Annotated in this window: 59 protein-coding genes (1 of these 59 cut by a window edge); 32 read left to right on the top strand and 27 right to left on the bottom strand. The window is 56.0% G+C overall.

Translation table 11 applies throughout. The annotated features are described in order from the left end of the window. Both AC222A_RS08515 and AC222A_RS08510 read right to left on the bottom strand, forming a co-directional pair. On the bottom strand, positions 1–1186 hold the 5' portion of the coding sequence (locus tag AC222A_RS08515; protein ID WP_372749908.1) for a YncE family protein. Its footprint begins 92 nt before the window's first position; only the first 1186 of its 1278 coding nucleotides appear in the window; it begins with the start codon at positions 1184–1186; its stop codon lies beyond the left edge, outside the window. 154 nt (positions 1187–1340) lie between these two features. Then, positions 1341–2636: a GDSL-type esterase/lipase family protein gene (locus tag AC222A_RS08510; protein WP_372749909.1), complete on the bottom strand. Its 1296-nt coding sequence runs from the start codon at positions 2634–2636 to the stop codon at positions 1341–1343. A 239-nt stretch (positions 2637–2875) separates the two neighbouring features. Between AC222A_RS08510 and AC222A_RS08505 the strand changes: the two genes are divergently transcribed. Continuing rightward, positions 2876–3382: a porin family protein gene (locus tag AC222A_RS08505; RefSeq protein ID WP_372758849.1), complete on the top strand. Its 507-nt coding sequence runs from the start codon at positions 2876–2878 to the stop codon at positions 3380–3382. 108 nt (positions 3383–3490) lie between these two features. Here the strand turns inward: AC222A_RS08505 and AC222A_RS08500 are convergent, their stop codons facing one another. Beyond that, entirely contained in the window at positions 3491–4153 is a 663-nt protein-coding gene (locus AC222A_RS08500) for an alpha/beta hydrolase (protein WP_372758850.1), read from the bottom strand. 230 nt (positions 4154–4383) lie between these two features. Between AC222A_RS08500 and AC222A_RS08495 the strand changes: the two genes are divergently transcribed. Together AC222A_RS08495 and AC222A_RS08490 are read left to right on the top strand one after the other, a co-directional pair. Then, the gene (locus AC222A_RS08495) at positions 4384–5238 is read left to right on the top strand and encodes an SDR family NAD(P)-dependent oxidoreductase (protein ID WP_486774851.1); all 855 of its coding nucleotides are present in this window, start codon (positions 4384–4386) and stop codon (positions 5236–5238) included. Positions 5239–5247: 9 nt separating this feature from the next. After that, complete coding sequence (locus AC222A_RS08490; RefSeq protein ID WP_372783729.1) at positions 5248–5763, top strand: DedA family protein; 516 nt, start codon at positions 5248–5250, stop codon at positions 5761–5763. A gap of 77 nt (positions 5764–5840) precedes the next feature. Here AC222A_RS08490 and AC222A_RS08485 read toward each other — a convergent pair whose 3' ends face one another. Further along, a complete protein-coding gene (locus tag AC222A_RS08485; protein ID WP_486774852.1) occupies positions 5841–6014 on the bottom strand; it encodes a GNAT family N-acetyltransferase in 174 nt (57 codons plus the stop codon). Positions 6015–6380: 366 nt separating this feature from the next. Here AC222A_RS08485 and AC222A_RS08480 point away from each other — a divergent pair, with 366 nt between their 5' ends. The 3 genes from AC222A_RS08480 to AC222A_RS08470 are packed head-to-tail and all read left to right on the top strand — an operon-like array spanning position 6381 to position 8078. Then, positions 6381–6905, top strand: a complete 525-nt coding sequence (locus tag AC222A_RS08480) for a nuclear transport factor 2 family protein (protein WP_372748475.1) — start codon at positions 6381–6383, stop codon at positions 6903–6905. 2 nt (positions 6906–6907) lie between these two features. Then, positions 6908–7339: a DUF2721 domain-containing protein gene (locus AC222A_RS08475; RefSeq protein WP_372748476.1), complete on the top strand. Its 432-nt coding sequence runs from the start codon at positions 6908–6910 to the stop codon at positions 7337–7339. Then, entirely contained in the window at positions 7329–8078 is a 750-nt protein-coding gene (locus tag AC222A_RS08470; protein WP_372748477.1) for a TlyA family RNA methyltransferase, read from the top strand. Before AC222A_RS08475 ends, AC222A_RS08470 begins: the two co-directional genes overlap by 11 nt. Positions 8079–8172: 94 nt before the next feature. On the opposite strand, the gene AC222A_RS08465 is transcribed toward AC222A_RS08470, so the two are convergent. The 4 genes from AC222A_RS08465 to AC222A_RS08450 all read right to left on the bottom strand — a co-directional run bounded on the left by AC222A_RS08465 (position 8173) and on the right by AC222A_RS08450 (position 11792). Then, positions 8173–9261: a succinylglutamate desuccinylase/aspartoacylase family protein gene (locus AC222A_RS08465; protein ID WP_372758394.1), complete on the bottom strand. Its 1089-nt coding sequence runs from the start codon at positions 9259–9261 to the stop codon at positions 8173–8175. Further along, positions 9221–10126 (bottom strand): 30S ribosomal protein S6--L-glutamate ligase, encoded by a 906-nt coding sequence (rimK, locus tag AC222A_RS08460; protein ID WP_372748479.1) that lies wholly within the window; start codon positions 10124–10126, stop codon positions 9221–9223. Before rimK ends, AC222A_RS08465 begins: the two co-directional genes overlap by 41 nt. Next, on the bottom strand, positions 10123–10611 hold the full coding sequence (locus AC222A_RS08455; protein WP_372748480.1) for an ATP-dependent zinc protease family protein: 489 nt from the start codon (positions 10609–10611) through the stop codon (positions 10123–10125). Before AC222A_RS08455 ends, rimK begins: the two co-directional genes overlap by 4 nt. Positions 10612–11003: 392 nt before the next feature. After that, the gene (locus AC222A_RS08450) at positions 11004–11792 is read right to left on the bottom strand and encodes a DUF2889 domain-containing protein (RefSeq protein ID WP_372748481.1); all 789 of its coding nucleotides are present in this window, start codon (positions 11790–11792) and stop codon (positions 11004–11006) included. Positions 11793–11936: 144 nt separating this feature from the next. On the opposite strand from AC222A_RS08450, the gene AC222A_RS08445 reads away from it, so the two are divergent. Together AC222A_RS08445 and AC222A_RS08440 are read left to right on the top strand one after the other, a co-directional pair. Beyond that, complete coding sequence (locus tag AC222A_RS08445) at positions 11937–12320, top strand: DUF4345 family protein (RefSeq protein ID WP_372748482.1); 384 nt, start codon at positions 11937–11939, stop codon at positions 12318–12320. A 44-nt stretch (positions 12321–12364) separates the two neighbouring features. Next, positions 12365–13123: a DUF4126 family protein gene (locus AC222A_RS08440; RefSeq protein WP_372748483.1), complete on the top strand. Its 759-nt coding sequence runs from the start codon at positions 12365–12367 to the stop codon at positions 13121–13123. Between the two features lie 21 nt (positions 13124–13144). Here the strand turns inward: AC222A_RS08440 and AC222A_RS08435 are convergent, their stop codons facing one another. The 3 genes from AC222A_RS08435 to AC222A_RS08425 form a co-directional block, all read right to left on the bottom strand. Continuing rightward, positions 13145–13669 carry a hypothetical protein gene (locus AC222A_RS08435; protein WP_486774850.1) on the bottom strand — a complete coding sequence of 175 codons (525 nt, stop codon included), beginning with the start codon at positions 13667–13669 and terminating at the stop codon, positions 13145–13147. Between the two features lie 64 nt (positions 13670–13733). Next, a complete protein-coding gene (locus AC222A_RS08430; RefSeq protein WP_372748485.1) occupies positions 13734–14117 on the bottom strand; it encodes an MAPEG family protein in 384 nt (127 codons plus the stop codon). Positions 14118–14166: 49 nt separating this feature from the next. Beyond that, positions 14167–15042 (bottom strand): LysR family transcriptional regulator, encoded by an 876-nt coding sequence (locus tag AC222A_RS08425; RefSeq protein ID WP_372748486.1) that lies wholly within the window; start codon positions 15040–15042, stop codon positions 14167–14169. 102 nt (positions 15043–15144) lie between these two features. On the opposite strand from AC222A_RS08425, the gene AC222A_RS08420 reads away from it, so the two are divergent. The 6 genes from AC222A_RS08420 (at position 15145) to AC222A_RS08395 (ending at position 21796) form a co-directional block, all read left to right on the top strand. After that, positions 15145–15918 carry a ferredoxin--NADP reductase gene (locus AC222A_RS08420; protein WP_372781028.1) on the top strand — a complete coding sequence of 258 codons (774 nt, stop codon included), beginning with the start codon at positions 15145–15147 and terminating at the stop codon, positions 15916–15918. A 337-nt stretch (positions 15919–16255) separates the two neighbouring features. Beyond that, positions 16256–17410, top strand: a complete 1155-nt coding sequence (locus tag AC222A_RS08415; protein WP_372750576.1) for an alpha/beta hydrolase family protein — start codon at positions 16256–16258, stop codon at positions 17408–17410. 57 nt (positions 17411–17467) lie between these two features. Next, entirely contained in the window at positions 17468–17854 is a 387-nt protein-coding gene (locus tag AC222A_RS08410; protein ID WP_372750577.1) for an MAPEG family protein, read from the top strand. Positions 17855–17896: 42 nt separating this feature from the next. Beyond that, positions 17897–20545 (top strand): CehA/McbA family metallohydrolase, encoded by a 2649-nt coding sequence (locus AC222A_RS08405; RefSeq protein ID WP_372799293.1) that lies wholly within the window; start codon positions 17897–17899, stop codon positions 20543–20545. Positions 20546–20641: 96 nt separating this feature from the next. Then, positions 20642–21304, top strand: a complete 663-nt coding sequence (locus tag AC222A_RS08400) for a YiaD family glycine zipper/OmpA-like lipoprotein (RefSeq protein ID WP_372747724.1) — start codon at positions 20642–20644, stop codon at positions 21302–21304. A 3-nt stretch (positions 21305–21307) separates the two neighbouring features. After that, the gene (locus AC222A_RS08395; RefSeq protein ID WP_372747723.1) at positions 21308–21796 is read left to right on the top strand and encodes an LEA/WHy family protein; all 489 of its coding nucleotides are present in this window, start codon (positions 21308–21310) and stop codon (positions 21794–21796) included. A gap of 82 nt (positions 21797–21878) precedes the next feature. Here AC222A_RS08395 and AC222A_RS08390 read toward each other — a convergent pair whose 3' ends face one another. Together AC222A_RS08390 and AC222A_RS08385 are read right to left on the bottom strand one after the other, a co-directional pair. Then, positions 21879–22679 (bottom strand): ParA family protein, encoded by an 801-nt coding sequence (locus AC222A_RS08390; RefSeq protein ID WP_372747722.1) that lies wholly within the window; start codon positions 22677–22679, stop codon positions 21879–21881. An 81-nt stretch (positions 22680–22760) separates the two neighbouring features. After that, complete coding sequence (locus AC222A_RS08385; RefSeq protein WP_372747721.1) at positions 22761–23021, bottom strand: DUF1145 domain-containing protein; 261 nt, start codon at positions 23019–23021, stop codon at positions 22761–22763. Between the two features lie 91 nt (positions 23022–23112). Here AC222A_RS08385 and AC222A_RS08380 point away from each other — a divergent pair, with 91 nt between their 5' ends. Beyond that, positions 23113–23760, top strand: coding sequence for a lysoplasmalogenase (locus AC222A_RS08380; protein WP_372747720.1), 648 nt, complete (start codon positions 23113–23115; stop codon positions 23758–23760). 8 nt (positions 23761–23768) lie between these two features. Further along, a complete protein-coding gene (locus AC222A_RS08375; RefSeq protein WP_372747719.1) occupies positions 23769–24383 on the top strand; it encodes a riboflavin synthase subunit alpha in 615 nt (204 codons plus the stop codon). A 58-nt stretch (positions 24384–24441) separates the two neighbouring features. Here the strand turns inward: AC222A_RS08375 and AC222A_RS08370 are convergent, their stop codons facing one another. Continuing rightward, complete coding sequence (locus AC222A_RS08370) at positions 24442–24771, bottom strand: Mpo1-like protein (RefSeq protein WP_372747718.1); 330 nt, start codon at positions 24769–24771, stop codon at positions 24442–24444. Between the two features lie 30 nt (positions 24772–24801). Continuing rightward, a complete protein-coding gene (locus AC222A_RS08365) occupies positions 24802–25578 on the bottom strand; it encodes a class II aldolase/adducin family protein (protein WP_372747717.1) in 777 nt (258 codons plus the stop codon). A 93-nt stretch (positions 25579–25671) separates the two neighbouring features. On the opposite strand from AC222A_RS08365, the gene AC222A_RS08360 reads away from it, so the two are divergent. Together AC222A_RS08360 and cspE are read left to right on the top strand one after the other, a co-directional pair. Next, positions 25672–26379 (top strand): Crp/Fnr family transcriptional regulator, encoded by a 708-nt coding sequence (locus AC222A_RS08360; protein WP_372747716.1) that lies wholly within the window; start codon positions 25672–25674, stop codon positions 26377–26379. A 263-nt stretch (positions 26380–26642) separates the two neighbouring features. After that, positions 26643–26849, top strand: coding sequence for a transcription antiterminator/RNA stability regulator CspE (cspE, locus tag AC222A_RS08355; RefSeq protein ID WP_372747715.1), 207 nt, complete (start codon positions 26643–26645; stop codon positions 26847–26849). Between the two features lie 84 nt (positions 26850–26933). Here cspE and AC222A_RS08350 read toward each other — a convergent pair whose 3' ends face one another. Continuing rightward, entirely contained in the window at positions 26934–28130 is a 1197-nt protein-coding gene (locus tag AC222A_RS08350) for an amidohydrolase family protein (protein ID WP_372747714.1), read from the bottom strand. A gap of 200 nt (positions 28131–28330) precedes the next feature. On the opposite strand from AC222A_RS08350, the gene AC222A_RS08345 reads away from it, so the two are divergent. The 3 genes from AC222A_RS08345 (at position 28331) to AC222A_RS08335 (ending at position 32029) form a co-directional block, all read left to right on the top strand. Further along, the gene (locus tag AC222A_RS08345; RefSeq protein ID WP_372747713.1) at positions 28331–29503 is read left to right on the top strand and encodes a 1-acyl-sn-glycerol-3-phosphate acyltransferase; all 1173 of its coding nucleotides are present in this window, start codon (positions 28331–28333) and stop codon (positions 29501–29503) included. A 3-nt stretch (positions 29504–29506) separates the two neighbouring features. Further along, the gene (dinG, locus tag AC222A_RS08340) at positions 29507–31627 is read left to right on the top strand and encodes an ATP-dependent DNA helicase DinG (protein WP_372747712.1); all 2121 of its coding nucleotides are present in this window, start codon (positions 29507–29509) and stop codon (positions 31625–31627) included. Between the two features lie 84 nt (positions 31628–31711). Further along, positions 31712–32029, top strand: coding sequence for a YqcC family protein (locus tag AC222A_RS08335; protein WP_372810036.1), 318 nt, complete (start codon positions 31712–31714; stop codon positions 32027–32029). Between the two features lie 62 nt (positions 32030–32091). On the opposite strand, the gene AC222A_RS08330 is transcribed toward AC222A_RS08335, so the two are convergent. Next, entirely contained in the window at positions 32092–32709 is a 618-nt protein-coding gene (locus tag AC222A_RS08330) for a response regulator transcription factor (RefSeq protein WP_372747710.1), read from the bottom strand. Between the two features lie 158 nt (positions 32710–32867). Between AC222A_RS08330 and AC222A_RS08325 the strand changes: the two genes are divergently transcribed. Continuing rightward, the gene (locus AC222A_RS08325; RefSeq protein ID WP_372810035.1) at positions 32868–35942 is read left to right on the top strand and encodes a cache domain-containing protein; all 3075 of its coding nucleotides are present in this window, start codon (positions 32868–32870) and stop codon (positions 35940–35942) included. Beyond that, complete coding sequence (locus AC222A_RS08320; protein WP_372748371.1) at positions 35942–37447, top strand: ATP-binding response regulator; 1506 nt, start codon at positions 35942–35944, stop codon at positions 37445–37447. Before AC222A_RS08325 ends, AC222A_RS08320 begins: the two co-directional genes overlap by 1 nt. Before the next feature lie 8 nt (positions 37448–37455). Here AC222A_RS08320 and AC222A_RS08315 read toward each other — a convergent pair whose 3' ends face one another. The 3 genes from AC222A_RS08315 to AC222A_RS08305 form a co-directional block, all read right to left on the bottom strand. After that, positions 37456–38364: a GIDE domain-containing protein gene (locus AC222A_RS08315; protein ID WP_486774849.1), complete on the bottom strand. Its 909-nt coding sequence runs from the start codon at positions 38362–38364 to the stop codon at positions 37456–37458. Between the two features lie 19 nt (positions 38365–38383). Then, positions 38384–38956 carry a LemA family protein gene (locus AC222A_RS08310; RefSeq protein ID WP_372763800.1) on the bottom strand — a complete coding sequence of 191 codons (573 nt, stop codon included), beginning with the start codon at positions 38954–38956 and terminating at the stop codon, positions 38384–38386. Between the two features lie 180 nt (positions 38957–39136). Further along, positions 39137–40156 (bottom strand): cysteine synthase A, encoded by a 1020-nt coding sequence (locus AC222A_RS08305; RefSeq protein WP_372748374.1) that lies wholly within the window; start codon positions 40154–40156, stop codon positions 39137–39139. Between the two features lie 158 nt (positions 40157–40314). Between AC222A_RS08305 and AC222A_RS08300 the strand changes: the two genes are divergently transcribed. Then, positions 40315–40887 (top strand): sigma-70 family RNA polymerase sigma factor, encoded by a 573-nt coding sequence (locus tag AC222A_RS08300; RefSeq protein ID WP_372748375.1) that lies wholly within the window; start codon positions 40315–40317, stop codon positions 40885–40887. After that, a complete protein-coding gene (locus tag AC222A_RS08295) occupies positions 40884–41552 on the top strand; it encodes a ChrR family anti-sigma-E factor (protein ID WP_372748376.1) in 669 nt (222 codons plus the stop codon). Before AC222A_RS08300 ends, AC222A_RS08295 begins: the two co-directional genes overlap by 4 nt. A gap of 13 nt (positions 41553–41565) precedes the next feature. On the opposite strand, the gene AC222A_RS08290 is transcribed toward AC222A_RS08295, so the two are convergent. The 3 genes from AC222A_RS08290 to AC222A_RS08280 all read right to left on the bottom strand — a co-directional run bounded on the left by AC222A_RS08290 (position 41566) and on the right by AC222A_RS08280 (position 44385). Beyond that, the gene (locus AC222A_RS08290) at positions 41566–42306 is read right to left on the bottom strand and encodes an alpha/beta fold hydrolase (RefSeq protein WP_372748377.1); all 741 of its coding nucleotides are present in this window, start codon (positions 42304–42306) and stop codon (positions 41566–41568) included. Positions 42307–42395: 89 nt separating this feature from the next. Continuing rightward, positions 42396–43868, bottom strand: coding sequence for an AAA family ATPase (locus tag AC222A_RS08285; RefSeq protein WP_372748378.1), 1473 nt, complete (start codon positions 43866–43868; stop codon positions 42396–42398). Positions 43869–43950: 82 nt separating this feature from the next. Then, entirely contained in the window at positions 43951–44385 is a 435-nt protein-coding gene (locus AC222A_RS08280; RefSeq protein ID WP_486774848.1) for a DoxX family protein, read from the bottom strand. A 185-nt stretch (positions 44386–44570) separates the two neighbouring features. Here AC222A_RS08280 and AC222A_RS08275 point away from each other — a divergent pair, with 185 nt between their 5' ends. Then, entirely contained in the window at positions 44571–45551 is a 981-nt protein-coding gene (locus AC222A_RS08275) for a glutathione S-transferase family protein (RefSeq protein ID WP_372796961.1), read from the top strand. Further along, a complete protein-coding gene (locus tag AC222A_RS08270; RefSeq protein ID WP_372749698.1) occupies positions 45548–46420 on the top strand; it encodes a LysR family transcriptional regulator in 873 nt (290 codons plus the stop codon). The genes AC222A_RS08275 and AC222A_RS08270 overlap by 4 nt, the downstream gene beginning before the upstream one ends. A gap of 211 nt (positions 46421–46631) precedes the next feature. Here AC222A_RS08270 and AC222A_RS08265 read toward each other — a convergent pair whose 3' ends face one another. The 4 genes from AC222A_RS08265 to AC222A_RS08250 are packed head-to-tail and all read right to left on the bottom strand — an operon-like array spanning position 46632 to position 49987. Next, positions 46632–47237 carry a hypothetical protein gene (locus AC222A_RS08265; RefSeq protein ID WP_372749697.1) on the bottom strand — a complete coding sequence of 202 codons (606 nt, stop codon included), beginning with the start codon at positions 47235–47237 and terminating at the stop codon, positions 46632–46634. Further along, complete coding sequence (locus tag AC222A_RS08260; RefSeq protein WP_372749696.1) at positions 47234–48271, bottom strand: tetratricopeptide repeat protein; 1038 nt, start codon at positions 48269–48271, stop codon at positions 47234–47236. The genes AC222A_RS08265 and AC222A_RS08260 overlap by 4 nt, the downstream gene beginning before the upstream one ends. After that, a complete protein-coding gene (locus tag AC222A_RS08255) occupies positions 48268–48510 on the bottom strand; it encodes a hypothetical protein (RefSeq protein ID WP_372749695.1) in 243 nt (80 codons plus the stop codon). The genes AC222A_RS08260 and AC222A_RS08255 overlap by 4 nt, the downstream gene beginning before the upstream one ends. A 13-nt stretch (positions 48511–48523) precedes the next feature. Continuing rightward, the gene (locus AC222A_RS08250; RefSeq protein ID WP_372758485.1) at positions 48524–49987 is read right to left on the bottom strand and encodes a DUF4331 domain-containing protein; all 1464 of its coding nucleotides are present in this window, start codon (positions 49985–49987) and stop codon (positions 48524–48526) included. Positions 49988–50192: 205 nt separating this feature from the next. On the opposite strand from AC222A_RS08250, the gene AC222A_RS08245 reads away from it, so the two are divergent. The 5 genes from AC222A_RS08245 to AC222A_RS08225 all read left to right on the top strand — a co-directional run. Continuing rightward, the gene (locus AC222A_RS08245) at positions 50193–50912 is read left to right on the top strand and encodes a TetR/AcrR family transcriptional regulator (RefSeq protein ID WP_372749046.1); all 720 of its coding nucleotides are present in this window, start codon (positions 50193–50195) and stop codon (positions 50910–50912) included. 34 nt (positions 50913–50946) lie between these two features. Then, positions 50947–52038: an efflux RND transporter periplasmic adaptor subunit gene (locus AC222A_RS08240; protein WP_372749045.1), complete on the top strand. Its 1092-nt coding sequence runs from the start codon at positions 50947–50949 to the stop codon at positions 52036–52038. Beyond that, the gene (locus AC222A_RS08235) at positions 52035–55112 is read left to right on the top strand and encodes an efflux RND transporter permease subunit (protein ID WP_486774847.1); all 3078 of its coding nucleotides are present in this window, start codon (positions 52035–52037) and stop codon (positions 55110–55112) included. The genes AC222A_RS08240 and AC222A_RS08235 overlap by 4 nt, the downstream gene beginning before the upstream one ends. A gap of 51 nt (positions 55113–55163) precedes the next feature. Then, on the top strand, positions 55164–55385 hold the full coding sequence (locus tag AC222A_RS08230) for a DUF2798 domain-containing protein (protein WP_486774846.1): 222 nt from the start codon (positions 55164–55166) through the stop codon (positions 55383–55385). 182 nt (positions 55386–55567) lie between these two features. Next, positions 55568–56077 (top strand): PAS domain-containing protein (locus AC222A_RS08225; protein WP_486774845.1); only part of this gene is annotated, 510 nt, incomplete at its 3' end.

Below are 56077 nucleotides of genomic sequence, written 5' to 3'. Positions count from 1 at the left end.
TAACGACGACGCGATCCTGCTCGCTGCTCGATACATAGCAATGCTTGCCGTCCTCACTTTCGGTGGACCAGTAAGGCTTGGAACCCAGCGGCTCTTCAGACAGGGTGACAATGGTGTAATCGAAACTTTCGCGGTCAACAATAGCCGCATAGCCTGACATGGTTGCTGCTACACAGAGCTTGGTGCCAGCATGGTTCAGCGCCAGCCCGTGGTGTGCGGAATTGAGCTGATACTTACGCAGTGGCAGCGCCGCAATCTGCGGAGGCACCGGCAGATCGACATGGCGGGTAATGCGGTGTTCCTTCAGGTTATATTCAAAGAAACCGTGGAAAAACGAAATCTGCAGATAAGCGTAGCTTTCGTCCGGCATCACCGCCATCGGGCGCACCGCTGAATCCACCCAGTCCATACCGTACTCTTCAAGCTTTGTGCGCATATCCACGGTCTTGAGTACTTCGTAGGTGTTGGCGTCGGCAATCACAAAGCGGCGCTCGCCTTTCAGCCAGTCCAGCCAATCGGATGTGGTGGGTACAAACACGCGGCCTATAGACGCGTGGTAGATGCGTTGGCCATCTTTGGAGTAGTTGCTTTCGTGGGGCTGATCGCCCGGATAAAAGTTGTCTACGATCTTGCCGGTGGCGGTATCAATCGCGTGTACCACGCCGCCCGTAGAGGCAGAGATCAGAAAGATTTTGCCGTCTGGCGATAGCGCGGCGTGGTCTGAGCGAACGCCTTTTACCTTGGTGCGCCAGGCGATTTTGCCGGTTAGAACATCCAGGGCGATAGCATCGGCAAAGCTGGGGCGAGACACATACAGATAGCGACCGTCTTTAGAGGGGAAGAGATCGTCAACCAGCTGGTCATGGCCCTCGCCAATCACGGTGCGGATAAAACGCGCCGCAATACGGCGATAAAGGCTGTCGTTGATTTCCGCAAAGCGCTCGTCAATATCCGGCACTAAGTTGTACCGCGCTAATACCTCAAACGTTTTTGGATCAAACACTTCCGCGGTGCCATCCCAATTGCTGCCTACCACAACCGCACTGCGCAGGTTGGTCGCTGCGGCGTTCACCGGTGTATTGGCTGCCAGCTCAGGGCCAACGGGTTCCAAGGGCCGGGAGGCTAGAAACAGGACGATGGCAATGGCCGCCAGAAGTGACAGCAGCAGAATCTTGATCAGTCGCATAGTGAAATCTCTTGGTTGTCGCAAAAGGCGCTGCGAGAGCACCTGAATGTTGTCAATGATAACAAGATGTGCGGCAAGGGATTGTAAAGTTGGCGACACTTCCTCCAATGCGCTCTCTGGAAGGGCGCTCGCGCAGCTGACGCCATTGCAAACATTAGTTGGCGCTGGTTGGCGCCGGGAGGGCTATCCAGTCGGCAAGCGGGGTGATATCTGACCAGAGTTGATGCCCTGCATCGTTGCTGTGAATGCTGTCGCCGCTATTGTATTGCGGTAGAAAGGTGAGGCCGCCGGGCGCCTCCACTGCAGCGTTGTAGTCCACCACGCCGTCGCATTCGCCACTGTTAAGTATCCACTCATTGAGTTCGGCCCGTTCTCCGTTCAGGTTGGCCGGGCTGGATTGGGCCCCTGGAATCCAGGTGGGACAGAACACGTTGATACCGCGGCTATGGGCCTCGCTGATCACGGAGCGGTAGTTTTCGATAATCTCCTGTGCCGAGCGCGATGACAAATCATTGGTCACCCAAACCACGACCGAGCTAACGCCAGTAGTGCTCCAGATGTCGGTCGCCATCCGGTCCCGACTGGCGGCTTCCAGCGTATCGCCACCGACCGCACGGGTGACAATGGTGTGCCGTTGCCCGTGAGGAACTTCATTGAGCATGCGTACCGAGAGTAGGTCACTGACCCGGCGGTACGCATTCTGTGAAGTGTTGTAGCCGTGAAAGCTGGAGCTGCCCAGAAATGTCATAACGCCAACGGCCTCGTCGGTTAACACATCGACGCCATGTAGTGCATAGGGTCGGCAGCCGTTGCAGATCAGGGGCGTGCCGGGTGGTACCTGGCCGGGCCGGTCATCGATAAGGATGAAATCGGCCCCACTTTCATCGGCCACATCGTTGCCGCTGTTGTCGGCAAGTTTGTAGGACTCATTCCAGGCGGTACTGAACTCTGGCGGATTGTTGTCGCCCTCGATATACAGGCTGATGGCGAGGTCATCCTGATTGTTGACCGTTAGCGCTATGGGGTCGCTTTCGAGTGCTACGGTGTTCGGAGGTATGACCACCGTCGGCTTCCCGCAATTAAAGGTAACCGGCACCGCGCTATTGGTCTTGAGCATCGCGCCACTGGTGCCTTCGCGAATACCAATACTGGCAGCACCGATAATAATTGGCCGGGTTTCGTCCTCATTGAAAAATCGAAGTCGAACATGGGTGCCGCTGGTGGTGACCCTTACGACATTGCGAATGGTTGTGTCGACTGGCGCAGGCCCAGTGCCTTGCTGAACATCCGTTTCGCGGGTACCGCCCCACGCGGCAAGCCACTGGCGGCCGGCTTCGTTGACAGTAGTGCAGGAACTGGTTGCCGTCCCAGCGCCTGATGAGCTAGACGAACTGCTGTTGCAGGATGCCAGGAAGACAAGACTGGCAATCAGGGTTAAGTGCTTAATCATTATTATGGCTCGAGAAACGGTTTTACGCAGTGTAGATAAAATGATCGCAGTGATCATCACCTTGTTGGATGTCATGGGAGACATGCATTTGTGGTTCTGCAAAATTGCACCTGCCGGCAGATTTTTTGCGATGCAAAATACATCAGTAGCTCAGTGCAAGCCGTAGGGCATTTTTTCATACTGTGGCATGATATTTTCGCTCGCGCTGTTGAGCGAGAATAGCCAACTCAGGAGTGATTATGAAAAAGACAATCGCCGCTGCGGGTCTAAGCCTGTTTCTGACGCAGGTCGCCACGGCCGAGACATACGGAAGCGTATCGTACGCACTGTTCGAAACTGAAATCATAGGTATTGATTTTGACACCCCAACGTTGCAGTTTGCGCTTGGCAATCAGTTTGATGACAACTGGGGAGTAGAGCTGCGATTTGGTGTGGGTACCGACGAAGACCGTGCGTTTGGTCTGGATATGGAAATCAGTCAGTACTATGCGCTATACCTTAAACCCACCCTGCCGCTCGCAAACAATGTGTCGCTCTATGCCCTTTTGGGTGTTGCAAACACTGAGGTTGATACCAGTGTCGGTGAAGACGACGACAGCGATATAAGCTACGGTTTCGGCATTGCTGCCGAGGTCAACCCGGGTGTCGATCTGTTTGGCGAGTATATTAGTTTGTACGATGATACTGACGACGGTATCAGTGTTGAAATTAAAGGCTTTAATATTGGCGTAGGCTTAACTTTCTAATCTGTCTTCTGATTTTTCAGAGGTAAAACGGGAGGCAAAAGCCTCCTGTTTTTTGTCGGCGAAAAACCTTCTTCTGCATTGCTCCTGGTTCAGGAAGCACGCATAAAATTACGGCTTGAGAATTCTGCTCAGGCTGGCCGCAATATCATTGATCTCTGCCAGACAAACTTCGTGCTGCATGGGATAGGTTTTGTAGGAAGGGGCGTAGCCGAGGGCTTCCAGCGCAGCCACCGTTTGACGGCCCAGGGTTTCCGGTGCCATAGCGTCGTGCGTGCCGTGGAAAACGTCAATGGGAATGTCGCGGTTTGCCGGGTGTGGCTTGGTCGCATTCGGTACAGCAAAAAAGCTGGACAGTACCAATAAGCCGGCGAGCTTGTCTGAATGGCTCAATGCCGTATGCAGCACCACAGCGCCACCTTGGGAAAAACCGGCCAGTACAATACGCTCGGTTGGAATGCCGCGCTCAACTTCGCGCTCAATCAAGGCGCGTGTTGCCGCTACGGATTCGAGCAGTTGCGTCTCATCAACGGCGGTATCCAGATCCATGCCGCGAATATCAAACCAGGCGGGCATGCGCATGCCACCGTTGATCGTTATCGGGATGGATGGTGCGTGTGGGAACACAAAGCGCACGGCGAGTTCTTTTGGTAGACGCAACTGAGGAACAATCGGCTCAAAATCGTGGCCATCGGCGCCAAGACCGTGCAACCAGATCACCGACGCGGTGGCGGGTGTATCCGGTTCTATTTCCACACAGGGCAGGTAGTGCATTGCTTGTATCTCACCATTGAAATTCGAATGTCGCAGCGTACCGAATATGGCTGCTTATATGCAATTCTTCCACAGAGCCGCCAGTACCAAGATGTCATGTCCGGACCGGACCAGAAAATGGGTCGGCTGAATAGTTGTACGCTGTTTACTTATTTTCTGTCGCTGCGTCGCAGTCAGCACCAATTGCGTACACTGGGTGCACGTTGATTAGACTGAGAGCCGAAGAAGCTATGACTACTATCGCACCCTTGGACTTTGCTGAGCGCTATGGACCTTGGGCATTGGTATTGGGTGCCTCAGAAGGTGTTGGTTCAGCCTTTGTGGAGGCGCTGGCGGCCCAAGGGCTAAATGTGGTGCTGGTATCACGTCGGCAGGAGGCACTCGATCAAGTTGCCGAAAAAGTTCGCGCAGACTATGGCGTTGAAACGCGAGTCATTGCCTTGGATCTATCGCTCGCCAACGCGATGCAATGCCTGTGTGCGGCGCTGGGAAATTTAGAGGTGGGCTTCGTCGTAAACTGCGCGGGCGGTGATACCGGAAACGATCACTTTCTTGATCGGGATCTCGATGCTGATGAGGCTATGCTATTTCGAAATTGCACCTTGCTAATGCGTGTTTGCCATCATTTTGGCGCGCAAATGGCCGCTCGCGGTCGCGGTGGTATTGTCAACATGAGTTCTGGCGCAGCGGTGGCGGGCACTCCTGGCCTGGCGACCTACGCGGGTACAAAGGCCTTTGATCTTCTCTTTACCGAAGCGTTGTGGGGTGAATTAAAGCCAAAGGGGGTAGATGTAATCTGTCTGATGCTTGCCGATACCGATACGCCTACCTTGCGCCGTCAGATGCTGCTGCGCGGAAAACTCACTTCGCTTGAGCAGGCTCCCAAAGGTGCCACGCCGGCCCATGTTGCCGCTGAAGAAGCGCTTCGTTATCTCGGCAAAGGCCCCACCCGTGTTGTATCCCGTAAGTTGCGAATAGGTAGTCGGGTTATGGGCTTTCTGGGGCGTAATAGGGCCGTGGCGTTGATGACGGTTGCGGCGAACAAGATTATGGGAGATAACAGACAAATAGTGGGCAGCGATTAAAGGCTTTTCGTGATTGGTGATATCTTTCTTGAGTGGGCTGATCGCTATGGCGATTATGTATTGCTATTGGTGCCTGCCATCGCCTTTTTGGAGGCAAGTGTTGGTATAGGGTTATTTGTGTCCGGCGCCATATTGCTCAGCGTCTGTACCATGCTTTACACACAGGGTATTGCCACTCTCTATCAAATGCTGCCGTTGGCCTTTCTGGGCGCCACGAGTGCAGATCATATCGGCTACTTTCTGGGGCGCCGCGCAGGGCCCGCATTTCATCACACCCGGTTCGCGCAGCGCTATGCCAGTCGGCTAGACAAGACTGAACAGCTACTGACAAAGCACGGTGAGCTATCCATTATTCTCGGTCGCCTGATACCCGCAGTACGAAGCGTTGTGCCGCTGCTTACCGGCATCAGTGGATTGCCGGCGGCTCGGTACACGCGCTATGACCTGATAGCCTGCTCTGTATGGGCGGGCGGGCTTGGTCTATTGGTGGTCAGTATAGGCGGCTTGATTAACCAGGCCGAATAAGCAGCAAGCCCGGCCGGCTAAAGTGGCAGATTTTGCTACCTATTACTGTGAGAACCATTGCCGCGTTAACGATTGCCTTACTCATCCGGCAATACCAAACCATCTACCGGTCTGAAGCCAATGCGGTGGTAATAGCCGGGGTCGCCCAACCATACACAACCATTAGCCTTCAGGCTTTTGAACTCCGCTAAGGCGCGCTTCATTAACCTAGCGCCAATTCCCTGGCTCTGTTTGCTAGGCTCAACCGATATTGGCCCCAGCCCAAACTAACCCGTCGAGTGATCCGTCACCGGCGACAGTGCCACATGCGCAACAATTTCACCGGATTCTTCTGCAACTAACGAAACTTTCAATGCCTCGGAATCTCGCAGCGCTTTAGCAATCAATTGTTTGGTGTGGTCAGGGTGAGTTGCATTCAGAAAGGCGGCAATAGTCAGGGTGTGTATGCCATCTATGCTAGGGCATCTCGTTGTCTCCTATGGACTGGTTTATCTTATAGTCGAATGGCAATGTCTGAATTCGACAGGCCGCGACATTTTTTTTCATGTTTTTGCAGGAGGGGCAGAGGCCCGGCGCAGTGGTACCATGCGCACTTGTGATTACTTTAGGGTGGGAATATGACACTGGAGACTCTGCTCGCCAAAGAGGCCATTCGCGATCTGGTACTGCGCTATTGCCGGGCGATTGATCGACGAGATTACGCGGCGTTAGCGGCGCTTTACCACGATGATGCTACCGACGATCATTCTCCGATGTACTGCGGGAGTGCCGCGGGCTATCTGGAGTGGTTGCCGTCGATGCTGGAGACGATGACAGTGACCTCTCATATGGTGCAGAACCATCTGATAGCAGTGGAAGGCGATCGTGCGGAGGGTGAGGTGACGATGGTGTCGTACCATCTGACGAAAGACGAGCAAGGCAATGATGTGGAAATCATTATCGGCGGGCGTTATCTCGACAAGTACGAGCAGCGCGCTGGTCAGTGGCGATTCAGCCACCGCAAGATTGTGATGGACTGGAATCAGATTCAGCCGTCCACGTGTCAGTGGGATTCACCGCTGGTGGCCGGCACGCCGGTGGGAGCTCGCTGTGACAGTGATCCGGCGAAAGCGTTTTTCAATCTGCTGACGTTTGCGAGCTGATCATGGCTGCCGAATTGAATGTGATAACGCATGCCATACAGCAAGCGGTGGCGCCGGTTTTCCTGCTGGCGGGGATTGGCGGCATTCTCAATGTGTTGACTGGCCGACTGGCGCGGATTATTGACCGCAGCCGTGCCCTGCATCAGCGTCTAGAGCACGCTACGGATGAGCGCGCGCTGGCGATTACTCAGGAACTGAAAACGCTGACCAAGCGGGGTCGGGTAGTGCATCGGGCCATTGGCTTCAGTACCGGCAGTGCCTTGTTGGTGTGCGTGGTGATAGCGAGCCTGTTTATCAATGCGGTGATGGGTTGGCACAGCGGCACGGTTGTGGCGGCGCTGTTTATACTGGCGATGGGCTTTCTGATTGCATCGTTGACCGGATTCTTGCGGGAAATCCAGCTGGCTACACGGGTAATGCTCAATGGGCCTTAAGCGGGCAGATGTGTTACTGGTGGAGCAGGGTGTGGCGGAATCGCGCGCGCAGGCCCAGCGCTGGATAAGCGAAGGCAAGGTGTCGGCGGCTGCGGTGGTGGTAACGAAAGCCAGCCAGAAGTTTGAGGCGGATACGGCATTTTCCGTGCAGCGCGATGCGCTGGACCGGTTTGTGTCGCGCGGCGGCTTAAAACTCGCGGCGGTTCTGGAAAAGGCATTTTTCCCGGTGCGCGGTGTGGCGCTGGATGTTGGTGCCTCTACCGGCGGCTTTACTGATTGTCTGTTGCAGGCCGGTATCGATCAGGTAGTGTGCGTCGATGTTGGGCACGACCAGCTGGCCGAAAAAATTCGCAGCGATGCACGCGTGGTTAATTACGAAGGTATCAATGCGCGCGATCTGCCGCAGTCGTTGTTGCAGCATGCGCCAGATGGTTTTGATCTGGCGGTGATGGATGTGTCTTTTATTTCCCAGACCAAAATTTTGCCGGGCCTGCCTGCCTTGATGAAGCCTGATGGGTGGCTGGTGTCGCTGGTGAAGCCCCAGTTTGAGGTTGGGCGCGAATACATAGGCAAAGGTGGGCTGGTTCGTGACACGTCTCGCTACGCGGTGGTGAAGCAGGAAGTTTGTGACTGTGCGCGGGCGGCGGGGCTAGAGATTATCGATTACTTAGATAGCCCGATTGAGGGTGGCGACGGTAATCGCGAGTTTCTGTTGGTGGCGCGGAAAAAGCGTTCGTAAGCCGAGGACTGCTGCGAAACGAACCTGCCGGTGAGGCGGGCTTTTACCTGATTATGGATGAGCCTGCGGTCACCGGCGAAAACACATGCAATACCTAATAGATTGGCGGCTCATCCACTTCACTGGGCGGATACTTTTCGGTATCCGGTTCGTGGAGTTCATGAAAGGCCTCTACCCGCGATAAAACCCGATCGATCTCAGTGCTGTATTTGGCAATATGAAACAGGGCTTCGCCTTCATGCACCAGCGGCAAGTAGGTGCGGCCGATAATAATGCCGTCGCTGGGTGCAGTGATTTCCTGACTTTTACTGCCAAAAGGGTCGGAGACCATCGCGACAATATCGCCCTTGGAGACTCTGGCGCCGTTGGGCACTAGCGCGCGCAAGATGCCGCTTTCGGATGCCCGCACCCAGTAGGATTCTTCGGAAATGATCGGCGTTGGCTTGCTGCGTTTGCTACGTGACGGTGGCAGCATATTGATGTGACGCATCACATTAATCACGCCCTTTACGCCAGCGCGAATAGCTACTTCATCAAAGCGCAGTGCTTCGCCTGCTTCGTAAGTGATTACCGGGATGTTGATATCCGCCGCCACTTCTCGTAGTGAGCCGTCGCGCACCCGAGAGTGCAAAACAGCCGGCACGCCAAAGACTTTCGCCATGTCAGCGGTAGCGGGGTTGTTCATATCGGCGCGAATCTGCGGCAGGTTGCCGCGGTGTCGGGCGCCAGTATGCAGATCAATGCCGTGAGTGCAGTGGGCCACAATGTCGTTCATAAACGTGTGGGCAACCCGGCCCGCCAGTGAGCCTTTTGCGGAACCGGGAAAGGAGCGATTCAGGTCGCGACCGTCAGGCAGGTAGCGGGAGTTGTTGAGAAAGCCGTGTACGTTGACGATGGGGATCGCCAACAGCGTGCCGCGCAGGTTTTTCATGGCTGGGTGTTGCAGCAGGCGGCGAACAATTTCCACCCCATTGATCTCGTCGCCGTGAATAGCGGCACTGACAAAGAGTGTGGGCCCGTTGCGCTTGCCGCGTACAGCCTGTACTTCAATGGAGAGATCGTTGTGGGTGTAAAGGCGAGCGACCGGCAGCCGAATAACTTCTCCGCTGCCGGGGGCTATATCAAATTTATCTGCGACCACGTTAGCCTTGTCCGCGAGTGCGTGTTTTAGACGGCTCGGCATTGTTTTCGATAAATTCGATGATGGCGCCGGCCACATCTTTGTTGGTGGCGTTTTCAATGCCTTCCAGACCGGGTGAAGAGTTTACTTCCATCACCAGTGGCCCGCGCGCGGAACGCAGCAAGTCTACGCCTGCGACATTCAACCCCATGATTTTTGCTGCTTTGACGGCAGTTGCACGCTCGGAGGGCGTCAGTTTGGTGAGCTGTGCGACACCGCCACGGTGCAGGTTGGAACGAAATTCCCCGTCTTGCGCGGTACGTTGCATGGCCGCCACAACCTTGTTGCCGATAACCAGACAGCGCACGTCAGAACCACCGGCTTCCTTGATAAATTCCTGCACCAGGAAATCCGCTTTGAGCTCACGGAAGGCATCAATAACCGATTCGGCAGCCTTGATGGTTTCCGCCAACACCACCCCTTTACCTTGGGTGCCAGACAATAGTTTCACCACCAGCGGTGCACCATTGACCAGTTTCATAAGCTCTTTGGTGTTGTGCACCTCATGGGCAAAGCTCGTGCGCGGCATGCCCACTTTTTTGCGTGACAGCAGCTGCAGCGAGCGCAGTTTGTCGCGCGAGCGCACCAGAGCCACCGATTCGACCAGGCTGTATACACCGGTCATTTCAAACTGACGAATAACCGCCTGCCCGTACTGGGTGATGGAAGCGCCGATACGGGGGATAACCGCGTCGTAGCCTTCAAGCTTGGTGCCTTTGTACCAGATGGAGGGTTGGTCTGAACTCAGCTCCATGTAGCACTTCAAGGTGTCGAGCACGTGTACTTCGTGCCCGCGCTGTTTGGCGGCTTCCACCAGTCGCGCGGTGGAATACAATCTGCGGTTGCGCGACAGAATACCGATTTTCATTTGTTGGACTCCTTGGTCCCGTGTGGAACATCCTGTGTAGGTGCTGTGCTGAGACAGTAGGATCGTGCAGGGTCTACCAGATACCGCCCTTTCAGAGCGGTACGGCCAACCAGCATGCGAAACAGCATATTGGACCGATTAAACAGTGACAGTTCGGCCAGGAACGTGTCGTTGCCGATTTTGAATGGCGTCTCAATAATATAGCGCATGGTTTTGTGGCCGCCAGAATCGGTGATGCTGCGATAATCTTTTATCGGCGCCTCACACTGAACTACCTCGTCATCGCTATGCTGCTGGGGGTGTATGGCAAATCGAACCCACTGTTCGCCATCCTTCTCAAAAGGTTCAATGTCAAATGCGTGAATGGAGGAGCTGCGGGCCCCGGTATCGATTTTTGCCTTGATTTTGCCCAAGTGAAGATCGGGCAGTTCCACCCATTCTCGCCAGCCGATAGCCTGTTTTTCCACGCCAGCCTCTGTGCTCATTATGTTCGCTGAGCATAACGATAAACGGTTGTCGTTAATAGGGTTTTCCGCACAAGTACCACCGTGTTCAGGCAAAAAAAATGCTTCTTCACAAATTCAGTTGGATAGGCTTTAGTTTAGATGCTTAAAACGCCTCCTACACCGTCTCCCAGAGGAGCAGGGGGCGTTTGCTAGCGAACGAAGAGAGCACCATATGGCGATTGTTGAAGCACGTGCATTTACGACAGGCAAAAAAAAGCACCCAAGTGGGTGCTGAAGAGGGGGTTCGTTGTGCTAAGACCGTGGATGAGCACTGAATTAAAGGTTACGCAAAATCCGCGGGCGTATTAATCCGTAGATTTACCTATATCGTTAGAGTCTTATACTGCCGGGGAATGCGGTGTCAGGGCACGTTATTTGAACTTGAGCAGCTGCTCCGGGGTATCGGTGAAATCCCGGCGTGAATTGGGCAGTCTTACCGCCTGCTGCACGCGACCCTCGGTATAGGTATGGCAGGCCCCCGGTATATAAGGTGTGTCGTCACCGCGCATGCCTTCCATCGCTTTGGCATCGTGGCGGCGCGCAGAGGATACGAAGTAGCCTTTTTGAAGTACAAAAGCCGCTTCGCGCAGGTCACCGGAGAAATACTCGCTGGCCCAAGCGGCAAAGCCCTTGAACAACGGTTTGTCGCTTAACTCGCGGGGCGCGATTATCTGCCATTGGAAGGTTTTCAAATGCAGCATTTCTTCGCCGTTTAGCCATACTCTGGCATCGGCAGGTTGGCCGTCTTTTTCGTCGGTAACCTCAACGGCGTACAAGCGTTCAGGCTCACTTCTGACGGCGTGCGCAATGGCCAGCACGGTTAGATCAAACAGGTGAGTGCAATTGCTAAACGGGTTTACCTGGGCAATGACGGTTTTGGGCTCGCTGCCCAGCGTGACGCCGACCATTGCTTGCAGAGGCTCTGTTGCGCTGGCGCAGGTGTTATAGGGGATGCGCAGGGTTTCAGCAGTGATTGCGGTAACCTGACGGCCATCGTGTTGCAGATGCACGCGAAAGCCATGGCAGTCGTCTTCCAATTCCGCCAGCACGGCCCCTGCTTGCTGGCTGAGCCGAATATGGCGTCGGTAGCTGCCCGAGCCGTAGTATGGGTTTTCGGGGAATTGTGCCTGGAAATTGCGGTCTGATGCTGTAGTCGACATAAGAAACGGTAAACAGTTTACTTCGGCTGCACAGTGTACCATCGCATGGCGATGGCGCCTGTAGTCTGAATGGGGTCAAATCGAGATCAATGACAAGCGGCAGATTATGGAAACTGCCGTAAAACTCAACCGGAGAAAGTGAGTATGTGGGTTCGTATCCTATTGTTTTTCTTGGCTATTGCCTGGACGCCTTACGGCATGTATTGCCTGTTCTTCCCAGAGTTTCTGGGCCCGGTGGCGGGGCTGGAGGCGGTTAGGCCCGAAGGTGTAACAGAGCTGCGCGCCATGTATGGCGGGGTTCAAATTGCGGTGGGCCTGTCTGCGCTGCTGGGATTTTTCCGCGTGGTTTACTTGGATAAAGTATTGTTTGTACAGCTCATGGTCTTGGGTGGCCTTGGCTCAACTAGGCTGTTAAGCGCTGTATTCAGCAGTGACTGGAGTGTGTATACCATTGGGGCGCTGGTTTTTGAGTGGGTCTCTTTTGCCCTGTGTGTGGCGGCTTCGCGTGCGCAACCGGCTCATCTATAAAGCCTGAATGACTAACCAGCTAAGGCGCTGAAGGGAGTATCACTGTGAATGAATATGAACAGATCATTAGCCTGATTTCCCTCAGTATGGGGGTGGCCTGGGCTTCAGGCCTGAACCTGTATGCGGCGATCTTGGTGCTGGGCTTCGCTGGCAGTACCGGTAATTTGGATTTGCCGCCAGCGCTTGAAGTGTTGCAGGACCCTATGGTGATCATGGCAGCTGGCTTGATGTATGGCGTTGAGTTTTTTGCAGACAAAACCCCAGGTGTCGATACCGCCTGGGATTCGCTGCATACCTTTGTGCGGATACCGGCAGGTGCTATGTTGGCGGCGGGCAGTGTGGGCGATGTAACACCGGCGCTGCAGGTGGCTGCCGGTATTCTCGGCGGTTCTCTCACGTCGGTTACTCATGCAGCGAAAGCCAGCTCCCGGGTGCTGATCAACACGTCGCCGGAACCTTTCACAAACTGGGGGGCGTCGGTTACTGAAGACGTGGCCGTGTTTGCTGGCTTGTGGACGGCGCTGAATCACCCGGTGCTGTTTCTGATTCTGCTGGTGCTGTTTGTGCTGTTGTTAATCTGGATGCTGCCCAAATTGTGGCGTGGCGCGATGCTGGTTTTGCGCAAGGTGGGCGAGTGGTTGGGGCTGGTGGATAAGAATGCGCCGGCTGACCCGTTATTGCCGGGCCTTGACGACACCGTAGAGAAGCTTCAGCGATTGCAGGAATTGCGAGAAAGTGGCGCGTTGACGGACGAAGAATTTGAGCTTGCCAAGGCTAAAGTGCTGGGAGTGATGTCCGAATAGGTCGGCGTAAGTGCGTGGGCTTCAGATCGGGAAGAACCAGGGCCAGACCAGCGCATCTAATACGGCGGTCTGAAAGCAGAAGAATACATACCCGCAAAGGGCAAGTGTCAGAAAGGTGCCGCGTTCAGGGGCGTGTCGATAGAGCTCGTAACCCACCAGTAATGCGCTGAAACCGGTACCAAACAGGACGGCGCGAATGCTCCACCACAGATCTGCGTTTGGCGCGTCCAGCAGGGCGAAGCTCAGCGGCATCCACAGTGCGGAGCAGAACAGAATAAGGAAATACAGTGCATTCAGGCGCTCAAACAACAGGCCGCCACTGGAGGTGCGCGTGTTCGCGGGCACTTTCAGCAGCGCGTAGGCAAAAACCAGAAGGTAGCCGGCGGCCGCCAGCACCATATTGATAGTATACAGACCGAGGAGGTGCTGCGGCACCTCGCCCCACAACGCTTCCACCGACTCCGGGTAAGCGCTAAAACCGTAGCCGTAGCTGCCTAAAACGGCGATGCCTCCAAGTATGTTGATGATCACGAATAGCACTTTCATGGGGGCTTCCACCAGAGTTTGGCCCTTGTACGCTGCGCGTGCGCGGGCCGATCATGGATAACGGTTACTGCGGCAGTGAATCCATCAGCAGTACCGAGCTGGCGATGGCCAGGGTCAGCCAGGACCCCAGCGTACCAAGAAAGCGGGCGGTGCTGACCCCGGACGTGCTGCTCAGCCCGGCGGCATGCAATACGCGCGAAACTACCAGCGTGATACCCAAGCTATGCACCAGTGCCGCACTGTTGCCATTCATTTCGGTCAACAGAATCAGCAGCAGGGTCAGTGGTACGTATTCGGTGAAGTTGGCCTGAACGCGAATGGTGCGTTGCAGTTCGGCGTTGCCGCCGTCTCCAAAGCCTACTTTGTGGGTCCGTCGGGCGTTGACCACGCGCGAAGACAGCGCCAGTAGGAGAATGCCACAGAGGCCTGCGTAGAGGGGGGTGATCATAATGCGTCCTTATTGGGTTGGTTGAATTTTCGGTAGCTTACCTGTCGCGTTAGCCACGGCAAAGATCGAGCCAGCGTTGAATGCCGGCACTGCGATATTTCTGCTTGTGAAGCACGAAATAGAAGTGGCGGCCAAAATCTTTGGCGGTGGTGCGCACGGGCTTGAGGCGCCCGCTGCGAAAGGCATCTTCCAGCGTGATCGCAGAGAGGCAGCCCAGACCTAGATTGGCCTCCACGGCGCGCTTAATTGCCTCGGTGTGTTGGAGTTCAAGGGCAATATTGAGCTGTGGTAACAGGCCGTGCATCGCCCGATCAAAAGCTTGGCGCGTACCGGATCCGGTTTCCCGCAAGATCCAGGGTTCGGCCAGAAGCGAGCGGTCACTAACCCGTTGGCCACTGGCAAATGCGTGTTGGGGGCTGCAGAACACCACGAGCTCGTCCTTGCGCCAAGGGATAATATCCAGGTCCGGGTGGTGAAAATCCCCCTCTATCAGACCGATATCCAATTCGAAATCCAGCACTTTGTTGGTGATGTGCTCGGTATTGGCCACCTCCAATTGCACCCGTGCGCCCGGTTGTTCGGCCATGTAACGGGCAACAATGCCGACCGCGAGATAGTTGCCGATAGTGAGCGTGGCACCCACCTTGATCTGGCCAATGTCGGTGTGCCGGGTCAGCGCCTGTTCGAAGGCTGTCGCCTGCTCCAGCAGTGCTTCGGCCTGAGGTCGCACAGCGCGGCCGAGCTCATTAATTTGTAAGCGCTTACCAACCCGGTCGAATAACTGCACGTCGAATTGCTGCTCCAGCTCTTTCAGCGCGCCGCTGGCTGCAGACTGGCTCATCGCAAGATGGCTGGCTGCGCGGGTGATATTTTCGTAGTGGGCAGCCGCAAGGAAAACCTCTAGTTGGCGAAGGGTATAGCGCATAATCTGTAAAATCGATAAGTCATATTTGAATAACCCATTTTACCGATGTTTAGCCGCGGGTCTATAGTGGCCTCACATTTGGCTAACAGTGAGTTTTGCGCCATGACAACCTTGGCAACCGAACGCGTCACCGACATACATCACTGGAACGAGCGACTGTTCAGTTTCAAAACCAGCCGCGATACCGGGCTGCGTTTCGAAAATGGTCATTTCGTTATGATTGGCCTGCCCGTTGAGGGCAAGCCCCTGTTGCGGGCCTACAGCATTGTCAGCGCCAATTATGACGAAGAGCTGGAGTTTCTCAGTATCAAGGTGCCTGACGGCCCGCTCACCTCGCGCTTGCAGAATATCAACGTTGGGGATGAAATCTTTGTCAGCCGTAAGCCGACCGGCACTTTGGTGGCAGACCATCTGCTGCCGGGCCGAAACCTGTATATGTTTGCCACCGGCACAGGGCTGGCGCCGTTTATGAGTATTGTCAAAGACCCGGAAGTGTATGAGCGCTTTGACCGCATCATTCTCTGTCACGGGGTGCGCTATGCCAGTGAGTTGGCGTACGCAGATTTTTTGACTGACGAACTGCCGCAGAACGCGTTTTTTGGTGAGCAGGTGCAGGAAAAGCTGATTTATTTTCCCACGGTTACTCGCGAGCCGTTTCGCAATCAAGGGCGCTTGACGGATCTACTTGCTAGCGGCGCGTTGTTCGACGCCATCGGCTTGCCCGCGCCCAACAAGGACGACGATCGCTTTATGTTGTGTGGTAGCCCCGGCATGTTAAAAGACATGACAGCGCTACTGGATGAGCGAGGGTTTAAAGAATCGCGCAATGGCTATCTTGGCGAGTATGTGATTGAGCGTGCGTTTGTAGAGAAGTAATCGCCGGGTAGCAGCGAACAATCTTTGGGCGGTGACGGCGCGCGGCTGTCACCGCCCTTTTTTATGTCTTATCGCAATGTCGAGTGGCAATTGAAGCGTTTCAACACGGCGTGGTGTCGTGCGATACCCATGCGGCAGCACCCCCCCGTTCTGTCCTTCTGCCAACGGGAGGGAGGGAATCGAACATCCAAACCAAAGCCAATCCACCTGAGTTTACGAATACCCTTTTTATGCTGAAAAAACTGAGGCGAAGGGATTAAAAAATACTCACTACGACCCCGGTTTTTTCGTGGTAGGGTACGCGATCGATGGAGATGTTCATTCAAGAGGGAAGCCTGTGAAACGTGTTCTGCTGGTTATTGTTGCGTTGTTGGTCGTAACGGGTCTGGTGCTGACTTTTGCCAAGCGGCCTGAGCCGCTCGATCCGGCGCTGGAGAGCGCGAAACGCTTGCATGACGGTCCGCACACGGTGGCTTACTACGACGTGACCCTAACCGATACCACGCGCCCCAGTCAGGCTCACGGTAATTTTGAGGGTAGCGATTCTCGTGAGCTGAAAACTCGCATCTGGTATCCGTCAGATTTGTTGCGTGAAGGACGTCCGGCGGCGAAGCCCTTACCTTTGCTTATCTATAGTCACGGTTTTATGTCGATGCGCACTGGCGGCGCTTACCTGGCAGAACATATGGTGAGTAAAGGTTATATCGTGGCGGCGATGGACTATCCGCTGACAAACTATTCGGCACCGGATCAGCCCTATGTGGTGGACGTTGTAAACCAGCCTGGCGACGTCAGTTTCTTGCTGGATCACTTTACAAGCTGGCACCGCGACCAGGGCAATCTGTTTGAAGGAGCGGTTGATGAAACACGTATCGGTGCTTTTGGGTTGTCGCTGGGCGGTATGACAACAACCATGGCGGCATTTCATCCGCGTTTTCGCGATCCGCGCATTGACGCCGCGGTGTCGATTGCTGGTCCCAGCTTCCCGTTCACTGAATTGTTTTACAGCCATCGCCAGCTTCCCTACATGATGATTGCTTCGCCAATTGATGCGCTCGTTGATTACCGGGCCAATGCGCTACCGACTCTGTTAGTGCCTGGTGCAATTCTGGTGACTATTGAAGATGCCAGCCACACTGGCTTCGCCGACATGGCAAAAATGCTGCGTTTCATGCGCAATCCCGACAAACTGGGGTGTGACCAGGTGAAGTCCAATATCGATGCGTCTAGCGAGGACACCTGGTACCACCTGATTGGCACGCCCGAAGAGGGTGTGGCGGCAATTGATGCGCCACCTTTGTGTGAAATGGACCCCTTGCCTGTTGGGATGAATCCGGTGCGCCAGCATTGGCTTAATCAGCTTGCGGTGTCTAGCTTCTTTGAGAGCCATTTTGCTGAAGATCCGGCAGTGAGACGCGGCAATCGTGACTTTTTGTTGAACACTTTGCCGCGCGAGATTGCAGAGGTCAGGGTAGACGTGAATAATAACTAGGGCAGCCGCATAGGGCTGCGCCACAATAATCACAATATAAGCAAAGAAGGTAAATTCATGACGACTGCTCTGTGGTGTTTGTTCGCGACGGCACTTATTCCAACACTGCTAGCCTTTACTGGCGGCTTCTTGCGGCACAAAGAACTCGGTAAAGCGGACAATAAAAATCCGCGGCTACAGTATGCGCAGGCGACCGGTATTGTTTCCCGTGCTTTTGCTGCCCAGCAGAATGCTTGGGAAGCATTGATTCTGTTTTCCGCTGCTCTCCTTGCCTCTTATATTGCAGGCGTACCCCAAGAAAAACTGGCCAGTATCGCGCTGATATTTGTTGTTGCCCGCGTGTTCCACGCCATTTTTTATCTTGCGGACAAAGATGCCTTGCGCTCCCTGGCTTATCTGGTTGCACTGGGTAGTGTGATCTGCATTTTTGTGATGGGCGCCTAAGGTTATTGGTGGCCTGAGGCTGCTGGTGCCTGGGGAGTGTTTGTGAAAAGCATAACGCTAGGTAAATGGCGCTCTTTGTGCGCTGTGACTTTAGTTTGGGCTGGCATCGCATCCCCCGCAGGTGCTGACTACGCCGCGTTTCAGCTGGACGCAGCCAATATGGCGTCGGCGGCGCGCGGTGGCGTGGATGCCATCGCCGGTCGCGGCGACTGGTGGCTGACCAACGGCACTCTGTGTGCTGCGATCAGCGATGTCGAACACGACGCTGGAATCGTCGCCGGTGGCGGCAGTTTGATCGACTTTGGATTCTGTGGCCGCGATGACGATCAGTGGACCTATGCCAATCTGCTGACTGGATTGGCCAAGGAAAAAGCGATTCGCGCCAGTGAAATTCTGGCCAAGTCGGGCGCCTCGAAGGCTGAAGTTGTGGTGGTGGGTGAAGACGGCGGTTTGCGTCAGACACTGCGCTACGTATTTAGCGAATCTGACCCCTCGGCGCTATCATTATGGGTGGAGGTAGAGCGGCTGGCTCCCGGACGCCCAGTGCGGCTGAGTGGCTTGCTCACACTATACCCTCACCGCGCATTAACCCCCTACACCCTGTCGACCATAGCACCCAATTACAGTATTGGCTTTGACCACCCCTACGTTGATCGGCACAGCATGTTTTCGCTGACGGCAGGGATGATGCCGGCAGACTGGAATATTCTGGTGGGCAGTCACGTGGAGCCTGCGCCACTGAGTTACGGTGTACAACTGGCCTCGGCCTACCTGACAGATCGCGACGGTGTTGATCATCGATTGCCCCAGTTCCTGGTTACGCTGCCAGATTACAGCCTGCACGGCTGGATGACGCGGCCATTGTGGCTGGGCAGCGAAAAGCTAGGCATGATGCAGATGCTGCAGAGCCAGCTGATGGATCTGAAAGTTGGCGAGCGGATGGTGGTTCACTTTCGAATGCTCGTTGGCGCCGCTGCTGATGTTGCTGCCGCGACCGATCAGATCTATCAGGGCCCGACCTTGCGCGGCAGTGTGAATACGGCACCGGTTTCACTGGAAGTATTTGCCGACGATGGTCGTTCGGTGAGTCAGCGCCGGGTGGAGTATCCGGGTGAATTTTCGCTGACACTGCCGAAAGAATTGATGAAAGCGAGGGTAGTAGCGCGCAGTCCCTGGGGTGAAACGGTTGAGCTAAATCAGCGAATTGCTGGTGATACCGATCTTGGTGCGGTCGTATTTCGCGAGCGTACCGAACTGCGCTTGCCTGCGGGCAAAGCGATGAAGCTCAGTTTTTTCGGGCTTGGCAATACGCCAACACCGCGCCTGGGCGACGACTTGCTCAACTTTCGCAATAAGGGCCAGCCGGTGGAGCACTCGCTAGTGAGCAACAGCGTATCGCTCGCCGGCGTGAGATCTGATCCCCGCGTGGTATTTCTACCGCCGGGTGAGTATGAAGTGCTCGCGTCGCGGGGGCTTGAGCACTCCGTGACAACTACTCGGCTAGAGCTTAAGCCGGGTGAAGTGACATCCCTGGAAATAGACGCTCCGCAGCGGCTGCTGGAGAGTGATTGGGTGTCGGCAGATTTTCACGTGCATGCGGGCCAGAGTTTTGATTCCACGCTGCCGCTAACCGAGCGTTTTCGTACCTTTGCCGCCCAAGACGCCAAACTGCTGGTGTTGAGCGAACATAACCGTATTGTTGATGGGCGTGAAGCGCTTGCGTCGCTGGCGCTCGATACCCCCATTACCCTGATTACCGGCTCAGAGCTGACCGGGATGGCGCGTACCCCGGTGGCCCCCACTTCGCTGGGACACAGCAATATTTTTCCGGTGGCGGAACGCAATGAGCTGTTTGCCGGTGGCGCGCCACGGGTTGAAGACCGGCGCTTACGCGATCTGATTACCGATACCCGTTATCGCTACCCGGGCGCGATTTTTCAGCTCAATCACCCGCGCTCGCAGGATGCGATTGACAGTGACCTCTCCTATTTCAATCACCTGTCGCAGGCCAAGCCCTTTGAGCCGGTGTTGCCACTGACCCATCCGCGCAATCATTCCCTGCTGGAGCCCGCCAGTAGTGGTTTTCGCGATATCGACTTTGACGCCATGGAAATTCTCAACGGCGCTGAAATGGATGCTTTTCCGATAGCGCTGCGCGACTGGCTGTCGCTGCTCAATCAGGGTTACCGCATTCGCGCTACCGGCAACAGCGATTCACACGGTATGGACGAGGTAGTCTCGGTACCGCGCAATTACGTAAAACTTGCGGCTGACGCTGAGAGCTCCCCGGAGACTGCACTGGTCAGGGCAGTGCGCGCGGGCGAACTTTTTCTGACCAGTGGCCCCCTGTTGTCGATCACCCACAACGGCGATAACGCCATGGGGCAGGAGCTGCAGGGCGGGTCGATTGCGCTGACCATTCGTGTTGATGCAGTGCCCTGGGTAGATGTCAGCACGCTGCGGCTCTACGTGAACGGCCGCACATATCTTGAGCGCAGTATTGTTCCGGGGCAGGATTATTCAGAAATCGTTCATGTAAAGCGTGATAGCGTGGCGGTTGTGGAAGTTTCCGGAGAGGCTGGTCGGGTCTACCAAAAGCTGTTTCCGGGGCTGCAGCCGGTGGCGGTGAGTAATCCGGTATACATCGATGCTGATAGTGACGGACAATGGCTGCCCCCGGGTGTACCCTGAGGGCGACAGAAAAAACGGCATTAGTACACAGAATTATAGGCGTCACAGAATCTACACTCACAAGCTGTAATTTTTATACACACAGGGGATCCCTAAATGAAAGCAACATGGTCTGTTCGTATCGCAAGCGTAGCGCTTGCTCTGGTCGTGGCAGGTTGTACCATCGACCCGTACACTGGTGAGAAGAAAACCAGTAATACCGCAAAAGGTGCTGGTATAGGCGCATTGGCCGGTGCTGCTATCGGCGCGGCTACAGCGGGTAAAGACAAGAACAAAGCGATCAAGCAGGGCGCTCTGGCGGGTGCGGCGATTGGTGCTGGCACCGGTTACTACATGGATACCCAAGAAGCCAAACTGCGTCAGCAGCTTGAAGCTACGGGTGTTCGCGTAGAGCGCATTGGCGACACCATCAAGTTGATCATGCCGGGCAACATCACCTTTGCCACCAATAGCTCTTCACTGCAGCCTTCCTTTACTGACGTGCTGAACAGCGTTGTTCAAGTGGTCAAGGAATACGACAAAACCCTGCTGCAGATCAACGGTTACACCGATTCTACCGGCAGCTTCGAACACAACCAGAAGTTGTCAGAGCAACGTGCTGATAGCGTCGCCCGCTTTTTCCTGAACAGCGGCGTTGCAGCTGACCGCGTGCGCACTGCGGGCATGGGACCACGTGACCCGATTGCTTCCAATGATTCGGCCGCCGGTCGCTCACAGAACCGTCGCGTTGAACTGAGCCTGATCCCCACCGGAAACTAATCCATGGCTTTACTCCTTCAGCAACCGCTCGCCAAGGCGAGCGGTTTTTTTATTCTTGTGTTTCTGATGGTTTTGGGCAGCGGTTGTGCGCTGTTGCGCGATACCGCCAAGCCCGAAATATCGGTTACATCGTTGTCTCTGCAACCCAGTCGTGGATTTACGCAGACCTTGAATATTGGTGTTCGGGTGCGTAACACCAATGGTTTTGGGCTGAATATCAATACGCTCAATTACCGAATTTTTCTGGAAGACACGGAAGTGGCCTTTGGCAAACGCACAGAAAAGCTGGAGATTGGAGCCAATGACAGCGTGAGTTTCACCGTGCCCGTCGAGTTGAATCTGCTCAGCGGTCTGTCGTTGATACAGAAACTGTTAAATGCGCCCAAGGATGAGCTCGCGTATCGAATGGAAGTGGACGCGGATGTGGCCAACTTTGGTTTGGGTATGATGCGTATTCAGCGTGAATCTACCGTTAGCCTGGTGCCGCGTTAGCAAGCATGCGGGCGACCACGCTGGTCGCTAGTACACCCATAAAAAAGCCCGCTTTGCTGCGGGCTTTTTTATCTTCGTAAATTTAGGCGCTTTTCTTTTTTGACTGCTTTTTGCTGTTCTCTTCCAGGTCGCTGTGAATCGCCAGCAGCTGTTGCGTCAGTTTGTGCGATTGCGCCATATAGATCAGCGGCGTTTGACGGGTGCGTGACTCTTTCATTTTGACCGAGCTGCTCAGATAGGTGTCGAACAATGGCAGCCCCATGTCGGTCAGCTCTTCAGTAAGTTGTTGCGGTAGCGAGGCGAGGGCCTGGAATTGGTTGACCACCACACCCTCGAGCGACAGTTTCGGGTTGTGGTCTTCCCTGATCTCCGCCACCGTGTCGAGCAGGTTCATCAGGGCGCCCGCAGAAAAGCTGTCGCAGTCAAAGGGAATCAATAACGAGTCGGCGGCGATCAGCGCAGAGCGACTATAGAAATTCAGGGCGGGTGGGGTGTCGATATAAATATGCTGGTATTCGTCCGCCAGATTTTCCAGGGCATCACGCAGCTTGTAGATTTTGTGGCGCGATTCCAGATCGCGCTCGATGCTAGCCAGTTCTGGGTTGGATGGCATCAAAAACAGGTTTTCGAACTCTGTATTGTAGATGAAGTCCCGGGGTTCCTTGCCCTTGCCGAAGAACGATAGTTTTTGCCGGAAAAAATCGGCGGCGTTATCGGTTAGCTCTTTGAACTGGTCGCCAATCAGGTACTCGCTGCTGTTGCCCTGCACGTCCAGGTCGATAACCAGGGTTTTGTAGCCTTTCCAAGCGCTGATGGCGGCAAGATTGCACGTGATGCTGGTTTTGCCTACGCCGCCTTTTTGATTGAATACAACTCGCTTCATGGGTCGCCTCAACACACATATGTCCGGAAAGGCGCAATCCTACCAGTCTGTTGCGGTCTTCTCCATTGCTGGTGGGGCGAATCAGGCTTTGGATTTGTTCAACCACTGACCACTATGCAGCACACCGTACAGGAGCACCAGAATGGTGCCAGCCAACGCGGAGTGGTTGGGGTCTGCCTGAATCTGTTTGCGAAAATAGATGCATTCAATACTGTGGGCGACCAGTAGCGCAGCGGCAATCCCGGTAATCCAAGGGGCAGCGGCACCAAACGGGGTGATCAGGTTGATAACGGCGGCGATCCAGAATGCGAGGGTAGCGATTTTGCCGAGCGTATTTGACACGAATGAGATCCTTATTATGGCTTGTTATAACCGGTGTCATGGTAAACAATATTTACGTAACCCCCAAGTTTTTTAACGCGAGGAAAAAACCATGTTCCCGCAAGTACTTACCCTGCCGGTGGCACTGTGCCTCGGTTCGGTCGCCCTGTTACTGGTTTTCGAACGGCAGGGTATAAAACGCGCAGAATGGCTGCTCAAGCCGCTGGCGGCGCTGGCGTTTATCTGGGCTGGGCTGGCTAGCGGAGCGCTGGAAAGCGACTATGGGGTGTGGATTCTCGTGGGGCTGGTGCTGTGCATGGCAGGTGATGTGCTGTTGATCCCGCCGGGTCAGGGGCCTGCGTTTCTGGGTGGCATGCTGGCGTTCCTGCTGGGGCATCTGGCTTATGCGGTGGGTTTTTGGCAATGGCCGCTGGATGCTGGCCGGCTACTGGGCGCGATAGTAGCAATGGCAATTGTGGCCTTTGTTGTGCTGCGCTGGTTGTGGCCATATCTCGACAAAGCCTTCCGCGTGGCGGTGGTGGCCTATGTGGTGGTTATTTCATTGATGGTCTGTATCGCCTTTGCTATCAGTGAGGTGAACTGGCTGATCCCGGCCGGCGCGCTGGCGTTTGCGGTGTCTGATCTGGCGGTGGCGAGGAACCGGTTCGTGGCGCCGGGGTTTGGCAACCGGCTGTGGGGTCTGCCGCTGTATTTTATTTCCCAATTGATGATTGCCGCGACTGTTACGGTCGCTCACTAGGAGTTTATATGTTTACCGGTATCGTCCAGGGTGCGTTTCCTCTGGCGCGCCTTATCGAGAAGCCGGGTTTGCGGCAGTTGGTCATGCAGCTCGACGAGCCTCTGGTTGCCGGGCTGCAGATTGGCGCCAGTGTTGCGCTTAATGGTGTGTGCATGACCGTGACTCATATCGACGGCACGCAGGTGGGTTTTGATGCCATGCAGGAAACCCTGTCACTGACCACGCTGGGACAGTTGCGCGAAAACGAGCCGGTGAATGTGGAGCGCTCGGTTACGCAGGCAGGGGAAATCGGTGGTCATATCGTGTCGGGTCACATCGATGGTGTCGCTGAACTGGTGGGGCTGGAGCATACCGAAAATAATTGCACGATGACCTTTCAGTTGCCGCTGGCGCTGGCCAAGTATGTGTTTAAAAAGGGCTTTATTGGTCTGCACGGATGCAGCCTGACAGTGGCAACCATGGATCAGAAAACGGGCCGGTTTTCGGTCTGCCTGATCCCGGAAACGCTCAGGGCGACCAATCTTTCGCTACTTCGGCAGGGCGACCGGGTCAACATTGAAGTGGATCGCCAGACTCAGGTGATTGTTGATACGGTAGAGCGGGTGCTGGCTGAACGGGGCTGAAAAACCGGGGCTGAGAAACCGGGGTTGCCCCCGGTTTTTGTTGGCGGGGTTTTGTCTCTTACCAGGCGAGCTTGCCCGTCACGACATCCTTCCACATAACAAAGTCTCCCCACAGGCTGTAGAGCGGATTTTTAAAGGTGGCCGGCTTGTTTTTCTCGAAGAAGAAGTGGCCAACCCAGGCAAAACCGTAGCCTATCAGCGGTAACAGCCACAGCCAGCTCCAGTGCTGGGTGGCCACTACATAACTCACCAGGGCAATAACCAGGGTGGTGCCGATGACGTGCAGGCGTCGGCAGGTGCGATCTTCATGCTCACTCAAATAGTAGGGGTAGAATTCCTTAAAGGAGGTGAAGCCGCCTTCGGGAATGGTGAGGGTTTGCTTGTTCATGACTAAGTCTCCGTTGTTCAAACGAGCCAATTACTGATCGTAGCCTGGGTTCTGGCGCTGCAGTTTGCGCAGTAACCCCGGCCAGGCCAAGCCGCCGAACATGCCACGTGTGACCACCTGGGCCGCTTCACGCACGCCGTCGAGAATATCTTGCTGTACCGGTATCAATTCACGATTGCCTGCCAGCGCGCGCACCTGAATCATGCAGGCGGCTTCAAAAATATACATGGCGAGGAAGGCGTCAGCCGGGCTCTGGCCAACCGTGAGCAGACCGTGATTGCGTAGCATCAGAAAGACATTTTCCCCAAGGTCTTGCACCAGGCGCGGTTTCTCATCCTCGTTCAGGGCGATGCCTTCGTAGTCGTGGTAACCCAGATTGGACAGCACCAGCGTAGCTTGCTGGGAAATGGGCAGCAGACCTTCCTTCTGGGTGGAGACAGCAACCCCGTTAAGCGAGTGGGTGTGCATGACACAGTGGGCGTCTTCGCGAGCGGCATGAATGGCGCTGTGTATGGTGAAGCCCGCCGGGTTGACGTCATAAGGCGAGTCGTCGATCTTGTTGCCCTCGGCGTCGATTTTGACCAGGGACGAAGCGGTGACCTCTTCGAACATCATGCCGTAAGGGTTGATCAGGAAATGATGGTCGGTGTTGGGTACCCGCGATGAAATATGGGTAAACACAAGATCATCCCAGCCGTACATGGCCACCAATCGGTAGGCCGCCGCCAGGTTGACCCGCGCCTCCCACTCTTCAGCCGTGACCCGGTCTTTGACGTTGTCTGCGGGTTTACTCGCTGTCTGGCTCATGGCAATCTCCTGTCAATGCGCTGTCTATGTGTCACCATACTGCGCGCCTTTCTATAAGAAAACTGTCAATGAATTGACAATCAGGGGCGTTAATTGAATCAAGCCTTATCCATTCGCCAGAGCCTGGAGACCAATGCCTGGTTTGCGAAGCTTCCCGGCAGTGTTCTGGATGAACTCTCTCGCCACACGCAGCGCCGGCGACTGCACGATGGTGAGCTGCTCTATGCTCGCGGCGACCAGCCCACGGGGCTGTTTGGCGTGGAGCGCGGACGGGTGCGTATTTCCAATACCTCCAGTGAAGGCAAGGAACTTACCGCCACCTACTTCGAAAACGGTGATTGGCTCGGGGAGATTTCCATTTTTGACGGTCTGCCGCGCCTGACAGATGCTGTCGCCTGCGGCGAGTGTCAGGTGTTGGTGGTGCCGCGCCAGGCAATTCAGGATTTGCTGGCGCGCCAGCCCGAACTCTACGCGCCGTTCGTACAGATATTGTGCCGTAAGCTACGAATGGCCATGGAAGGTATGAGCGACCTGATGTTGCTGCCTTTGTCGCAGCGCTTGGCCAAGCGTCTGCTGGCTTTGGCTGACGATTACGGCCGCCCTCACGAACACGGTATCGAAATTGATTTTCATCTGCCGCAGGACGAGCTCGGGCGCCTGCTGGGAACCTCGCGCCAAAGCGTTAGCAAAGAGCTGAAAGCGCTCGAAAAAAACGGTTGGGTAAAGCTGGCATATGGCCGAATAATAGTGGCTGATCGCGAAGCCTTGACGGCCCATATAGAGGCGCCCTCGGGCCCGTAATAAGGGTTTTTGGTGATAGTACAAAATGTCTGTACGCGCAGGTACTTTGTCGTATAATCGATTGTGCTGACTAAGACTCAGTGTGCAACTTGTGAAGCAATTTAGAACGACCTGCCTGTCTGTACTCAGTCAATTGAGCTTGGCCGGGTACAAGATCTTCATCTTGTTTTTCCAAAGTCATCTCTGCGCCTTACCGTCAACACAAAATCTGCGTATGCAGAGTTCAAGTACCATTTCGGTGAACATGCCGAGGAGAAAAAGCAATGTCTAAAGCAACTGGCCAGGTTAAGTGGTTTAACGAATCTAAAGGCTTCGGTTTTCTGGAGCAAGATGGCGGCAAGGACGTATTCGTTCATTTCAGCGCGATTCAGGGTTCGGGTTTTAAAACCCTGACCGAAGGTCAGCGTGTAGAATTTGAAGTGGTTCAGGGTGACAAAGGCCCGCAGGCTGCCAACGTAACGGTTGTCTGATAGACCCTTATCATAAAAAAAGGCGCCCATGCGGCGCCTTTTTTGTTTCTGCGTATGCTGGGCTCGCGCCCGCTGGGTGTGTCGTTACAGCGGTTTGAGCTCGTTTAACTCCACCACGTTGTCGCGCAGAATGCGTTTCTTTTTAAGGTCGTCAAATTTTGCCAGTTCCGGCACATAGTCCAGAGGTGTTGGCATGCCTTCTATGTGCGGCCAGTCGGAACCGAAAATCACTCGGTCGGCCCCCATGATTTCTTCCACTTCATAGACATCGTCTTCCCAGAATGGGTTGATCCACACGTGCTGTTTGAACAGTTCAACCGGGTCTTCCTTGTAATAGCCCATGGTGTCCATGCGGTCGCGAGACTGCTTGAGTTTACGCACCAGGTCCGGCAGAAATTCAGCGCCATTTTCGATGGACGCAATGCGCAGGTTGGGGAAACGTTCAAACAGTTTTTCGTAACACAGTGTTACCAGAAAATCGTAGGCTGCGCGTTCGATATTAAAGTGTTTGATATTGGGTGCCCAAGAGCTGAATGCATTGGAGCCACCGGTGCTGAAACCGTCGTCTACATAGCCATGGGTGGTATAGCCCGAATCTGACGCGTGAACGACGACAGTAATACCGGCCTCATTAACGCGTGCCCAGAAGGGATCAAATGTCGGGTGTGATGGCGACAGTGGGCCGTTTTCGGTCCACACGGCGGCGGGGCGCATGCATACAGTACGTGCCCCCTGTTTCAGGGCCCATTCCAGCTCTTCGCAGGCGAAATCTACGTCTGCTAGAGATATGTAGGGCGATGCGAAAATACGATTTTGGTAGTTGCAGCCCCAGTCTTCCTCCAGCCAGCGGTTAAACGCGCGAAATTGGGTTCGTACTGCTTCGATATCGTGCTTCAGCAGCTCTTCGTAGAGAACGCCCAGCGTCGGAAACAGCCACATGGCGTCCAGGCCCTGTTCGTCCAGCACTTTGATTCTTGCATCGCGATTGATATAGCAATCGGGCAGGGGCTCCGGGTCGCTGAGCAGTTCTTCGGGCTTGAGTTTGTTAGGGTTGCCGCGCAAGAAATCCGAAATGCTGCCCGGCTTGGCAATCGGGTCCCAGGTGGGATTGGTAACCGCGCGGGATACCTTGCCGCCCACCACGTGGTATTTACGGCCCTCGATCTCAGCCCACTGCACACAGCGCGGACGCATGTGCTTGGGTACGTGCCGGGTGAAGGCGTCGTGGGATTCGTAGTAGTGATTGTCGCAGTCGAAGGGCTTATAGCCGAGATCGCTCATGATGGGCTCCAGAAACTGTCTTGTTCAGCCCGACAAGCATACGGCCTGTGTGTCAGTGGTGCGATGTGCGCAACGGCCAGTTTTGTGTGGCAAAAATGCGCGGTGGTGTTGGCGGGGCGGGCATCCGTTGAATGCTGTAGAATAGCGCGCTGTCGCGGCGGGCTGTTCTGCCGGGTGGGGATATAAAAGCACAGAATTTTATGGACAGTTTTGCCGATATTCGACCGTACAATGACGATGAAGTTGCGCCCGTATTGCGCAAGTTATTGAACGACAAGGAGTTGCTGGACACGATTGCCGGTCTGCGACTGCCGCGACTGCAGCGCGTGTTTCCCAAATTGGTGCGGCCGCTGGTGCGCACCGTGCTGAAACGGCAACTGCGTGGCGTGGCCACGGTGCGCCAGTTTCAACAAGTGGTGAAGCTCTACATGGATGACATGATCGAGACCACCACCAGCCGCTTCACCGTGTCCGGGCTGGATAATCTTGACCGCAACCGCCCATGGCTGCTGATCAGTAATCATCGCGATATCGCACTTGATCCGGCCTTTGTAAATTACGCGCTATACCACAATGGCGGCGATACCGTACGCATCGCGATTGGCGACAATCTGCTGAGCAAGCCCTTTGCTGCTGACCTGATGCGGTTAAACAAAAGCTTTATCGTTAAACGCTCCGCCAAGGGACCGCGGCAGATGCTGGCGGCCTACAAAACCCTGTCCAATTACATTCGTCACTCTCTCACGCAGGAGCAGGCCACGATCTGGCTGGCGCAGCGTGAAGGCCGAGCCAAAGACGGTATTGATGTCACGGAGCCAGCCATTATCAAAATGCTGTGTATGAGTCAGCGAAAAGGTGAAGAGGCGTTCGCTGATTTTATAAAAACGCTGGGTATTGTGCCGGTAGCGATTTCCTACGAGTGGGATCCCTGCGATGAGGCCAAGGCCCGCGAGTTGACCTTGCGCGAGCGCGACGGCGATTACCTTAAAGCTGAATATGAAGATCTGAAAAGCATTGCAATGGGAATCCGCGGTCAGAAAGGGCGCGTGCATGTGCATTTTGGTGAGCCCTTGGCCGCCGACTTCGAAACACCAGTCGAAGTAGCTGCCGCTGTTGACCAGCAGATAGTGCAGGAGTATCGCCTGCAGCCGAGCAATATCTGGGCCTACGAGCAGCAAACCGGCAGTGACGACTGGCGCAAGCTGCCGGCCGACGTGCTGACCGAACTTGGCGATCTGGGAGCGGCTTCACGCGCCGAATTTGACGCTCGCATGGCGAGCATTCCGGCTGAGTATCGAACCAAGGCTGTTGCCATCTATGCCAATGCGGTGCGGGCCAAGCTCGGCCGACTGCCGGCGGTGGAGTCGGCCTAGATCGTGGTGGACGATAGCCTCAAGCAACAAATCCAGACGGCCTATTCCACCTTCTTGTCGTCCAAGGGTTTAAAGCCGCGCTATGGCCAGCGCCTGATGATTGCGCATGTGGCGCGCACCCTGTCAGCCATAGAGTGCGACGATGCTGGTCAGCGTACCGGCGGCAAGCCGCTGGTGGTGGTCGAGGCGGGTACCGGTACGGGCAAAACCCTCGCCTATCTGGTGGCGGCACTGCCGATTGCGCGGGCCCGCAACAAAACCTTAGTGATTTCCACGGCGACTGTTGCACTGCAGGAGCAGATCCTGCTGCGCGATATTCCCGACATTATTGAACACTCCGGTCTGGATTTTGATTTTGCTTTGGCCAAGGGGCGGCAGCGCTATTTGTGTCATGCGCGGCTGGACCAGCAGCTGTCTGGCGGTGGCCAGAATCAATTGTTGTACCCCGATGAAATCGCCGCCCAGCCCGAAGCGCAGGTACTTCATCTCTACCAGAACATGGCCGATGCGCTGGCAAGAAACCAGTGGGATGGCGACCGCGATCAATGGCCTGATGCCATCGATGATGAATCTTGGTTGCGACTGACCACGGAGCCGGCCCAGTGTACCGGACGACGCTGCAGCTTTATCCGCGAGTGCACGTTCTTCAAAGCGCGGGAAAATCTGCAGGATGTTGACGTCGTGGTGGCCAACCACGATTTGGTGCTGGCAGATCTGGCGCTGGGTGGCGGGGCCATTCTGCCGCCGCCGGAAGATGCCATTTACGTTTTTGACGAGGCGCATCATCTGCCCGATAAGGTGATCAATCATTTCAGTTTTCAGCTGCGATTTCACGCAACCGAGCGCTGGCTGGATCAAACCCTGCGCGCGGTTCGCGGTATGGCGGAACAAATCGGGCAGGGAGAGCTGCGTTCGCTGATTGACGCTCTCGCCGGACATATGGCGGTATTGCTGGAGGTATCTCGCGAAGCGTCTCCACTGGTGGAATCGCTGGTGCAGGAGGGGCTGGAGGCGCGTGGTAGCGGTGATGTATTGCGCTTTGAGCACGGGCTTGTGCCAGCCTTGTTGCAGCAGCAATCGGCGGAAATGATGCAGGCCTGCAGTGCAATACTCGACGAAGTAGACGACGTGCAGGAAGCCCTCGAAGACGCACTCGACAAGCGCAGCAAACAGTTTGACCGCGAGGTGCTCGAACAGTGGTTGGCTGCGGTTGCCACCATCCAGCGGCGGGTGGAGAATCAGATGGGGCTGTGGCGCAATTACCACAGTGCCAGTGAAAACGAAGAACCACCGATGGCGCGCTGGGTGAAAATGGTGGAGACGCCGAGTGGCGCTCTGGATATGGAGCTTTGCTGTAGCCCCATTTTGGCGGCCAACACACTGGCAGCTACCCTCTGGAAACGCTGTTTCGGCGCCGTACTGACATCGGCCACGCTGACGGCGCTGGGCGATTTCGGGCGCCTGAGTATGCGTGCAGGTCTGGCGGACATCAGTGATTGTGCGGTCGTACCGAGTCCCTTTGCCCATCAGGAAAAGGCGGAGTTGCGCGTGCCCGCCATGAACTGTGATGCGGGTAATGCACAGGCGCATACCGACGCGCTAATCGAGATGATGCCGACGCTGTTGCGTGAGGAGCGCGGCACCCTGGCATTATTCTCTTCATGGCGGCAGATGCTCGCTGTATACGAAGGGCTCCCACCGGACCTGCAGCGTCAGATCCTGAAGCAGGGCGACTATTCAAAGCACGAAATGCTGACCAGGCATCGCGAGCAGGTGGATGCCGGGGAATACAGCAGTCTGTTTGGCTTGGCCAGCTTTGCCGAAGGCGTGGATCTTCCCGGTGATTACTGTCGGCATGTCATTATTGCGAAACTCCCCTTTGCGCCGCCAGACGACCCGGTAGAGCAGGCTCTGGCAGAGTGGATTGAGAAAAATAACGGCAATGCCTTTATGGAAATTTCCGTGCCTGACGCCGCCCTTAAGCTAGTTCAAGCTAGTGGGCGGTTGTTGCGTAAGGAGAGTGACAGTGGTCGAATAACGCTTCTGGATCGGCGGGTGCTGACCCGGCGTTATGGTCAGAAAATGCTGGATTCGTTGCCACCGTTTCGACGCGTATTTGAATAGAGGGTCGTGGCTGACCCGGTTATTGGGTTCCTTAGCCCGCGACAGTATCGAATTCTCCAAACCACCCATTGTGAGTGACCTGTCATGCAAGCCAATACCGAGATTGCTTCGCTGCTGATTGATCTTGAAGCCATTATGCGAGCGTCCGGACTGTGGTCGGCACAAGCGCCCGAGCCGGCGGCGTTGGCCAGCAGCCAGCCCTTTTGTGTAGATACGCTCGATTTGGCACAGTGGCTTCAGTTTGTGTTTATTCCGCGGATGCAGGGCTTGCTGGAAGCAGGGCTGCCCATGCCTGAAAAGTGCGAGATAAAGCCGGTGCTGGAAGAGGGCATGGTTAGCCCAAGTGATGCGTTGCTCAGTGTGATTGGGGATCTGGATGAGGCCATCACGCGCGCGACCTAGCTGGACTGGCTATCTAGGCTGCGCGCGCCGGCAGACGTGAAGGCGGGGTAGACAGCGGCTTGTTAGCCCGCCTGTTTCAGGGCCATCGACATGCGCACCAATTGTGCCAGGGATTTAGCGCACATCTTTTCCATCACTCGCGCGCGGTGAATCTCGACGGTGCGCTGGCTGATGTCCAGGTCAATGGCGATAACTTTGTTGGCCTTACCCTCAACCATCATGGCCATGACCTCGCTTTCGCGAGGTGTAAGTTCATTGTAGCGCCCCTGAATGACTTGAACTTCGCGCAGTTCCTGGCGATGTTCGGCGTCCATGGCGATGGCTTTCTGAATCTTGTCGAGCAGATCCTGTTCCCGGTAGGGCTTTTGCACAAAATCCACCGCGCCCTGCTGCATGGCCTCTACCGCCATGGGTACATCGCCGTGGCCGGTAACGAAGATGATGGGAAGGATGGAGGTCATCGCATTGAGCTTGCGCTGCAACTCCATGCCATTCATGCCGGGCATGCGGATATCGAGCACCAAACAGCCGGCCCGCTCGGGGTCGTAGGCTTCCAGAAAGGCGTCAGCGCGATCAAAGGCTTCCACATGGTGTCCCAGTGATTCCAGCATCATGCGTAAGGAATCACGTACTGCCTCGTCATCTTCTACAATGAAAATGGTTGCGTCATCTGTAGCCATGAGAGTCCCCGGCGCTATTGTTTTTAGGCGTACCCCCATTGTAGCTGCTAAAAACCCAAGGTAAAGCAGTATGTTGCGGGTATTGTGCTAGGCTGGCGTGAAGCCGCTTGCGGTTGTAGCATGGTCTGTTAGAAAACGCCGAGCAGCGCGGGAGTGAAATGCGGAGAAAACGAAGCCTGATCCAGATCTACCTGGTCAGCATGATCGCGTTGGCGGCGGTGCCGGTGGCGATCAACGGCGCCATCTGGATAGCTACCGAATACGACAGCTTTACCGAGCAATCGGAAAACCTGCGCAAGACCTTTGTCGAATCCCGCACTGAGCTGCTGAAACGCGAAGTCAGCAAGGCGATTGACTATGTGGATTACAAAAAGTCCCAGCTCAATCACCGTTTGTATCAGGAGCTGCGTCAGGAGGTGGCGGTAGCCCTTGCGCTGGTGGCCAACCTGCATCGCGAGACCGCTGCCACCGATAGTCGAAGCGCCATGCTCGCCAGAGTAAAAACTACACTGGAGCCGCTGCGCTTTCACGATCAGAAGGGCTTTTTCTTTGCGTTGCAGGGTGATGGCAATGCGCTGCTTGCGCCACTGCATCCGTCGTCGCGCGATCGTTTGCGCCGCAGTGCGGTGTTGTCAAACTTTACTGAGCAGGTGCATACCGCGCTGCGCGACAAAACCTACGGCATGCTGGAATATCGTTTTAATGAAGCGAATTTGGCAGCACAGCGCAATATCAGCTTTGTTTACTACTTCAAACCCCTGGATCTCTATATCGGCGCCAGCGTTTATCTCGCCGATGAAATAGAACGCATCAAGAGCGAGGTTATCGATCGCCTGGCGGCCGTTCCTTTTGATGTGGACAGCTCTATATTGTTTGTCACCGACCTCAAGGGCAAACAGCTGGTGAACCCCTACAATCCGGCCATGGTGGGCAAGTTGCAGCCCGGTATGGCGGCCGTCGCCGAGGTTCTGCAGACGGCGTCCGATAATGGTGAGTTGGTGGAATCGGAATGGGTGCGCGCAGACGGCGCCCGTCGCTCACCAGCGGTGAGTTATGTTCAGCTGGAGGAAGACTGGGGCTGGCTGGTGGGCGCCGGCTTCTTCCTGGATGAGTATTACGCCTTGATGGAGGCAGAGCGAGACGCCCTGGAGGCCCGGGTGTTACGCCACACCCTGTTTATCTCCTCGATCGCGCTGGCGCTGATGCTGGTAGCGACATTGGTGGCACGCCGGTTGGCTACCCTCAATGCGCAGGGTTTTAACCGCTTCCAGGATTTTTTTGCTCAGGCCAGTGAGCGTTCCACCCAGATTGATGTACGTGAGCTACCCTTTGCTGAATTTGAAGAGTTGGCAAAGCATGCCAACTTTATGGTGGATACACGCTCCCAAACCGAACGTGCGCTGAAGCTCAGCGAGCGTCGCTTCCAGCTTGCGCTTGATGCTTCCCAGAGTCACCTCTGGGATATGGATATCGAACACGACACCATCGCTGTGGGCGAGGGCTTTTACCGTCAGTTGGGATATCCTGTGCCACCAGAAAGTATTCCGATGCAGCGTTTCGGCAGTATTTTTCACCCGGACGACTTTGGCGCCATGCGCCGCGTTATAGCCAGTGAAGAGGTGCTGGAGGTGGGGCTCAGCATTGAATTTCGGGTGCGGGATAACAGCGGGATTTATCGCTGGATTCTGAGCCGTGGCGATATTGTCGATACCACCGCTGAGGGCAAACCCCTGCGTGCCATGGGTATCATGAGTGATATCACCGAGCGCAAGCGGATGGAAGACGAGCTGATTACCGCCCGTATCGCGGCCGAAGACGCCAACCACGCCAAGAGCCAGTTCCTGTCTAGTGCCAGCCATGAATTAAGGACGCCGCTCAACGGTGTGCTGGGCTACGTGCAGCTGTTGCAGCGCCAAAAAAACCTGCCGAAAGAAAGCCAGGGCTATCTGGATGCCATTGAGAACTGCGGGCAACACCTGCTCAACCTGATTAACGATGTCCTCGATCTGGCCAAGGTAGAAAGTGGCACCTTCAAAGCCTCTATGCACACCACCAACTTGCGCGACGTGCTGGCCGGCGTGGCGGATATTCTGCGGCAGCGAGCCCAGGCCAAAAACCTGGGCTATGAGCATAAAGTGTCGTCGCGGGTGCCGGATCTGGTGCGTACCGACGAGGTGAAGCTCAGGCAGATACTGGTGAACCTGCTCGGTAACGCGGTGAAATTTACGGAAAGTGGGCGGGTGTGGCTTGAGGTGGATTTCGATCCGGAAGAGCGGGCATTACTGTTCAGTGTGGTAGATACCGGTATTGGCATTCCGGAAGATAAGGCCAAGGCAATTTTCGAGCCCTTCAGTCGGGTCAATGAGCATGACGGCAAGGGGACCGGGCTAGGCCTGGCAATCTGTCGGCGGCTGTGTGAGGCCATGGGTGGAAAGCTCTCGGTCGCGAGTGAGATGGGCAAGGGCACAACCTTCCGCTTTGATATTCCTTTGGGCGAAGCCGACGCCATCCCCCACGATCGCCGACGTTCCTCAACGGCGAAACTGCCGGAAGAAAAACCGCGCGCTGAAATCAGCGGCCTGAACGTACTGATAGCCGACGATAATACGGATAACCGCATGGTGCTGGCGGGTATGCTGGAATCCGTGGCCGACAAGGTTGTTCAGGTTGCTAACGGAGTTGAAGCGCTGGAGGCGATGGAAGCTGAGCCTGCCGACTTGGTATTGATGGACTACCGCATGCCCGAGATGGACGGCCTGGTCTGCACCAGCAAAATCAAGCAGAACCCAGCCTGGAAAGATACCGTGGTGATTATGGTAACCGCCAGTGCGGGGCTTGATACCAAGTCTCAGGCGTTTGAGGTTGGTTGCGACGCTTATCTGTCCAAGCCGGTACAGATAGACGAACTGCTCGACGTGATTGCCGACTATGTCGGTAAGCAAGATAAGCAAGATATGCGAGCTGAGCTGTCATCCCATGAGCCAGCCCAAAGCAATGGAGGCAAGTCAGCGATGAATCAGGATGAGAGTGCTTATGAGGGTAAGCCGCTGCCCAAGGAAGACCGCCAGTCGCTACTGGATTTGCTCGCCTTGGGTGACATCGCGGCGATGAACGAATTCTGTGAGACTCGCGAAAACGGAGAGTATGGCAGCTATGTGTTGCACGCTCAGTCGCTGTTGCAGAATTTTGACTTCCAAGGGCTGAAAAAGCTCCTGCGAGAGGACGATGATTGATGAGTCGACGCCCTGTCGATCAGGTACTGCTGGTCGACGATAATCCCACTAACCTGCAAGTGCTGTATAAAACGCTGGAGGGCGCTAGCTATACACTGCTGGCCGCGCGCGACGGCGAGCAGGCTCTGTCCATTGCCAAGCTGGCGCTGCCCTCACTGATTCTGCTGGACATCATGATGCCGGGCATCGACGGGTTTGAGGTTTGTCGTCGTCTCAAGGCGGATGCGCAAACCCGTGGCATTCCCGTGATTTTCCTGTCGGCTCTCACCGATACCGAGGCCATTGTGAAAGGATTTGCGCTAGGCGCGGTCGACTATATTTCCAAGCCTTTTCAGGGAGACGAAGTGCGGGCGCGTGTGCGCACCCAGCTGCGTATTCACCGGCTAGAGATGGAGCTGTCGCGACGCAACGTTGAGTTGGAGGATGAAAACCAACAGATACTCGGAGCGGTCGCCGAAGGCATCTTCAGTCTGCACCGCGATCTGCGTATCCGAAGTCTTAATCCGCAAGCAGAAAAGTTGGTAGAGCGGTCTCTGAAAGACTGTGTGGGGGAGACGCTGTTTTCACTGCTAAGCCTTGAGCAGCAGGAAGATGAGGTGATTGAGGCGATATCCTCGGGTCGCGTCTGGCGAGCGGAACAGCTTGCCGCCACCAGTCCCTCTGGTAAGAAACTAACAGTTGAACTGTTCTGTGCGCCGCTGGAAGGTGACAAACGCGTTGTTGTGATACGCGACATCACAAACTGGTTGGAAAGCCAGCATGCCCTGCAGGCGGCGCAGGATGAGTTAATGCACCAGCGCCAGCATCTGGCACATATGGAGCGCCTGAGCACTGGCGGCGAGATGGCGGCGGGTATTGCGCACGAGGTAAATCAGCCGTTGACCGCAGTGACTAACTACGTGCGTGTGGCGCAGCGCTTTCTTGAAAACACACCGCTGGACAAGGACAAACTTACTGAGGTGCTGGAAAAGATCGTTGTGCAATCACAGCGGGCCTCTGATGTCATTCAGCGCCTGCGCGGCTATATACGCAAGCCTACTGGCGAGGGCCGCATTCCGCTGGATTTGAATACTGTGATGCAGGAAGTGGTCATGTTGGCAGAGGTAGATGCGCGTATTAATGGCGTTGACATCAGCTTCGAACCCACGCCAGATCTGCCCGCAACCATGGCGGACGATGTGCAGGTGCAGCAGATTGGATTGAACCTGATTCGCAATGGTATGGAGGCCATGCGCGATGCCCCGAAAGATTTCGGCGGGGTGAAAGTGCGTACCTACCGCGAAGGCGACGACGTTGGCTTTACGGTGGAAGATCGCGGTTGCGGTCTCAGTGCAGAAATGGAAGAAAAACTGTTTGCGCCCTTTGTGACAACGAAGGAGGGCGGTATGGGTGTGGGGCTTTCTATCTGTCAGGCGATTGTGCAGGCCCATGGCGGGAGTATTGGTTACCGGCCAAATCCGGCTGGTGGTGCGATCTTCTATTGCCAGTTTCCCATTCGGTCATGAGGGCCGTGCTAGGGCATGTTATGCCAGGCCTGCAAGGTGCCGGGAAGGAGGTAGATAAACCCCAGCGTGCAAACAATACCCAGCAGGCCAAGCCCCATAAAGCGCCAACGATATTTGCGGCTCAGATCTTTCGGGTCGTGGGTTGAGATGAGATAGGGCTGGCGTCTTACCGGACTGTAGGTCATGACATTAATCGGCGTGTGGTCGTAGTTGTCCCGAACCTGCTTTTCGGCAGCCTTGCGCGCCGCAATTCCCACGTTCTTCCACTCTTTTAAATCGATCTCGCCGTCGCCATTGCGATCAAACCTTGCCACCATCGAGTCATAGTCGCGCTTCCACTCCAGCACGATTTCTTTTTTCGCCGCAGCAGTCTGGGCTTCCATTGACGGCGGGTGAAGGGTTTCATAATGGCCCAAGGCATAGAGTAGCTCGCCGGCATGGATTCGCTGTTCGGTGTAGCGGTAGCGCCGGTTGAACAAGCCACCGGATGCGGTTGAGGTGGGGTAGCGACTGCCGCCGTACCAGACCTTTTTAAAGTTAGGTGTTATGTCTGCTTTGTCAGGGTGCACAAAGCAGATGCCTGTGCCATCGTTGAGGATGATGGGCGCCTTGCTGGCCTCTTTTTCTATCGTGCGCCAGGAGCTGTGCTTGCCACGGCGCTCGTATTTTTCAATTTCAAAGCTGTACCACACGCAGGGGCTGCCGGTCAGCCGGGCGATAATGGGGCCAGCCTCCGGGTTGCGCTCAGTGGTGCCAATGATTTCGACATAGCCTTGCGGCGCCGAGCGTATTTTGGACGTGGGCGTATCTTCAATCAGGCGCGCCTTTTTCAGGCTGTTGAAACTGGTAAGCCAACCGAACAGGCCGAAGCCCAGAGCAAACAGCTCCGCCCAGATATAGTCGCTGAGGCTATCCACGCTACGGTACTACAAATGTTTAGCTGAACAGGGATTTGATGTTGACGTCTTTCAGCTCTTCTTCCTGGAATTCAAGCAGCTCAAAAGCCTGGAAGTTCAGAAAGCGGGCGATCAGCACATCCGGAAACTGTTCAATGCGGACGTTGTTGTTATTCACCGCCTCGTTATAGGATTCGCGACGATCCGCAATACTGTTTTCAAGGCCGGTGATGCGCTGTTGCAAGTGCTGAAAAGAATCGTCGGCTTTCAGATCCGGGTAGTTCTCGGCTAGCGCAAACAGATTACCCAAGCCTGAGCGCAAAGAGGTTTCTGCTTCGCCGAGTGCTTTCATATCGCGTTTGGCTTGCGCCTTGGCCACCATGGACCGGGCCTGAATGATGCCTTCCAGCGTTTGCTGTTCGTACTGCATATATTGTTTGCAGGTTTCCACCAGCTTTGGCAATTCGTCGTGACGTTGTTTGAGCAGAACGTCGATGTTGGAAAGGTGCTTCGACACCGAGTGCTTAAGAGCGACCAGCCCATTGTAGATGGTGATTGCGTACATCAGCACAAAGGCGGCGATTACCAGAGTTATAATGCTGGCCATATCCATGGGCGGCAAACCTCTTTTGTTATTGGGTGTGGGCGGGGGTCTTTAGTGCCTGCAGGGCAGACTCCTGTAAAATTCATTGGCAGGTAGCAGCCTGCCTAGCAGGCGCATCAATCGACACGCCATGCTGCAAGTATCGCAACCCATCGCACCTGAAGCAACGCGGTTGCACTATCCGTGCTGCTAAATGCGCAGCCAGGACGGTACCGGCAGATCCACCTGCTCCAGATACACAGGGTTGTAGAGCTTGCTCTTATAGCGATCGCCATAGTCGCAAAGAATAGTGACAATGGTGTGTCCCGGGCCCATTTCTTCCGCCATGCGAACCGCACCAGCGATATTAATCGCTGAGGAGCCACCCAGGCAGAGCCCTTCGTGGTGCAGTAGGTTGAAGATGTGGGGTAGCGCTTCAGCGTCGGTAATCTGAAACGGCAGGTCGACATCAATGCCCTGCAGATTGCCGGTGACGAAACTGATACCGATTCCCTCAGCAATAGAGCGGCCTTCGGTTTTCAGCTCGCCATTGGTGTAGTGGCTGAAGAGCGCTGAGCCCATCGGATCAGCAAGGCCAATTTTGATATTGCTGTTGCGTTCGCGCAAGGCCATGGCGGTGCCTGCCAGTGTACCACCGGTGCCAACCGCGCAGATAAAACCGTCAATTTTGCCCTGGGTCTGCTCCCAGATCTCAGCGCCGGTGGTTTGGTAGTGAATATCGCGGTTGGCGGTGTTGTCGAACTGCCTGGCCCACACCACACCATTGGGGTTTTTGGCGGCGAGCTCTTTAGCCAGCCGCTCGGCGGTATGGATGTAGTGATTGGGGTCGTCGTAACTGGTTGCCTTCACCAGGCGCAGATCGGCACCGTACAGATCCAGCAACTCGATCTTTTCTTTGCTCAGTGACTGCGGCATGACCACGACGGATTTGTAACCCAATGAATTGGCCAGCAAGGTTAGACCGATGCCGGTGTTGCCAGCGGTGCCTTCGACAATTGTGCCGCCAGCGTGCAGTTCGCCGCTGGCCTCGGCGGCGCGAACAATGCCGAGTGCGGTGCGATCTTTGACAGAGCCACCGGGATTGAGGAATTCAGCTTTGCCAAAGATATGGCAACCGGTCTGCTCGGAGGCACTGCGTAAGTAAACCAGAGGGGTGTTGCCGATCAGGTCGGCAAAGCCGGCGGTGGCAATGGGCGGGCTTTGGGGCATGGAAATCTCCTTACAACAGGGGCTTATGGTAGCGCCCTGCTTGTGCCTGTGGCAACGGCAAGCTATGTCACGGGGCAGCTGTTTATGGTCTACTTTGGCAACTGCATTGCAGTGATCCAGTAACTGGAAGGCTGCGTACTAACAGCAAAGGAGTAGTAATGACAGACAGCCTCGGGGTGAGCAACGACCCAAAGCACTGGGTCGCCTGTATGACCAAGGTTGCAGAAGCGCGTGACAAACAGAGTTTTATGGCCCTGTTTGACCATTTCTCGCCGCGGGTGAACGCCTATTTATTGGGGCAGGGGGTTGAGCCGGGTATGGCTGAAGACCTAACCCAGGAGGCGCTGCTCGCGCTTTGGAATAAAGCCCACCTGTACAAGCCAGACAAAGCGGCGGTGAGCACGTGGCTGTTTCGCGTGGCGCGGAATCTGTGGATAGATCGTTTGCGTAAACAGCGGGCCACGGTTTACGAGTTGGAAGATGAATATCTTGAAAGCGGCGTAGGTGCGCAAGACCCGGAGGAAGATGCCGGCGAGTTGGATTCAGATCGTATCCAGCAGGCGCTGGATGGCTTGCCTCGCAACCAGGCCCATGTGGTCTACAAGGCCTATTTTGAAGGCAAAAGTCATAGCGAAATTGCCGCTGATACCGGTATGCCGCTGGGTAGTGTGAAGTCGAGTTTGCGTTTGGCCCTGCACGCCCTGCGCCAGAAGTATGGAGAGGAAGTATGAAATTTGAACACCATCTGCAGGCGGAAACGTTGCTTGCCTATGCGGCCGGATCGCTGCCCGCCGCGATGGCACTGGTGGTGAGTTGCCACACCGAAGTGTGTGAGCAGTGTCGGCGCGAATTACGTCTGGCGGAATCGCTGGGCGGCAAAATGCTGGATTCGCTGGAGGCGAAGCCGCTGTCAGCGGCCGCCCGCGACAATATACTCTCCCTGCTTGATGAGGCGCCGGCGCAAAGCGAGCCTACGCCTGCGGCCAAATCGCCGCAGCAGCCGCTGCGCGATGGAGTGCTGCTCCCGACGGCACTCAAAAACCTGTTGCAGATCGATAGCTACAGTCAGTTACGATGGCGAAAAATGGCCCCGGGCATTGAGAAGTTTGAGTTGCCCTTGAAAGAAGGGCGTTCGTTTATGTTGCGTATCGGCGCGGGTCTGGCCATGCCGGTACACTCTCACACAGCGTCGGAACTCACGCTGATTATGCAGGGTGGCTATCGCGATAAGTTGGGAGACTTTCATGTGGGCGATATTGCCGACCTCGACGGCTCCACCGAACATCAACCAGAAGCTTTCGAGGACGAGAGTTGCATCTGTCTGGCGGGGATGGACGGCGGGCTGAAGTTCAAAGCGCTGCTGCCCACCCTGATGAAGCCCTTTATGCGGCTGTAGCAGGGTACTGACATTAAAAGCGCGCCAGCTGTTTTCCGATCAAGCGGTAGACTCGCGGGTTGAGGGCGAAGCCTAGGTGACTTGAGTTTACCGCGAGGTGGTTGACGTCAGCATGTCGCAACATCGCCACCTCCTGACTGACAATGCCGTCGGTGGGGCTGAAGATGACGGTAACCGGTACTTCAACCGTTTCACTGTTGGTGGCCACCCAACCCGTCACGTCCTGCATATCTTCCGGTACTTCGCTGTTGTAGAGCTTGCGCATCACATCCCAGGCGGCAGTGCCACGCGGATCACCGTGTGGCGTGCCTAGGGTAATCACTTGGCGCACCCATTCGGGATGCTGTTGCCCCAACTCATGGGCGTATAGGCCGCCCATGCTCCAGCCGATCAGACTGACTTTCTGTCCGGTTTCTCGATAGATTTTTTCTAACTCCCGGCCCGCACGCATCACCATCTTTTCCCGGAAATGCGTGGCTGCATCGAGCGATGTCATGCGATATTTGGGGAAGTTCCGGCCGAGATTCCACGGGCGCGCATCGTAGCCCCAGCGCTTGAGCCAGACTCGTAGTGGCGCCATACAGCCGTCGGCGCCGCCAAAACCGGGCAGGGTCATCACCGGATGCCCGTCGCCACGAGGGATGCGCCGCAGCAGCGGGCGCGCTAGCAGCAGCTGCTGAGATTCCAGCAGGGCACGTGCTACCTCAGTGAGGGAATGCCAGAGCTCTGGCGGTTCCGGGTGTGGCTGATTCAAGGCCCGATCTCCTGTTCGACAGTTGTGTTCAGTGTCAATCGGGCGGCTGATTGCGGTCAAGGACAAATACGGTCACTACCGTGACCGGTTTAGGCGGCGACAGTGCGGCCCTGAGCCCAGTCACGCAGGCCCTGGATTTTTTCGGCCATCACCACCGACAGAGGCCGGGTCTGCTCAATGGCAGACAACAAGCTCGCGCTATCCAGCGTCTTGTCCTGGGCGGCGCAGGAATACAGCGCAGAGACAATGGCCTGTTCGATTTCTGCGCCCGAGAAACCGTGGCTTGCTGCCGACAGCAGCGGCAGATCGAACCGCTCAGGGCTTTGCTCGCGTTTTTTCAGGTGGATCTCGAAAATATCCCGGCGCACGGATTCATCGGGCAAATCCACAAAGAAAATTTCGTCCAGGCGCCCTTTGCGGACCAATTCCGGCGGCAGTGAGCTGATATCGTTGGAGGTACAGCACACAAACACGGGTTTGCTGCGCTCCGACAACCAGGTCAGCAAAGTACCTTGGATACGGCGTGAGGTGCCGTCATCGCCCTGACCGTTGGTCAGGCCTTTTTCGATTTCGTCGATCCACAAAACACAGGGTGACATCAGTTCCGACAGCTGCAATGCCTCGCGCAGGTTTTTTTCGGTCTCCCCAATGTATTTGTTGTATAGCGCCGCGAAATCCAGTCGCAGCAGTGGCAGGCCCCAAACACCGGCGATGGCCTTTGCTGCGAGGCTTTTACCGCCGCCCTGCACACCCAGCAGCATTACTCCCTTGGGCTTGTCTGTGCCGTTGGCGTTGAGAAAAGCGCCCTTGCGTTGTTGCAGCCAATCTTTAAGGCCGTGTAGCCCGCCAACGTTGGAAAATTTTTCAGTGTTGTATTCAAAACTGAGTACGCCCTCCATATCCATCAGCTGGAACTTGGCGCGGTTGATTTCGGGCAAATCACTTTCATCAATGGCGCCATCATCACGGATGGCGTTGCGAATCAGGCGGCGGCTGTCTTCAAAGCTCAGACCCTGCAGGTTGGTCATCAGCTGAGTCAGTGTTTTCTGGTCGGTGCGCACCCGGTGGCCGCTGTTTTCACCCGCCCAGCTGCGGGCCTCTTCACGCACAATGGCTTCCAATTGCTGATCGGTCGGCAGCGACAGAGAAAAATAAGCCGCCAGGCGGGTCAGTTCCGGAGGCAGTTTCACCTGGTGGCTGATCATCACCAGGGTAGGGCGCTGTTTGTCATCCAGCAGCGCGATGTCTTTTACCAGGCGTACGATCAGCGGGTTGGTCAGGTAGGGGTGAAAATCGCACAGGGCGATAAGCGCCGGCTGAGCTTGTTGCTTGATGGCCCGCAGCGCCTGCTCAGGATCGCTTAAATCCCTTGAGTCATCGATACGCTGGCCAAAGCCCAGCTGATTGATACCGTCGGTGACCGACCAGCAGTGCAGGGCGCTGGCGCGTTTTATCGCTACCCGGGTGAGTAGCTGTAAGGCGCGAATTTCCTCGAAGGTCTCAAGAACAATCAACGGGGTGCGCGCTTCGAGAAGCAGATTTAAATCATGTGTGTCATTCATGGGCACCAAACATAAGAGGGCTGCACGTCGCTGGCAAGTTAAAAAGCGCCGGCCGCTATCGGCCGGCGCAAGGGCCGATGGGTCAGGTGGCCTGTGCCGGGGTGGCACTCTGGCGTGACTCCAGTGCCCTGTGCAGGGAGAAAGCACCGTCGCCCTGTAGAGCCACCACGGCGGTAGAAACTGTCAAGAAGAGCGGATATTCCCAGCCGCCGCCCTGGGCGCTGAATACCCAACCAAAGTCTGCATGGGCCCAGGTGGCGCCGAGGGCGATGGGGACCAGGGCCAATGCCACCAGGCGGCTTTGATAGCCGATCAGCAGGGCAAAGCCACCGACGGCTTCAGCCAGAAATGTGCCGTAGGCGACGACGGCGGGCAGGCCCAGTGATTCAAAGAAGGCCACGGTGCCGGGCAAAGTGAAGACAAATATTTTGAGATAAACACTGTGTGCGAGATAGATCACGCCCAGGCTGATACGGAGCAGGGCAGTACCGGATTGATTGAGAGTTGATTGGTTCATGATGTGTTCTCCTGCGTGGTTGGGTGACAATGGCTGGCATTCTTTCCCATGCATAAATCGTTTTGAATTGGCAATAAATGCCAATACTATTTGCGTTAATGCAAAGATGATCGCACGCTCCACTATGCTTTACTGCGCGTAAGCAATACGCATACAACGAGTAAACGACGCAAAAGGAGGTCAATATGGGCTTATTGGTCGATGGAAACTGGCGAGACAAGTGGTACGACACGCGCAAAACCGGCGGCAAGTTTGTTCGAGAGCAAAGCCAGTTTCGCGCCGCCATCGGCGAGAGCGAGCATCCAGCTGATGCTGACCGTTACCATCTCTATGTATCACTGGCCTGTCCCTGGGCGCACCGCGCGCTGATATTTCGGGAATTGAAAAGCCTGGGCGACCTGATTGATGTGTCAGTGGTCAGCCCGCTGATGCTGGAACACGGTTGGACCTTTGATCGCGACAGTGGCTCGACCGGCGACGCGCTTTACAACAGTGAGTTTCACTACCAGCTCTACACCCGCCACGACAGTGACTATACCGGCCGGGTCACGGTACCCCTGTTATGGGATAAACAGGCGCAGTGCATTGTGAACAACGAATCGGCAGATATCATTCGCCAGTTCAATTGCGCCTTCGATCATATGACGGGCAATACCGATGACTACTATCCACAGGCGCTGCGCACAGACATTGATGAGATCAATGACTATGTGTACGAGCGAGTTAACAATGGCGTATATCGGGCCGGGTTTGCCACAACGCAGTCCGCTTATGAAGAGGCATATACCGACTTGTTTGAGGCGTTAGATGCGCTGGAAAGTAAATTGTCGAGGCAGCGATTTCTGGCGGGAGAGCGCATTACCGAAGCTGACTGGCGTCTGTTTACCACCCTGATCCGGTTTGATGCGGTCTACCATGGTCACTTCAAATGTAATCGTCAGCGGCTGGAAGACTTTCCGGCATTGTCTGACTACGTCCGTGAGCTCTACCAGTGGCCACGGGTTGCGAAGACGGTGAATTTTGACCACATCAAACGTCACTACTACGCCAGTCACGCCACCATTAACCCCACGGGTATTGTGCCTGCAGGGCCGGAGGTTGATTACCAGCGACCTCACCATCGGTGCGAATTGCCAGGCTACGACGCGGCGGGGAAACGTCTGTGAAAGATTGGGACGATATGCGCTATTTCCATGCGGTGGCAGAGGGCGGCTCGCTCAGTGCGGCAAGTCGTTTGCTGGGCGTGAATCACTCCACCGTGTTCCGGCGCATGAACCAGCTCGAGGAGCGCCTGCAGGCGCGGCTTTTTGATCGGCTCGACAACCGCTATCAGCTCACTGACTCAGGCCGGCAATTACTGACCCACATCCGGCAGGTGGCCAATGTGATGGACGAAGTGGAGCGGCAGGTTGTGGGGCGCGACACCTTGCTGGAAGGGTCCATCCGTGTAACCTGCCCCGATACCTTTCTGGACTGGGTGGTACCGGAAGTAGTCGCCGCTTTCTGCCGCCGCTATCCGCGCATCACCATTGAGTTGCGAGCCGAGCAAGAGCGGCTTGATCTGGCGCGGCGTGAGGCCGATGTAGCCCTGCGTGCCACCAATGCACCGCCGGACTATCTGGTGGGAAAGCGTTTGGGACAGATGGGCTGGAGTTTCTATGCGCACCCTGCGTTGGGTGCGGTTGCCGCTACCCTGCCGGCGAGCGACCCGGCGCCGCTGATTGCACCGGAAGGGAAGCTGCTGCAGGTGCCGGCCTGCCAATGGCTCGACAAGCAGTTGTCGCGCTTTCAGGTTACCGCGCGCGCTGGCTCCCTGCGCGCCGCCGCCGCGCTGGCTAAACAGGGGTTGGGTCTGGCGCTGTTGCCCGCCGAGGCGGGCGAAGGGCTGGTGCGCGTAGCGGAACCGCTGCGTAATTTTGATACTGGCATCTGGATTCTGTACCACCCGGATATGCGGCAGAATGCGCGGCTAAACTGCTTTGTACAGCTTGCTGCCGAAGCGGTTGAGGGGGCGTTGCGGGACGGCGTGAACTGAAATCCTGCCGTGCATGCCGGGGTCAGCTGGCGCATATTTTGGGAAGCGAGATTGCGGTGGCAGATTGCCGCCAAGTTAAAACTCAGTCAGAACAAAGACTTGACCCGGCGTGGGTTCTTGCCCGTGGCTGGCCGTTGCTAGGGTTCGCGCGAATCGCGCGCACGGCAGTTTTGTACGCCTCAACGGGACTGTTCAGTTTATTGCCGAGGCCTTATTGAGCGTCTTTGCGGGGCATATCGCGGATGAGCAGCAGACAGGAAAGTGTACCCAGCACAATCACCATCAGCAGTGACGCGGTGGTGGCCCAACGCCAGCGCGACGCGAGGGTGACGGGTTCGGTGTTTGGGTCAAGTACCGTTACGCGGCTTGATTTCGGCCAGCTGTCTGATTGGACGCTGAGGACGGCGCGGTGCAGGGTGTCTTGTGCGTACAGCAGTTGATAATCCAGTCGCGGGTGCGGGGCCAAGGGCCCGTTCCCGGTGCAGTGCCAGTTCAGCTGCCATACGCTGAAGCGTTCATCCACGTACTCGGTGAGTCCGTGCAGTCGCGCCTCAAGCAAGCAGGGGCTGTCCATCTCCACGGAGATGCCCGCCGCTATCCGGTCGCCAAACTGCCTGGCCTGTTGTTGCAATACCCGCCAGCTCAGTGTTTCCGGGGGGGCGTCCGACAGATGCATCATCACATCGGTCAGTGACAGATCCAGTCGCAGTGACTGCGGCATGCTGCTATGCCAGTAGAGATAACTGGTGCTGGCCTCGTGGGCTTGCAGCGTGCCGCACAGAGTCATTGTTAGAAAGATAGCTTGCCAGATTTTCACTGCTGCATACCTGCCTGCTGTCGTGCCCGCTGCAGCAGCTGAAAGTCGGCGCGCTCTTTTTGCTGTCGATAATTCGCTTCTGCCAGTTTCAGAGCCTCTTCCGGGCGCTGTTCTACGTCCAGTTCAAAGCGGGCGCGTTCGTGCAGATGCAGGCTGGCATCGCGCTGGCTGGCGCTTTCAAAGCGCTGTTTCAGCTGACGGTAAAGGCTGTCGGAGCGGATGTTCGGGATTTTACGCATGGCGATCAGTCGCAGCAGATCGAGCCGGTCGGTACGCGGTCGGTCGGCAAGCGCGGCCAGTGCCGCTTCGGCTTGATTGTGTTGCAGGTACCATTGTGCCAAACCAGCGGCGCTGTAGTGATCGTCGGGTGCCAGCTGCAGCGCCTGACGGTAGTAACGCTCGGTGTGCGGATGGTCGATGGCGGCTGCCAGTTCGGCCAGTGTGCCGGCTGCCCAGGCACGCTCCTGAGGTGTGTGTGGGGGGGGGGATTGCACTACAGCGTCCAGTCCCAGGAAGGCTTGCTCCGCTTCGCCCTCAAGGCCAAGCAGGTTGTGCAGGCAACTTTGTGCGATCAGGGCAAAGCCGAGTGTTTGCAAACGCTGGCAGGTCGTTCGCGCCAGTGCGAAATCGCCCTGTACCAGCGCAATACTGTACAGGGTGAAATTGGCTTGGGCGTGATCCGGAGACTCGGCCAGTACGCCGCGCAAGACAGCCGCCGCTTCGGCAAAGCGATGCTGTCGCTGGTTAATAATAGCGCGCAGGATACGTGACTCGACATTGGTGTTACCGGACTGCAGCAACAAGGCATCGGCGCGGCCGAGGGCGCGCAGGTCGCCATGGGTTTGCGACCACTGAATGAGTTTGCGCACATCATTCAGTGTAGCGGTGATAGTTGTAGGGTCCTGGTGCAGCGTATTGCGCCAGATAATAGTGTCGGATTCGGGTATCTCAACGGGTGGCGCCGCCTCTCTTGCAGCACTCATCAATGAAAGGGCCAGCAAGCCGGCCCCTACGATGAGTCGCGAGATCTTCATTGCAGTTGCTGGTTGAAGGCGTTCTGGTCTTTGCTGTCGCTGAACTCCGTGTTGTTTATCTCGGTTGGCAATCCGGTCACCGGATCGGCATTGAACAGGCTTTGAATAAACGTACCGATATCTGTATTTGAGGGCGCCACTGGCGCGGATGACACGTTGTTCAAACCGTCACTGGAGCAGGCGGTCAGCGCCAGCGCGGTGAACGCCAGTGCCAGCCGGTAGTTGATTGGGCGATTCATGCGGTCGACCTCCTTAGTTTGGTGAGCCGGCGATGGGTGCCTTCAGGTAGGGGAACGCCTCGTCGAAGTCGGTGGCACTGACAATGGCACCGTCGGTGTAGGGCAGAGTGTTATCGCCCGCGTCCGGGTTGGAGCCCAGCAGTACGCCCATGGCAGCGCGAAGGGCAATATCCACCACGTCATCGCCGGGGCGTCGACCGTTCGGGAAGCCGGCGTTGTCGCCCGCCAGTACGCCCAGGTTTGACTGGCTTGCTGTAGGGGTCACGGCAACGCTGGTATTGAGTCGCAGCATTTCCGAAGCCGTCACATTGGCCGGTTGAGTCAGTCCGGGCACCCCGGTCAGAAATACCTGCACCAGGTCATTGCGCGGGAATACGTTGGGTGCGGTCACGCCAAACAGGGCTTCGAGTAGTTCAGGCAGCGCCGGGTTGGTCACGTAGGTCGCAAACTGACCGTCGCCGGATGGGTGGCTGGCGTTGAAACGGTCTTTGTCCTTGAGGCCGATGACCACTTCGTTGACCAGCGGCATGCCAAGTCTTGATACCTGGGTAAAGGCGCCGCCCTGTATTGTGGCCGGTTTACCCGTGCTGCCGCCGATAAAAGCGTCCGCAGTGGGTGAGGGGTTCAGAATCCGGGCCTGTGGCAGCGAGGCCGTGGTCCACGCGCCAATCACCGGCTCCGAGCCCGAGGTGAGACAAGCAATAGGAATCTGCAGCGCGAGCGAGGTCACGTTCTTGTCGGCAATCACGTTGGCTTCGGCATCGCGGGGACCTACCGGGTTGGTGTTGACAAGATCAAAAACCTCGCCGAGGTTAACCGCAAAACCTTCCTTGCGCTGGCCGGCAAATACTTTGCCCTGGCTCGCGCAGCCGGGGATGGTAACGGCGTATACGTGGTCGGCGGCGTAGGCGGGGTAGTCAGTAATGGATTTGTTGCCGATATTGTCGAGTGGCTTCATAAAGCTGGCGGAGCCGTTGGCCGCATTGGTGACCGAGCTGGTGTTGCCCGAACGGCGCTCGCCGGCAATCCGCGTAACCGTGTAGGTCTGGCGCACGTAAACATTGCTGGTACCGTCAGCTTGCGGGCCGATGGCGCCAATATTTTTCAGGGGTACAGACACCATCTCGCCGTTGACTGGTACCTTGAGATCCTGAACGACATCATCGAATGCAAACTGGAAGGTGATGTCTTCAACGGCATCGCCGTTGTTATCGATATGAATTTCGTAGACAGCGCTGGTATCAAGATCAAAATAATTGGGACCGCCATAGGCATCCTGCAAAGGCAGGTAGTTGGCGATCAGCGTAACCGTGGCATCGCTTTCGTTGCCGTAGCTGCGGAACATGTAAAAGTCGGAGCCATCCACTTTGGGAGCGTGGGTGATAAACGGGGCTTCCCGGTGGCTGGATGCGGAGGCTCCACTGGCGACGATGGCCGCGCTCAGGAGTGCCGCTGGAATGGTTATACGTGATTGCATATGCGCCTCGGGTTGGGGGTTGTCAGTGTCATAAATTTTGCTTACGTGTGTCGTAGCAGCTGCGGATCATGGGGACGCGAAAAATATTCATTCATGCGGCGATGATGTCGACGTCGCAGCTACTCAGTTGAGCCTCGTAAGCTTGCCGCGCGCAAGCCGCAAGCGTAGAATCCTGTTCGAATGACATTCGAACAGGATTCTTTTTATGCCTCCCGCCCCCCGTTTCTCCCCGGAAGAAGAGCGGGAAATCGTGCTCGATGCGGCCGTGGCCTGCATCGAAGAAAGCTCATTGCTGGGCTTTACTATCGGCGCTATCGCCAAGCGCGCTGGGCTGTCGGTGGGGTCGCTTTACAAACATGTACAGAGCAAGGAAGACCTGCTGGTGGCATTGGCCACCCGGCAGGCCCGCCATACCCGGCGGCTTTACGGTGAAATCCTCAGTGCCGGTCTGAGCGCGCCCCAGCGCATTATCAGCCTCAGTCTGCTCAATCCGGCCAAGACCCGGCTGTTCAGCTTTGATGAACACCTCAACACCCTGGTCTCGAGCGAGGCCATCCTGCAGCGCGCCTCGCAGGGCTGGCTGGCGCAAATGCGCGCGGCGGCCGAGAGCATTGATCTGATGTTTCGCGATTTTTTCCAGTCGGCGGCGGACAGCGGTGAGCTGGATGTGGCCAACGAGGAGGAATTGCACACCCTCAGTATGGGCTGCTGGTCCATGTGCGCCGGTTTTCAGCATATTGCCCTGATGCGCAATGTGCGCGGCAGCGAGCGCCAGGAACACCTGTTGGCCTACCCGCTTCAGGCCACGGATTACCCCATTGTCTGCACCCAGCGCCTGCTCAATACCTACCGCTGGCGTCACCCCCTCACCGCCGAGGCTATCGAGTCGGCCTGCGTCCACTTGGTCGCATTGGGTTACCGCTAGTGACCGCGATGCCTATTTTCTCAAGGAGTCTGTTATGAAATCCCCGGTCGCCAAACGCTGGCTGGTCACCGCCACTTCCCTGTCGGTGGTCATTGCGGCGCTCGCTGCCTTCAAGGTGCAGGAAATTCTCGGCGCCATTGCCTTTGCCCAGTCCTTTCCCGAGCCCGCTGAGAAAGTCGAGGTCTACGTGGTGGCAAGCGGCGACTATCAGGCCATGCAAACCGTGTACGCCGAGGTGACCGCGCCGCAGCGACTGACGCTGCGCAATGAGCTGGGCGGTGTAATCGTGAAGCTGGGTTTTGCCGCAGGCGATCGCGTCAGCGAAGGGCAGCTGCTGGTGCAGCAGGACGTGCGGGAAGAGCAGGCGCGGCTGCGTGCGCTGAAAGCCCGCGACGTGCTGGCCGCGCGTACCTTTGAGCGCAACAGCACCCTGTTCAGGGAAAAGCGCCTGAGTGAACAGGCGCTGGACGAAGCTCGCGCCGAGCTGGAATCGGTGCGCGCGGAAATTGCCCAGGTGACGGTGCAGATCGACAAGAAAACCCTGCGCGCCCCGTTTGCCGCCAAGGCGGGCATGCATCGCCTGGAGGTGGGGGAGTTGCTGACACCGCACACAGCGATCACCACCTTGGTGGGCGAAGGCGAAACTCGCTGGATCGACTTTGAGTTGCCACAGGCTGCCATGCAGCTCCAGGTGGGCGACCCGGTGGCGGTCATGGCAGAGCGCGAGCTGACGGCGCACATCATTGCGCGTGATGCACAGTTGTCAGAAAGCGCCCGCAGTCTGTGCTATCGCGCGGAACTCACCGCAGCGGATCACGGCTTGCTGCCCAACGCGGTGGTCAAGGTGCGGGTGCCGGCAAGTCGCCCGCAGGTGGTGGCGCTGATTCCGGATACGGCGCTGCGCGTGGACCAGCTCGGCAGCTTTGTCTATCTGCTGGAGCAGGGTGAGGACAATGTACTGCGCGCCCGTCGCCAGCAGGTGGAGGTGGCGAGTCGGCGTAACAATACCGTTGCCATTGCGGCAGGCGTGAGTGAAGGCGATCGCATTGCCGGCAAAGGCGCGTTCAAGTTGCGCGACAATATGAAAGTGTCAGTGGCCGAACCTGCGGCGGAGCCGCATTCATGATACCAGCCAACAAACCTTCGATAGTGGATGCCTTCGTCAAGCGACCGATTCTGGCGCTGGTGGTCTGCGTGGTGCTGGTGTTGGCTGGTCTGCGTGCCGCCCAAGGAATTGCGGTGCTGCAGTTTCCGCGCATCGAGAGTGCCACGCTGGTGATCTCTACGATCTATACCGGTGCCTCATCCGATGTGGTGCAGGGTTTCGTGACCGAACCCATCGAGCGGGTGGCCGCCACCATTCCCGGCGTAGATTATGTGGATTCCAATACCACCGCCGGGGTCAGTACGGTGCGGGTGTGGCTGCAGCTCAACCACAGCACCACAGCGGCGCTGGCTGAACTCTCTAGCCGTTTGAGTCAGATTCGGTTCGAGTTGCCCCAGGGCGCGGAAGATCCGTCGGTAGAAGTACAGCGCGCTGACCGGCCAGCGGCGCTGTTTTATCTGGATGTGGTGGCCGACAATATTCCCCGCGCCCAGGTCACCGATTACCTCAAGCGCGAAGTCAATCCGATGATTGCCGCCATCGACGGTGTGCAGCGGGTAGGGTTGGAGGGTGGTCGTGAGCCCGCGATGCGTATCTGGCTGGATCCGGCAAAGTTGCGAGCCTTTGATCTGAGTGCCAGCGATGTACTGGCAGCGCTACGCGGCAATAATGTTATTGCTACTGTTGGCCATACTGAAAATGCGTGGCAGCGGATAAACCTTCTCGCCAACACGACGCTGCAGACGACAGATGATTTTCGTCAGCTCGTCTTGCGTGAAGATCGAAGCGCGCTGCTGCGGCTCGGAGACGTTGCGCGGATTGAGCTGGCTGAAGAGGAGGGGGAGGTGAATGCCCGTTACAGTCAGCGCGACAATGTGTTCATTTCTGTTTGGCCTTTGCCGGGTGCCAATGAGATCGCAATTGGTGATGCTCTCTATCCGCTGCTGGACGACCTGAATCGCAACATGCCTGCGGGAATCCGGATTGAAGGGGGTTACGACGGCACCATCTATATGCGTGATGCTCTTCGTGAAATCTTCACGACGCTCTCGGAAACCATTTTACTGGTGGGCTTGGTGGTGCTTGCGCTGATGGGTTCATTTCGCACGGCTTTAGTGCCGCTGCTTACGATCCCGATATCCATACTGGGTGCGATCGCCTGTATGGCAATGATGGGTTTTTCACTCAACCTGCTTACCACATTAGCGATCGTGCTATCTGTTGGTTTGGTAGTAGATGATGCGATTGTGGTGGTAGAGAATGTCGCGCGCCATATGCGAGAGGGTCTATCTCGCACTGAGGCGGCGTTGGTCAGTAGCCGGGAGTTGCTGACACCTATTATCACCATGACGCTCACTTTGGCGGCAGTCTACGCGCCGATAGGCTTTCTCTCTGGTCTGAGCGGGGTTCTCTTTAAGGAATTTGCCTTCACGCTGGCTATTGCAGTGCTGATCTCGGGTGTTGTCGCCATAACCCTGGCGCCTATCATGAGTGCCAAGGTTACACCTGAAGGTGGTCATGAGGGCCGCATTACCCATTGGGTGAATGAGCGCTTTGATCGCTTGCATTATCGCTACGCCAAAATCTTGGACCGGTTGTTTCTATGGCAGGGGCAGATATTGGTGATGGCGCTGATTTTTAGTCTGTTGGCAGTCCCGTTCATGTTGTTTTCCCAGAAAGAGCTGGCACCGATTGAAGACGAAGGCATGCTGAGCGTTGTTGTCGAGGCTCCACCAGAGGCTTCGCTGGATTATACCAGCCGCCAAATGCACGACGTGGTGGATGCACTGTTGACCCTGCCTGGCAGTACTCGCATGTGGCAGGTGGTGCGTTCCAGTGGGGGATTTGGTGGGTTGGAATTCAAACCATTCGTTGAGCGGGAGCACACGGTGCAGGACTTGCTGTTTCCTGCCTTCGATGCCTTGTCCGGTGTGGAGGGGGTAAAAGCTTTCCCGATTTTGCCGCCATCGTTGCCCAGTGCCGGCCAGTTTGATGTGGAAATGGTTATACAATCGCCCGACAGCTATCGGGCGATGATAGCCTATGCCGATAAAATGGTTCAGGCGGCTTATGCCAGTGGTAACTTCATGTTTGCCGAAACAGACCTCAAAATTGACCTGACCCAGGTAAAACTCGATTTTGATCGCGATCGCATAGCAGACCTTGGTATGACCCTGGCTAGCGTAAACGACCAGATTGCGACGTTGCTTTCAGGCAACTACGCCAACCGTTTCGACGCCAACGGCCGGGCACACCGGGTTATACCGATGGTGCAGGATGCAGATCGTATTGACCCGGAGACCATGCTCGATCTGCTTCTGCAGACCCCTTCAGGTGAACTGGTCCCGGTATCTGCCATCGCTACGCTTAGCTACGACGTAGCACCGCGCGTGTTGGGAAAGTTTGATCAGAAACGCTCCTTTCGTCTGTTTGGTGGCATCACTCCAGGCTCGACTAAAGAGCAGGCACTGAGCGTGCTGGAGAAAGCGGCAGCTGATTTGCTCCCACCCCAGTACTCGGTGGATTACGCCGGTGAATCCCGTCAGATCCGTAAGGAAGGCAATACGCTTATCGCCGTGTTGGGAATAGCGCTTGTACTGGTTTATCTGATGTTGGCCGTGCAATTTAACAGTCTGCGCGATCCCTTGGTGGTTCTGTTGGGCTCTGTGCCGCTGGCAATATCGGGTGCGCTGCTTTTTCCGTTCTTAAGTTGGACAAGTATCAATATCTACTCACAGATCGGTTTTATAACGCTGGTAGGGCTTGTGGCGAAGAACGGTATTCTCATTGTGGAATTTGCGAATCAGGCGCAAAAGCAGGGGGCTCGCAAGCTGGAGGCCATTCGAATGGCTGCTGAAACGCGCCTGCGCCCCGTATTGATGACGACCGCCGCTACTGTTCTGGGGCACTTTCCCTTGGTGTTGGTTACCGGTGCAGGCGCCGAAGCGCGAAACAGCATAGGTATCATTTTGGTGGCGGGCATGCTGATTGGCACGTTCTTTACGTTGGTTGTGTTGCCATGTATGTATCTCTGGCTGGCGGAAGAACATGAGCCCGAAGGGTTGGATTCGCCGCTGAAAATAGCGCCGGGTTAGCCCACTAGTGTACGGAGCACGTTAAGCTAACGCTTTTGTTAAGGAGTTTTTGTGATCCCCCGGAGGTACGCACCCTTTGTGTTTGCGTTTTTTATGTCGCTTTTCATGTCAATGCTCATGTCATTGGTCATATCTATATTCAATGTTGGCTTGGTGTCTGATCTTCCTGCCATCTGGCTCAAAGCCTGGTTGTTTGCATTTGTCGTGGCTTTCCCGGTCACGCTGCTGGTAACGCCTCTTGTTAGGCGCCTAGTGTCTAGAATAACCAGCTAGCTATGTGGCATTTCCTCGCTTCGGATACTGCGGATTAGTGGGCTTCCTTCGGAATACCCTTATAGATCACGGATAATTTCTGTGAGATCGTCAACGATCAGACAAATACTCTTAACTGCTGCGGCGTGGATAACATTGCGTCGGACAGGTCTTCGGGCGGGACGCCCAGGGATGTCCGTACTATGGCTTCAACGTATTGTATTTCTAGTGATTTTGGTATGGCGGCTCTGGATCATCTCGATCAGGGAGTAACGGTCTTTGAGTATTTGCCGACGGGTGGAGTGCTGCGTTACGTGAACCCTGCGTACGCAAGATTGATCGAATACGATGTCGATGAGTTAATTGGTAAATCGTCTGCCTTTCTCGGGAAATTCTGTTTAAACCCCAATACACTTCTGGAATTGCAAGACACACTTCGCCGTGGGGAGCAAGCAACAGCCCGCCTACAGTTGCGCAGTCGCACTGGGAAAATTCTGTGGTTTGAGCTAACGGCAATACCGATTATTCAGTCTGGCAGGAATTTCGTGATGTTTATTCATCACGATATTACAGATATTGAATCCGACAAAGACACAATGCGCAAGCGCTGCGACATACTGGCAGAGCGTAACCAAGAGCTTGAAGAGCTCTCTGTCCACGACCCGCTAACAGGCCTCTATAACCGACGTTTTTTTGATCCGGATTTTATTCGT

It is taken from the genome of Litorivivens sp., assembly GCF_057445395.1.
The sequence above is the reverse complement of the archived record's forward strand: the minus strand, read 5'-3'. Positions and strand labels throughout refer to the sequence as shown.

Coding starts and splice junctions, on each gene's coding strand:
- AC222A_RS08510 (WP_372749909.1), bottom strand. CDS start 2,636: ATGATTAAGCACTTAACCCTGATTGCCAGTCTTGTCTTCCTGGCATCC.
- AC222A_RS08505 (WP_372758849.1), top strand. CDS start 2,876: ATGAAAAAGACAATCGCCGCTGCGGGTCTAAGCCTGTTTCTGACGCAG.
- AC222A_RS08500 (WP_372758850.1), bottom strand. CDS start 4,153: ATGCACTACCTGCCCTGTGTGGAAATAGAACCGGATACACCCGCCACC.
- AC222A_RS08495 (WP_486774851.1), top strand. CDS start 4,384: ATGACTACTATCGCACCCTTGGACTTTGCTGAGCGCTATGGACCTTGG.
- AC222A_RS08480 (WP_372748475.1), top strand. CDS start 6,381: ATGACACTGGAGACTCTGCTCGCCAAAGAGGCCATTCGCGATCTGGTA.
- AC222A_RS08475 (WP_372748476.1), top strand. CDS start 6,908: ATGGCTGCCGAATTGAATGTGATAACGCATGCCATACAGCAAGCGGTG.
- AC222A_RS08470 (WP_372748477.1), top strand. CDS start 7,329: ATGGGCCTTAAGCGGGCAGATGTGTTACTGGTGGAGCAGGGTGTGGCG.
- AC222A_RS08465 (WP_372758394.1), bottom strand. CDS start 9,261: ATGCCGAGCCGTCTAAAACACGCACTCGCGGACAAGGCTAACGTGGTC.
- rimK (WP_372748479.1), bottom strand. CDS start 10,126: ATGAAAATCGGTATTCTGTCGCGCAACCGCAGATTGTATTCCACCGCG.
- AC222A_RS08455 (WP_372748480.1), bottom strand. CDS start 10,611: ATGAGCACAGAGGCTGGCGTGGAAAAACAGGCTATCGGCTGGCGAGAA.
- AC222A_RS08450 (WP_372748481.1), bottom strand. CDS start 11,792: ATGTCGACTACAGCATCAGACCGCAATTTCCAGGCACAATTCCCCGAA.
- AC222A_RS08445 (WP_372748482.1), top strand. CDS start 11,937: ATGTGGGTTCGTATCCTATTGTTTTTCTTGGCTATTGCCTGGACGCCT.
- AC222A_RS08435 (WP_486774850.1), bottom strand. CDS start 13,669: ATGAAAGTGCTATTCGTGATCATCAACATACTTGGAGGCATCGCCGTT.
- AC222A_RS08430 (WP_372748485.1), bottom strand. CDS start 14,117: ATGATCACCCCCCTCTACGCAGGCCTCTGTGGCATTCTCCTACTGGCG.
- AC222A_RS08425 (WP_372748486.1), bottom strand. CDS start 15,042: ATGCGCTATACCCTTCGCCAACTAGAGGTTTTCCTTGCGGCTGCCCAC.
- AC222A_RS08420 (WP_372781028.1), top strand. CDS start 15,145: ATGACAACCTTGGCAACCGAACGCGTCACCGACATACATCACTGGAAC.
- AC222A_RS08410 (WP_372750577.1), top strand. CDS start 17,468: ATGACGACTGCTCTGTGGTGTTTGTTCGCGACGGCACTTATTCCAACA.
- AC222A_RS08400 (WP_372747724.1), top strand. CDS start 20,642: ATGAAAGCAACATGGTCTGTTCGTATCGCAAGCGTAGCGCTTGCTCTG.
- AC222A_RS08395 (WP_372747723.1), top strand. CDS start 21,308: ATGGCTTTACTCCTTCAGCAACCGCTCGCCAAGGCGAGCGGTTTTTTT.
- AC222A_RS08390 (WP_372747722.1), bottom strand. CDS start 22,679: ATGAAGCGAGTTGTATTCAATCAAAAAGGCGGCGTAGGCAAAACCAGC.
- AC222A_RS08380 (WP_372747720.1), top strand. CDS start 23,113: ATGTTCCCGCAAGTACTTACCCTGCCGGTGGCACTGTGCCTCGGTTCG.
- AC222A_RS08375 (WP_372747719.1), top strand. CDS start 23,769: ATGTTTACCGGTATCGTCCAGGGTGCGTTTCCTCTGGCGCGCCTTATC.
- AC222A_RS08370 (WP_372747718.1), bottom strand. CDS start 24,771: ATGAACAAGCAAACCCTCACCATTCCCGAAGGCGGCTTCACCTCCTTT.
- AC222A_RS08365 (WP_372747717.1), bottom strand. CDS start 25,578: ATGAGCCAGACAGCGAGTAAACCCGCAGACAACGTCAAAGACCGGGTC.
- cspE (WP_372747715.1), top strand. CDS start 26,643: ATGTCTAAAGCAACTGGCCAGGTTAAGTGGTTTAACGAATCTAAAGGC.
- AC222A_RS08350 (WP_372747714.1), bottom strand. CDS start 28,130: ATGAGCGATCTCGGCTATAAGCCCTTCGACTGCGACAATCACTACTAC.
- AC222A_RS08345 (WP_372747713.1), top strand. CDS start 28,331: ATGGACAGTTTTGCCGATATTCGACCGTACAATGACGATGAAGTTGCG.
- AC222A_RS08335 (WP_372810036.1), top strand. CDS start 31,712: ATGCAAGCCAATACCGAGATTGCTTCGCTGCTGATTGATCTTGAAGCC.
- AC222A_RS08330 (WP_372747710.1), bottom strand. CDS start 32,709: ATGGCTACAGATGACGCAACCATTTTCATTGTAGAAGATGACGAGGCA.
- AC222A_RS08325 (WP_372810035.1), top strand. CDS start 32,868: ATGCGGAGAAAACGAAGCCTGATCCAGATCTACCTGGTCAGCATGATC.
- AC222A_RS08320 (WP_372748371.1), top strand. CDS start 35,942: ATGAGTCGACGCCCTGTCGATCAGGTACTGCTGGTCGACGATAATCCC.
- AC222A_RS08310 (WP_372763800.1), bottom strand. CDS start 38,956: ATGGATATGGCCAGCATTATAACTCTGGTAATCGCCGCCTTTGTGCTG.
- AC222A_RS08305 (WP_372748374.1), bottom strand. CDS start 40,156: ATGCCCCAAAGCCCGCCCATTGCCACCGCCGGCTTTGCCGACCTGATC.
- AC222A_RS08300 (WP_372748375.1), top strand. CDS start 40,315: ATGACAGACAGCCTCGGGGTGAGCAACGACCCAAAGCACTGGGTCGCC.
- AC222A_RS08295 (WP_372748376.1), top strand. CDS start 40,884: ATGAAATTTGAACACCATCTGCAGGCGGAAACGTTGCTTGCCTATGCG.
- AC222A_RS08285 (WP_372748378.1), bottom strand. CDS start 43,868: ATGAATGACACACATGATTTAAATCTGCTTCTCGAAGCGCGCACCCCG.
- AC222A_RS08280 (WP_486774848.1), bottom strand. CDS start 44,385: ATGAACCAATCAACTCTCAATCAATCCGGTACTGCCCTGCTCCGTATC.
- AC222A_RS08275 (WP_372796961.1), top strand. CDS start 44,571: ATGGGCTTATTGGTCGATGGAAACTGGCGAGACAAGTGGTACGACACG.
- AC222A_RS08260 (WP_372749696.1), bottom strand. CDS start 48,271: ATGAAGATCTCGCGACTCATCGTAGGGGCCGGCTTGCTGGCCCTTTCA.
- AC222A_RS08255 (WP_372749695.1), bottom strand. CDS start 48,510: ATGAATCGCCCAATCAACTACCGGCTGGCACTGGCGTTCACCGCGCTG.
- AC222A_RS08250 (WP_372758485.1), bottom strand. CDS start 49,987: ATGCAATCACGTATAACCATTCCAGCGGCACTCCTGAGCGCGGCCATC.
- AC222A_RS08245 (WP_372749046.1), top strand. CDS start 50,193: ATGCCTCCCGCCCCCCGTTTCTCCCCGGAAGAAGAGCGGGAAATCGTG.
- AC222A_RS08240 (WP_372749045.1), top strand. CDS start 50,947: ATGAAATCCCCGGTCGCCAAACGCTGGCTGGTCACCGCCACTTCCCTG.
- AC222A_RS08235 (WP_486774847.1), top strand. CDS start 52,035: ATGATACCAGCCAACAAACCTTCGATAGTGGATGCCTTCGTCAAGCGA.